Source organism: Streptomyces rimosus subsp. rimosus, assembly GCF_000720725.1.
GTDB lineage: Bacteria > Actinomycetota > Actinomycetes > Streptomycetales > Streptomycetaceae > Streptomyces > Streptomyces rimosus_A.
Window position 1 is genome coordinate 1 of sequence record NZ_JOCQ01000027.1, and the last position, 57,671, is coordinate 57,671.

Genomic DNA, 57,671 nt, shown 5'->3' on the forward strand with positions numbered 1-57,671 from the left:
ACAGTGCATGGGGTGGGGGCTGCGCGGCGGGGGTTTCGGGCGGTTCCGCCTCCGGGGTGGGAGCGGAGGCGGGGGCTGCATGGATACCGGAGTCCCGCGCCGACTCCGCCTCCGGCTCTTCCGCCCCGGCCTCCCCCGCCGGCGGCGTACGCGCCGGAAGAGTCTCGACGCTGACCACCTCGGAGCGGTCCGGTGCCGGGTCCGCCACGGTCGGCGTACGGACGTCCACGGACTCCGCCGCGCTCATCGCCTCCGTCGGGGCCGCCGCCGCGGCCTGCCGTACCAGCGGCTCCAGCCGCGCCTCGACCTCCGCGAGGGTGGGGCGCGCCTCGGGCGCCTTGTTGAACAGGGCGACCAGCACCTCGCGCAGCGGGCCCGCGGCGGGCGGGATCGCGGGCTCCTCGTGCAGCACCGCATGCAGCGTGGCGAGGGTCGTCGCGCGGGTGAACGGTGACTGGCCCGCCACCGCGGCGCACAGGGTGGCGCCCAGCGACCACAGGTCGGAGGGCGGGCCCTGCTCCTGGCCCGCCACCCGCTCGGGCGCCATGTAGTCCGGCGAGCCGATGAGCATGCCCGCCATGGTGAGGGCGGTGGCGTCCTGCATGGCCGCGATGCCGAAGTCGGTGAGCACCACCGCGCCGCGGTCGTCGATCAGGACGTTGCCGGGCTTGACGTCCCGGTGCAGTACGCCCACCGCGTGCACCTCGCGCAGCGCGCGGGCCAGTCCGGTGCCGACCCGGGCCGCCGCATCCGGGGCCAGCGGGCCGTCCTGGGCGAGGATCTGCTCCAGCGAGCGGGCCTGGACCAGCTGCATCACGATCCACAGCCGGTCGCCCTCCTCGGCCACGTCGTGGACCCGCACCACGTTGGGATGGTCGATACGGGCGGTGGCGCGGGCCTCGCGCAGGCTGCGCTCGCGCTGCACCACGCTCTCCTCACCGGCGCGTTCGTCGATGCGTATTTCCTTGACCGCGACCCACCGGTCGAGGATTTCGTCGTGGGCGCGCCACACCCGTCCCATTCCGCCGCGGCCGATCAGTTCCAGCAGGCGGTAACGGCCCGCCGCCAGCCGGCCGGGACCCGCCTCGCTCGTATTCCCCACCATGCCCAGCCCCCACAGCACCCGCGGAATCTTGTGGTACCCATCAAATACCTCGGCCGAGGATGCGGAAAAGGGGGGTTCGGGAATGGACGGAATCCGACCGGGAAAACGTGCGTTCATGATTTCGGCGGGCGCGGCGGCGCTGGCGCTGGCGGCCGGTCCGGCGGCCCTGGCGGCCGATCCGGCGCCCGGCAGCAGCGCGGGCGGCAAGGCCGGCCCGTCCGCGCCGGCCGGCTATCGGGTGACCACCGAGCTGCCGGAGCGGATATCGGTGAAGACCGCCACCGGCGCGACCACGCTGACCGCCAAGGTCACCAACCGGGGCAGCAGCGAAACCGGCGCAATCCGGCTCACGGTGGCCGGATTCCAGGGGCTGACGGTGAAGAATGTGGCCGGGTGCACCAAGGTGCCCGAGGAACGGCTGCCGCAGGGCGCGAACAGCGCGTATTCCTGTGCCATCGGTTCGCTGGCGAGCGGTAAGAGCCGTACGTACGACGTCACCGCGCATTTCGATCTGAAAAAGCAGGGGCAGATCTGTCTGCCGGTGACACTGAGGAACACGGACACCCTGTTGTGGCAGCAGGGACCGGTGAATTTCGGCACCCGTAATCCGGTGTCGGACGCGCCGGACACCCCGCTGATGCTGAACACGGCGAACGTGCCGGCCGGTTCGGCGACCAGCACGCCGGCGCCGTCGGAGTCCGGTTCGGCGACCACCTCGCCGGCGCCGTCGGAGTCCGGCTCCGCGGCGCCCGGGCAGCGGCTGCCGCAGACGGGCGTCCCCTCGGTGCTGCCGCTGGCGGGTGCCGCCGCGGCGCTGCTGGCCCTCGGCGGGGCCGGGGTCTGGATCACCACCCGCCGGCAGAGCCGCAGGTGAGCGTACGGGCCATCGGGGCCGTACGGGGGTTCTGAACGCGGCCGGGCCCCGCGCCGCCACGTGAGGTGGTGGTGCGGGGCCCGGTCCGTACGGTGCGGGGCGCGCGGGGTCAGCCGCGGCGGCCGAGCAGCTTCCATGCGGTGGGCAGCGCGCCCATCGCCAGCGCGGCCTTGAGGGCGTCGCCGATCAGGAACGGCACGACGCCGGCCGCGACCGCCTGGCCGAACGACATGCCGGTACTCAGCGCGAGGACGGGCACGCCGACCGCGTAGATCAGGGCGGTGCCGACGGCCATCGTGCCGACCGTGCGCAGCGGGCCGCGGTCGCCGCCGCGGCGGGCCAGCGCGCCGACCGCGGTGGCGGCGAGGAGCATGCCGAGGACGTAGCCGAAGGTCGCGCCGCCCGCGCCGGAGGCGCCGTTCGCGAACCAGGGCAGGCCCGCCATGCCGAGCAGCGCGTACAGGCCGAGCGACGCGAAGCCGCGGCCGGCGCCGAGCGAGGCGCCCACGAGCAGCGCGGCGAAGGTCTGGCCGGTGACCGGGACCGGGGAGCCGGGGACCGGGACGGCGATCTGCGCGGCGATACCGGTGAGCGCGGCGCCGCCGACGACCAGTGCGGCGTCGCGGACACGGGCGCGGGTGGCGCCGGCTGCGGGCAGCAGATCGGCGAGGACCGCACCGGGCCTGGTGGTTGCGTCGGCAGTGCTCATCGGGACTCCGCGGGGTGTGAGGTGGAGCGGGGACAGGGGGACGCGTTGACGTTAGTCCAGCGCCCCACGGCCGATCATCGTGTGGCGGCGACAAAGGCGCAATGGTCTCCTTGGAGACTTTCGAACAACGCGCCGGGCCCCGGGCGGTGCCGGCCCGTCGGCGGTCTTCGCAGGTCACGTGATGCTCATCACGGCATACGCCACGGACGGGCGTGCATTTTGTGGTAGCGCGCGACGGGCGGGGAAACTGGGGGAACGACGCGGGACCCTGTGGAGTTCCCCCAAAGACCTTTTGCGAGAGTACGAGCCCATGCACGACGCACCCACCGCCGCCGGAACGCCGCCGCTCAGCGATGGCGGCGGGGAGCGCGAACCGCTGTCCGCCGGGCTCAAACAGCGCCACCTGACCATGCTCGGGCTGGGCGGGGTGATCGGCGCGGGCCTGTTCGTGGGCTCCGGCGCCGGGATCGCGGTGGCCGGGCCCGGCATCGTGCTCTCGTACCTGATCGCGGGCGCGCTGGCCATGCTGATCATGCGGATGCTGGGCGAGATGTCCTCGGCGATGCCCGCCTCCGGCGCCTTCTCGGTGCACGCGGAGCGCGCGCTCGGCCGCTGGGCGGGCTTCAGTGTGGGATGGCTGTACTGGTTCCTGCTCGTGGTGGTGCTGGCGGTGGAGGCCACCGGCGCGGCGCAGATCGCCAACGGGTGGGTGCCCGCGGTCCCGCAGTGGGGCTGGGTGCTGGTCTTCATGCTGGTGTTCACGGCCGCCAACCTCACCGCGGTCAAGAGCTTCGGCGAGTTCGAGTTCTGGTTCGCGACGCTGAAGGTCGCCGCGATCGTGCTGTTCCTGGTGCTCAGCCTGCTGGCGATCTTCGGCGTGCTGCCGGACACCGACCCGGTCGGGCTGACCAATCTGACCGGCCGGGGCGGCTTCCTGCCCAACGGCTGGCAGGGCGTGGTCTCCGGCGTCCTCGCCGTCGCCTTCGCGTTCGGCGGCCTGGAGGTCGTCACCATCGCCGCGGCCGAGTCCGACGACCCGGCGCGCAACGTGGCGCGGGCGGTGCGCAGCGCGGTGTGGCGCATCCTCTTCTTCTACGTGGGCTCGATGCTGGTCGTGGTGACCCTGCTGCCCTGGTCGTCGATGCAGCCGGGCAAGAGCCCGTACGTGGCGGTGCTGGACAGCATCGGCGTACCGGGCGCCGGCCAGATCATGAACGTGGTGGTGTTCGTGGCGCTGCTGTCGGCGCTCAACGCCAACCTCTACGGCTCCTCGCGGATGGTCTTCTCGCTGGCCGAGCGGGGCGAGGCGCCGCGTTCGCTGCTGAAGGTGACGGCGGGCGGGGTGCCGCGCCGGGCGGTGCTGTCCTCGGTGGCCTTCGGTTTCGTCTCGGTGCTGCTCAATCTGCTGTGGCCGGACACCGTCTTCCTCTACATGCTCAATTCGGTCGGCGCGGTGCTGCTGTTCGTCTGGGGCCTGATCGCGGTGTCGCAGCTGCGGCTGCGGCGGCAGATCGAGCGCACGGCGCCGGAGAAGCTGACCCTGCGCATGTGGGCGTTCCCGTATCTGACCTGGACGGCGCTGGCGGCCATGGCGGCGGTGCTGGTGCTGATGCTGACCGACGACGGGGCCCGGCCGCAGCTGCTGTGGTCGGCCGCCGCGACCGGTGCGGTGCTGGCGGTCGCGGGCGTACGGGAGCTGCGGGCGCGGCGGACCGCCGGCTGACCCCGCGGGCACGCACCGGGAACGGCCGGAACCGGCCGCCCCACTTCCGCTCCGGATCACCCAGGGTCACGTGTCACAACGGTGTGAATGCGGCCGGTCACGATCTCGTCTGAATACCGAACAACTGCTGCACGACTGTTGCCCTCAGCGGACACGGACACTCAAACTGAGCGCGTTTTCCGTCGATCGTCTCGCTCCGCTCTCACTTAATGGGACAGGTACGACCATGAATCGGACACCTTCGTCCACCACGCCCGAGCGCGAGCGGGCCGGCCGGGTCCCGGGCGCCGAGCGGTCCCCGGACGGCACCGGACCGGCCCCGGACGCCGGACCGCCCCTTTCCAACGGGCTCAAGCAGCGCCATCTGTCGATGATCGCCCTCGGCGGTGTGATCGGCGCCGGACTGTTCGTCGGCTCCAAGGAGGGCATCGCGGCGGCCGGCCCCTCGATCGTCCTGGCCTACGCCGTCTCCGGCTGCCTGGTCATGCTGGTGATGCGGATGCTCGGCGAGATGGCCGCGGCCAGCCCCGCCTCCGGTTCGTTCTCCGTGCACGCCGGGCGCTCGATCGGCCCGTGGGCGGGCTTCACGACGGGCTGGATGTTCACCGCGCAGCTGTGCGTGGCGGTGGCCGCCGAGGCGATCGGCGCCGCCGGGATCATGACCGGCTGGTTCCCGGACACGCAGCCCTGGATGTGGGTGCTGCTGTTCATGGTGGTCTTCTGCGGCGCCAACCTGGCGGCGGTCAGCAACTTCGGCGAGTTCGAGTTCTGGTTCGCGGCCCTGAAGATCACCGCGATCGGCATCTTCCTGGTCCTCGGCCTGCTCGCCATCTTCGGCGTGCTGCCCGGCACGTCCGCGCCCGGCGCGGCCCATCTGACCGGCGACGGCGGCTTCCTGCCCAACGGCTCGGACGGCCTGGTCATCGGCCTGCTGGCCTCGGTCTTCGCGTACGGCGGCCTGGAGACCGTGACCATCGCGGCGGCCGAGTCCAAGGACCCGGTGCGCGGTGTGGCGCGGGCCGTGCGCACCGCGATGTGGCGCATCGCGCTGTTCTACGTCGGCTCGATGGCGGTCATCGTGACCGTCATCCCCTGGAACAACGCCGACATCGCCAAGAACGGCCCGTACGTCGCGGTCCTGGACTACCTGGACATCCCCGCGGCCGGCCAGATCATGAACGTCGTCATCCTGATCGCGCTGCTGTCCGCGATGAACGCCAACATCTACGGCTCCTCCCGGATGGCGCACTCCCTCTCCGCCCGCGGCCAGGGCCCGCGCTTCCTGCGCACGGTCAGCGGCGGCGTGCCGCGCCGCGCGGTGGTCCTCTGCTCGGCCTTCGGCTTCCTCGCGGTGCTGTTCAGCTACTGGTGGCCGGAGACCGTCTTCCAGTGGCTGCTGAACATGGTGGGCGCGGCGATCCTCGTCGTATGGGGCTTCATCGCCGTGGCGCAGCTGCGGATGCGCCGCCGGCTGGAGCGCGAGGCGCCGGAGAAGCTGGTCGTACGGATGTGGTTGTTCCCCGCGCTGACGTGGGCGGCGCTGGCGGGTGTGGTGGCGGTCCTGGTGCTGATGCTGCGCGACGAGAACCAGCGCATGCAGCTGTACTTCACCGGCGGATTCGGCGTGGTGCTCATCGCCGTCGGTCTGATCCGGCAGCGAATGGCCGGTCAAAAGGCGGCCGGGCAGGATGCGTCGGCCCTTGCCCCGCCGAATTCCCCTTAGTTCGGTAAGGCTTACCTCACTAATTCGCGCGGTCCTTTTCGGAGGCGGCGCCGGACCTCCGACCGAGGTCCGGCGCCGCCTCCTCCTTTTGGCCCAGACCCCGCCCCACGGCCGGTTCGTGATCACTCATGCTGATAACGTGCAGATGCAAGTCGGTTGCAATTAAAGGTCGTAAGCAGCTGGAGGGCTCGACATGGCCACGTACACACTTCCGGAACTTCCGTACGACTACTCGGCGCTCGCGCCCGTCATCAGCCCCGAGATCATCGAGCTGCACCACGACAAGCACCACGCGGCGTACGTCAAGGGCGCCAACGACACCCTGGAGCAGCTCGCCGAGGCGCGCGACAAGGATCAGTGGGGCTCGATCAACGGCCTGGAGAAGAACCTCGCGTTCCACCTCTCCGGCCACATCCTGCACAGCATCTACTGGCACAACATGACCGGCGACGGCGGCGGCGAGCCGCTGGAGAAGGACGGCGTCGGCGAGCTGGCGGACGCCATCGCGGAGAGCTTCGGCTCGTTCGCCAAGTTCAAGGCGCAGCTGACCAAGTCCGCCGCCACCACGCAGGGCTCCGGCTGGGGCGTGCTCGCCTACGAGCCGGTCACCGGCCGCCTCATCGTCGAGCAGATCTACGACCACCAGGGCAACGTCGGCCAGGGCTCGGTGCCGATCCTGGTCTTCGACGCCTGGGAGCACGCCTTCTACCTCCAGTACAAGAACCAGAAGGTGGACTTCATCGAGGCGATGTGGGCCGTCGTCAACTGGCAGGACGTGGCCAAGCGCTACACCGCCGCCAAGGAGCGCGCCAACAACCTGCTGCTCGCCCCGTAGCGGCACGCGCCATCCGGCGCCGACGGACGTCCTGCCTCGTGATCGTCTTCTCAACCTTCACCCGGCAGGCGGATAGCGGGAAGGCCCTCGCGAGGACAGGACTCGCGGGGGCCTTTCTGCGTCCGGCGACGGCGACCGGCGGTCTCGGCGGTCTCAGTCGAAAACCGGCCCCCGCGTCCGCGTCCGCTTGATCTCGTAGAAGCCGGGGATGGACGCGACCATCAGCGTGCCGTCCCACAGCTGGGCGGCCAGGTCGCCCTTGGGGGCCGGGGTGACGACCGGGCCGAAGAAGGCGATCGGCGCGCCGTCGGGGCCGGGGACCGCGATGACCGGGGTGCCCACCTCCTGGCCCACCAGATCGATTCCCGCCTTGTGGGAGGCGCGCAGTTCCTTGTCGTACGTGTCGGTGTCGGCCGCGTCCGCCAGGGACGCGGGCAGGCCGGCCTCCTCCAGGGCGGCCACGATCGTCTCCCTCGTGCGCGGCAGGCCCTGGTTGTGGAAGCGGGTGCCGAGCGCGGTGTAGAGGGGGGCGAGGACCTCGGGGCCGTACTGCTGCTCGGCCGCGACGCACACCCGTACCGGGCCCCACACCACCCCGCCGGGCCGGTTCTTCTCGCGGTACTCCGCGGGCAGTTCGTCGAGCTTGTCCTCGTTCAGCACGCCCAGGCTCATCACGTGCCAGCGCACCTCCACGGGGCGCGCCTTCGCCACCTCCAGCATCCAGCGGGAGGTCAGCCAGGCCCACGGGCAGGACGGGTCGAACCAGAAGTCGGCCGGGGTCCTGGCGGTCCCGGCAGCAGCGGCGGCGGTCTCGGACACGGTGGCTCCTCAGAGGTCGGTGGCGTACGGACCGGTGGCCGATCGGCGGATCGGTGACCGCTTCAACCGATGTCCGGCATGCCATGATTCCCCGTGTTCGAGATACGAGACGAGGACGAGGGAGTCACGTCGTGCCCGGTGAGAATCTGACCCGAGACGAGGCCCGGGAGCGGGCCGGACTGCTGAGCGTCAAGGGGTACGACGTGGCGCTGGACCTGCGGTCCGCCGTCGGGGAGGGCGAGGCCGCGCGGACCTTCCGCTCCCGTACCACCGTGCGCTTCACCTGCGCCGAGCCCGGCGCCGCGAGCTTCGCGGACCTCGTGGCGCCGTCGGTCGCCGCCGTCACCCTCAACGGCCGCGAGCTGGACCCGGCCGCCGTCTTCGACGGCACCCGGATCGCCCTGGCGGACCTGGCGGCGGAGAACACCCTGGTGGTGGACGCCCAGTGCGCGTACAGCCGCACCGGTGAGGGCCTGCACCGCTTCGTCGACCCCGAGGACGGCGAGGTCTACCTCTACACGCAGTACGAGCCCGCCGACGCCCGCCGGGTGTTCGCCAACTTCGAGCAGCCCGACCTGAAGGCACCGTTCCGCTTCGAGGTGACCGCGCCCGAGGGCTGGCTGGTGCTCAGCAACGGCGCCCAGCTGGGCGAGCCGGAGGCGGGCACGTTCCGGTTCGCCGAGACCCGCCCGATCTCCACGTACATCACGGCCGTCGTCGCCGGTCCGTACCACTACGTCTCGGACACCTACCGGCGCACCCTCGGCGACGGCACCGAGCTGGAGATCCCGCTCGGCGCGCTGTGCCGCAAGGGGCTGGCGCGGCACTTCGACCCCGAAGACATCTTCACCGTCACCAAGCAGGGCCTGGACTTCTTCCACGACCACTTCGACTTCCCGTACCCGTTCGGGAAGTACGACCAGGCCTTCGTGCCCGAGTACAACATCGGCGCGATGGAGAACCCGGGCTGCGTCACCTTCCGCGAGGAGTTCGTCTTCCGCGGCAAGGTGACCGACGCGTCCTACGAGCGCCGCGCCAACGTCGTCCTCCACGAGATGGCGCACATGTGGTTCGGCGATCTGGTCACCATGCAGTGGTGGGACGACCTGTGGCTCAAGGAGTCGTTCGCCGACTTCATGGGCGCGCTGTCGCTGGTGGAGGCGACCCGCTTCACCAACGGCTGGATCACCTTCGCCAACGGCCGCAAGGCCTGGGCGTACCGCGCCGACCAGCTGCCGTCCACCCACCCGGTCACCGCCGACATCCGTGACCTGGAGGACGCCAAGCTCAACTTCGACGGCATCACGTACGCCAAGGGCGCGGCCGTCCTCAAGCAGCTGGTGGCGTACGTGGGGCGGGACGCGTTCCTGGAGGGCGCGCGGCGCTACTTCAAGCGCCACGCGTACGGGAACACGCGCCTGGCCGATCTGCTGTCCGTCCTGGAGGAGACCTCGGGCCGCGACCTGGCCGCCTGGTCGCGCGCCTGGCTGGAGACGGCCGGCGTCAACGCGCTGACCCCGCAGGTCACCTACGACGCCGAGGGCCGCATCACCGAGCTGGTCATCCACCAGGAGGCGGTGCCCGAGCGCCCCGAACTGCGGCCGCACCGGGTGGCCGTGGGCCTGTACCGGCGGGCGGACGCGGACGGCGCGCTGGTGCGCTACGCCCGCGCCGAACTGGACGTCTCGGGGCCCCGTACCGTCGTCACCGAGCTGGCCGGCGCCGAGCGCCCGGAACTGATCCTGGTCAACGACGACGACCTGACGTACTGCAAGGTCCGCTTCGACGAGCGGTCGCTGGCCACCCTGCGCGGCCACCTCGGCGAGATCACCGAGCCGCTGTCGCGCGCGCTGTGCTGGTCCGCGGTGTGGGGCCTGACCCGCGACGGCCTGATGCCCGCCCGCGACTACCTCGCGCTGGTGCTGGCCTTCGCGGGCCGCGAGTCGGACATCGGCGTGCTCCAGACGCTGCACGCACAGGCCCGCTACGCGCTCACCCACTACACGGCCGCCGACCACCGCGACCTGGCCGCGCAGGAATTGGCGCAGGGCGCGCTGCACGAACTGCGGCTGGCCGAACCGGGCAGCGGCCACCAGCTGTCCTGGGCGCGGTTCTTCGCCTCGGTGGCCACCACGGCGGCCGACCTCCAGCTCCTCCAGGGCCTGCTGGACGGTACGGCGCGGATCGACGGCCTGGACGTGGACCAGGAGCTGCGCTGGACGTTCCTGGAGCCGCTGGCCGCGCACGACGCCGCCGGCGAGGCGGCGATCGACGCCGAACTGCGGCGCGACGACACCGCCTCCGGCCGCCGCCACCACGTCCGCTGCCTGGCCGCCCGCCCCTCGGCCGAGGTCAACGCGCGGTCCTGGGCGGACGTGGTGGAGTCCGACGCGCTGTCCAACGCCCTGGTCGAGGCGACGATCTCCGGCTTCGTGCAGGCGAACCAGCGGGAGCTGATGGCCCCGTACGCGCCCAGGTACTTCGCCGCCATCGAGCGGGTGTGGCGGGAGCGGTCGATCGAGATCGGGATGGCCGTGGTGCGGGGGCTGTTCCCCATGCACCAGAGCGACCAGGACACGCTGGACGCGGCGGACGCCTGGCTGGCGGAGCACCCGTCGGCGCCGCCCGCGCTGCGGCGCCTGGTGTCGGAGTCCCGCGACGACCTGGCGCGGGCGCTGCGGGCGCAGACCTGCGACGCGCAGGCCGCACGGTAGGCCCGCCTTCCGGCTGCCGGTGTGCGGGTCCGTACGACCGTACGGACGCGCACACCGGCTGCTCGCCCAATCGGGCCGGACCTGCCATTTTCGGCAGTCGAACGCCCGTACTTTAGGACGGCGTTGTCCGGGTTTGTCGACGGGCGTGTAACAGGCGTTAGGAGGCGGGGCGGCGGCGGGAATGGCCGGGGCATGAACCACACTTCCCCTGGCTCCGGCGGGGAGTCACCCACCCCGCTCTCCCCCCGCCCCCTGCACGACCGCCCCGGCGCCGGGCCGCGCGTCCTGACCACCCGCCAGCTGCGCGAGCACGGCATCGACGCGGCGGAGGCCGCCGACCGGTGCCGCCCCGGCGGCCCCTGGCAGCAGGTGCTGCCGGGCGTGCACCTGCTCCACCCCGGGCCGCCCACCAGCGAGGAGCGGCTGCACGCGGTGCTGCTCTACGCGGCGACCCGGCAGCCCGCCGTCCCCGCGCAGGGCGGCACCCCACCCGACGGGGAGCCGATGATCACCGGGCTGGCGGCGCTGGCCCTGCACCGCTTCTCGTCCGCTCCCCCGCTGCTGTCCCTGGACCGGATCGAGGTCCTGGTGCCGCGTACCCGGCGGCTGCGCACCACCGGCTTCGCGCGCGTCGTCCGGGCGCAGGTCATGCCGCGCCCGCAGCAGATCACCGGCGTGCCGGTCGCCCCGGTGCCCCGCGCGCTCGCGGACGCCGTCAGCGGGCTCACGGACGCCTGTACGGTACGGCGGCTGCTGACCGAGGCGGTGCGCGGCGGCCATTGCGAAGCGACCGCGGTGGTCCGCGAGTTCAGCCAGGCCCGGCTGCTGAACCAGCCGCACGTGGTGGACGCGGTGGACGCGCTGCTGGCCGAGGGCCGCGCGATGGCCGAGGGACGGCTGTACGAACTGGTGCGGGAGTACGACTTGCCGGACCCGCTGTGGAACGTGGAGCTGCGGCTGCCCGGCGGCCCGCACCTGGGCGGGGTGGACGCGTACTGGCCCGAGCAGGCGGTGGCCGTGGAGATCGACGCGCGGGCGCCGCGCCAGGACGAGGACGTGCTCTGGTCGGAGTACGCCCGCAAGCGCGAGCACCTGGAGCGCCTGGGCATCACGGTCGTGCACGTCACCCCGCGCAAACTGCGCGACGCCCCCGAACAGCAGGCGGCGGTGGTCCGTACGGCCCTGATGGCGGCGGCCGACGAGGAGCCGGGCTCGTACGTGGTGGTGCTGCCGCGCTGACACCCGCTCAGCCGCGCTTGAGCAGCAGCTCGGTGTTCCGGTCCCCCGGGCCGCCGGCCAGATCGCTCCGCGCCCCCGGCGCGTTGCAGGACAGTTCGCGGTAGAGCGCCGCCAGGCCCCGCTGCGAAAGGTCGCCGAAGTCCGTACGGGACGGCGCGCCCGACTCCACGAGCGTGGTGAACAGGGACAGCGTGCCGTCCCTGTTGTCCGTCACCTCCACGACCCGGGCCAGCTGCGGGAAGTCGACGTGCGAGGCCGTGGTGACCTCCCAGAACGTGCCGTGCGGGGTGATCAGGTTGCGGTGGCTGTGGCCGTTGATCCACGCCCGTACGTTGCGGTGCCGCGAGAGCAGCGCGACCAGCTCGGCCCCGCTGTGCCGCCGCTCGGCCGGGCGGGCCGGATCGGGCGCGGTGTTGTCCATCGACGTACTGGTGTGGTGGCTGAAGACGAGGACGTGCTCGTACGGGTGGGCCCGCAGGGTGCGGTCGAGCCAGCGCAGCTGTCCGGAGCCGAGGGAGCCGGTGTGGTGGCCGCCGGGGTCGGTGGTGTCGAGGCTGATGCCCACCACGTCCTCCGCGATGCGGAAGGTGTAGTACAGCCGGTCCGCGTGGAGGTCGGCCGCCGTGTAGCCGTGGCCGTGCGGTCCCGGTCCGGTGTACCGGGGGTCCAGGTGCGCGCGCAGGTAGCCGGCGCGGGTGAAGGGGACACGGCGCTCGTCCGGGGTGACCGAGCGCGCCCGCCTCCCGTGCGTCTTCAACAGGTCCGCGAACTCCCGCCGCCCGGGGCCGGGGCCGCCGAGCACGGCCAGGTAGGCACGGATCGCCTCGTCGGCGGGCAGCAGTTCCAGCTTGCGCCCGCCGGTGGCGACCTCGGCCAGGAACGGGTCGTCGGGGGTGCAGCAGCCGCCGGGCAGCGAGTCGTGGTTGCCGACGGTCGAGTACCAGGGCAGGCGCAGCCCCGGGCTGGTGACCGTACGGGTCGCCGCCTCCAGGAAGCCGGGCACGCCGGGGAAGCCGCGCAGCTTGTCGGCGTCGCGCAGATCGCTGTCCGGCTGCCAGTAGAGGGGGTGCCCGCTGTTCTGCACGCCCTCGTAGTGCCGGGGGTCGCCGGAGTTGGGGGTGATCCGGCCGCCGCTCATCGCGGTGAGGAACCAGTCGAGTTCGATGCTGGAATTGTTGTCCGTGTTGTCGCCGGTGGTCATCGCGAAGGACAGCGGCGCCCCGGTGGCGGGCCCGCCGGGCAGGCTGTTGACGCGCTCGACGAGGGAGACCGCGCCCGCCACGGACAGCGCCTCCTGCGGGCGCCAGGCGCCGGCCGCCCGCACCCGCAGGTATTCGTGGCGCAGCGGATGCTGCACATCGACCAGGTGCAGGTCGGTGAGCTGCACGAAGGAGGCCAGTACGGTGCGCCGGGCGTCGCGGCCGGGGCGTGCGGCGGCGAGTTCGGCGCGTACGACGCGGTCCCAGCCGGGGCCCTCGGCGAGCCTTCGGTAACCGGCACCGCGCGGGGTGGCCACCGAGGCGAGGGTGGTGCCCTCGGCGTACGGCACCGGGGGAACGGGCGGCGCGACGACCGGTTCCGGGGCGACGAGCGGTGCGGCGAGTCTGTCCGGTGCGGCGGTCGGGGCGGCACCGGTCCCGTACGCCAGCGCGAGGGCGGTCGTGGCGCCGACGGCGCCGGTGGCGGTGAGAAAGGCCCGGCGGTCCAGGCCGGGCACGGTGGGGGCGGCGGACCGTGTACGGGGCATGCGTGAGCTCCCTGGTACGGACGGGCAGCGGCGGGGGCAGTGCGGCACGGCCGCAACTGCCCCCTCATCAGGGAGCGTTGGCAAGCGGAATGGACCTCGGGTGAACCGCGCGGCAACGCCGGCCGCCGATCGCCGGACAGGGATCACAGCGGCCGACGATGGTTACCGGGCTCTCGGACCAGGGGCGGGCCGAGGTCACCGGAGGTTCACTTCCCGGGGTAGGCGGGCGGCGGGCCAGGCGCCCGGCGCGGCCCCGGCCGCCTGGTCGGCACACCGGTCGCACGCCCCGCGCGCCGCACATATGTACGTTCACCCCTCCCCAAACACCGTCCCCTTACGTCATATTGAGCGGTCATACGGGTCCGATTTCCGGACCCTTCACCCTGAAGAGGTGTGCCATGACCCCCGACACCCCCCGTCCGGCCGCCGGACGGGCCAGACGCACGGCCCGGCTCGCGGCCGTCGCGGCCGTCGCCGTGGCGACCGCGGCCGGGCCCGCCCTCACCGCGGCGGGCACCGCCCACGCGGCGGACGGCGACACGAGCACGAGCACCCGAATATCCGCCGGGACCGCGTCCGAGCCGAAGGCCCCGCACGACAAGCTCGGTTCGCAGGACGCCGAGCTGCTGGCCCGCGCCAAGGCGGGCGGCGCCCGGTTCGTCTCGATGATGCTCGCCACCGCGCCCGGCGCCACCGGGCAGGCAGCCGCCGGGCTCGACTCCCTGAAGGGCGCCTCCGTAGGACGTACGGACGACAAGCTCGGCTACGTACGCGCCACCGTGCCCACCGCCCAGGCCGACGCCGCCATCGCGAAGATGCAGAAGCTGTCGGACGTGCACGCCATCGACCTGCGGCAGGAGATCAAGCTGCCGGACCCGCGGCCCGACGCGGGCGGCAGGGCCAAGGGTAAGCCGCAGGCCGGAAGTTACCCGGCGCCCGGCAAGGACACCCCGGCGAAGAACCCGTACCAGCCGTCCTTCGAGACCGGCGCGGTGGACTTCGTCCGCGACCACCCCAAGGCCGACGGCCGCGGCGTGACCATCGGCGTCCTCGACTCCGGTGTGGACCTGGCGCACCCCGCGCTGCAGAAGACCACCACCGGCGAGCGCAAGATCGTCGACTGGGTGACCGCGACCGACCCCATCAGCGACGGCGACCAGACCTGGCGCCCGATGACCACCGCCGTCTCCGGCCCGTCCTTCACCTACGACGGCCGGACCTACAAGGCGCCCGAGGGCTCGTACCGGATCAGCACCTTCGCCGAGGCCGCCACCACCGGCGGCGACATGAAGGGCGACCTGAACCGCGACGGCGACACCACCGACCGCTGGGGCGTGCTCTACGACCCGGCGTCCGGCACGGTCCGGGTGGACCTGAACGACAACGGCGACTTCACCGACGACAAGCCCATGAAGCCGTACAAGGACGGCTTCGACATCGGCTACTTCGGTGAGGACAAGCCGGACACCCCGATCGCCGAGCGTATCCCGTTCACGGTGGAGGTCCGCAAGGACGTGCCCATGGACCCGCTCGGCGGGGAGTGGGCGGGCAAGAAGGCCGACTTCGTCAACATCGGCGTCGTCGAGTCCGAGCACGGCACCCATGTCGCGGGCATCACCGCGGCCAACGGCCTGTTCGGCGGCAGGATGAACGGCGCGGCGCCCGGCGCCAAGCTGGTCTCCTCGCGCGCCTGCACCTGGAGCGGCGGCTGCACCAACATCGCGCTCACCGAGGGCATGATCGACCTCGTCACGAAGCGCGGCGTCGACATCGTCAACATGTCGATCGGCGGCCTGCCCGCGCTCAACGACGGCAACAACGCCCGCGCCGAGCTGTACACCCGGCTGATCGACACCTACGGCGTCCAGCTGGTCATCTCGGCGGGCAACAGCGGCCCCGGCGCCAACACCATCGGCGACCCCGGCCTGGCCGACAAGGTGATCAGCGTCGGCGCGTCCATCTCCAAGGAGACCTGGGCGGCCAACTACGGCTCGGCCGTGACGCGCAAGTACGCCATGCTCCCGTTCTCCTCCCGCGGCCCGCGCGAGGACGGCGGCTTCACACCGGTCATCACCGCGCCCGGCGCCTCCATCAACACCATCCCCACCTGGGAGCCCGGCGGCCCCACCGCCGAAGCGGGCTACGACCTGCCGCCCGGCTACGCCATGCTCCAGGGCACCTCGATGGCCGCGCCGCAGGCCACCGGCGCCTCGGCCCTGCTGCTGTCCGCCGCGAAGCAGCAGCGCGTCGCGCTGCCCCCGGCGAAGCTGCGCACCGCGCTCACCTCGACCGCCCGGCAGATCAAGGGCTTCCAGTCGTACGAGCAGGGCTCCGGCCTGATGGACATCCGGGCCGCCTGGTCCGCGATCCGCCACGGCGCCGCCGCGCACGAGTACACGGTCCGCGCACCGGTGAAGACGGCGCTCTCCGACCACCTCAAGACGCCGGGCTACGGCACCGGGCTCTACGACCGCGAGGGCGGCCTGAAGGTCCGGCAGTCGCGTACGTACGAGGTGACGATCACCCGTACCACCGGCCCCGACCGCCCCGTCCGGCATGAGCTGGACCTGATCAACAACGACGGCACCTTCGACCTGCCGGACGAGGACGGCGCGGTGTGGCTGCCGCTGAACCGGCCGGTGGCGATCGAGATCACCGCGAAGCCGCGCACCGCCGGGCTGCACAGCGTCACCCTGGACCTGGACGACCCGCGCACCGAGGGCGTGGACCGCAAGATCCTCGCCACCGTGGTGGCCGCCGAGCCGCTGGCCGCGCCGTCGCACACCCTCGCCAAGTCCGGCACCGTCCAGCGCAACGCCACGACCTCGTACTTCGTCGCCGTCCCGAAGGGCGCCAAGGCCCTCCAGGTCGCGATGAGCGGGCTCGCGGCGGGCAGCCAGACGCGCTGGATAGCGATCACCCCGCAGGGCGTCCCGGCCGACCCGACCAGCACCCCGAACTGCTACCCCAACTACCCGAACCCGGCCAACACCTGCGACCCGGTGCGGCGCACGTACAAGAACCCGGCGCCCGGCGTCTGGGAGATCGAGGTCGAGGCACGGCGCACCTCGCCGCTGCTGGACAACCCGTACACGGTCACCGCGTCCACGCTCGGCGTCACCTTCGACCCGGCCGTGCGCGTCCTGCCGGAGGCCAGGATCGGCACCACGACCACCGTGGGCTGGAAGGTCACCAACGCCTCTGCCGCGTTCGACGGCGCCCTCAAGGGCGGCGAGCTGGGCTCGTCCCGTGCGCAGCGCCCGACGGTCGAGCAGGGCAAGTCGCAGCGGTACGAGGTCGTCGTGGGCAGCGGGGTGTCCCGGCTGGACGCCGCGATCGGCGCGCCCGCCGACGCCAAGGCCGACCTCGACCTGAGCGTCCTGCTCGACGGCAAGGTCGTCGCCTCCTCGGCCACCGGCGGCTCGGACGAGTCGGTGAGCATCGCCAAGCCGGCGCCCGGCACGTACACCGTCGTCGTGGACGGCTACGCGGTCCCCGCGGGCAGCACCGCCTACGACTACCGTGACGTGTATTACTCCGCCGCGCTCGGCTCGCTCAAGACGGACGAATCGAAACCGGTAAAGCTGGGTAGCGGAGCATCGACGCAGGTCACGGCCGAGGTCTCGGTCGCGGGCCCGGCCCCCGCGGGACGCGAGTTCTTCGGTGAGGTCCAGCTGCTGAACGCTTCCGGCACGGTCACGGGCAGCGGCGCCGTGCGCATCGAAAAGGTCGTGTCGTAACGGCCTGAGATAGTGGACAGTAACGGGGCGGGTGCCCTCGCCGGCACCCGTTCCGCTGCTGTACGTACCGAACAAGGAGTGCCATGAGGATCGGAATCGTCGGAGCCACCGGTCAGGTCGGCGGCGTGATGCGGGGCATTCTCGCCGAGCGGAACTTCCCGGTGGAGCAGCTGCGACTGTTCGCCTCGGCCCGCTCCGCCGGGCGTACGCTCCCGTGGCAGGACACCGAGATCACGATCGAGGACGCGGCCACCGCGGACTACTCCGGCCTGGACATCGTGCTCTTCTCCGCGGGCGGCGCCACCTCCAGGGCGCTGGCCCCGAAGGTCGCCGACGCGGGCCCGGTCGTGATCGACAACTCCTCCGCCTGGCGCATGGACCCCGACGTCCCGCTGATCGTCTCCGAGGTCAACCCGCAGGCGATCTCCGAGCGCCGCAAGGGCATCATCGCCAACCCGAACTGCACGACCATGGCCGCCATGCCGGTGCTGCGCCCGCTGCACGCCGAGGCCGGGCTGGTTTCGCTGGTCGTCTCCACCTACCAGGCGGTGTCCGGCAGCGGGCTGGCCGGCGTGGCCGAGCTGGACGAGCAGGTCCGCAAGGCCGTCGAGCAGGACGCGACCAAGCTCACCCACGACGGCTCGGCGATCGACTTCCCGGAGCCGGACAAGTACGTCCGCCCGATCGCCTTCAACGTGCTGCCGATGGCCGGCTCGATCGTCGACGACGGTCTGAACGAGACCGACGAGGAGCAGAAGCTCCGCAACGAGAGCCGCAAGATCCTGGAGATCCCGGAACTGAAGGTCTCCGGCACCTGCGTGCGCGTCCCGGTCTTCAGCGGCCACTCGCTCCAGGTCAACGCCCGTTTCGCACGCGAGATCACCCCGGAGCGCGCCAACGAGCTGCTGGCCGGCGCCCCCGGTGTCGCGCTCTCGCACATCCCCACCCCGCTCCAGGCCGCCGGCCAGGACGCGTCGTACGTGGGCCGCATCCGCAAGGACGAGACGGTCGACCACGGTCTGGCGCTGTTCCTGTCCAACGACAACCTGCGCAAGGGCGCGGCGCTGAACGCGGTCCAGATCGCGGAGCTGGTCGCGGCGGAACTGCGCGGCTGAGCCGGAGCGCGCGACTGCGCGGCTGAGACGTTTCTGCATGGGCTGCGGGGCCCGTACGGACCGAGTCCGTACGGGCCCCGCGGCGTATCCACGCGGACTTTACGGCCGCCGCACCTCGAACTGGAAGCACCCGTACTCCAGCGCGCGGACGTGCACCAGCGCCACATCCGGCTGCGCGAACGCCTCCGCGACGGCCGCGTCGAACCCGGCGTCCGCGTCCTCGGGGATCTCGAAGAGCCGACCGCCGACGATGCACCCGTCCGCGTTGTAACGCCGCAGCGTCCGCAGCGCCCCCGGCCGCGCGAACGGGTACCCGGCCCGCCCGGCATCCGGCCCGCCGCACTCCCAGGCATGGATGAACACCGGCCCGCACTCGTCGTACGCCCCGGGCCGGGCCCACCTCTCCTCGGCCCACCGCCGCAGCGGCGCGTACGAGACGAGCGCGACCCGCTCGCCTTCCTCGATCGGCCGCAGACAGCAGCGCAGCGGGCTCCCGACGCTGCTGACGTGATCACTCGCGCTCCCGGCCGCGAACGGCTCCATGGCCCGGCCCGAGTCGTCCGAGACGCGCAGTTCCTTGAGGGCGGTTTCCGTGATGGGGAGAGGTGTGTACGTCGTCATACGTACAGGGTGGGCGTACGGCAGGACGGTTTCCGGCGGGAATCGGACGTGGAGATGGGCGGTGCTCAGAGCGCCAGATGCCTGCGCAAGGCGGCGTCCAGCCCGACCATCACCCGAGCCGGAACGCTGCCGACCCGCCGCCCCAGCCGCTCGACGGACACCGCGCGCACCTGTTCGCACTGGGCCTTGGAGTCCCGCGGCAGGCCGCAGTCGTCGGCGGTCAGCAGCACCTGGAACGGGTAGACCCGGGTGACGTTGGCCGTCACGGGCACGACCGTCACCACGCCCCTGCCGGCGCGGTGCACGGACCGGTTGGCCGCGTCGTTGGACACCAGCACCGCGGGACGGTACTTGTTCGCCTCGCTGCCCCGGACCGGCTCCAGATCGACCAGGTAGACGTCACCGCGCCGCATCGGCGATCCCGATCCCGTCCCCCGAGACCCCGTCCCACAGCCGCGCGTCGTCGCTCTCGTCCCACTCCTGCCACGCCTGGGCGTAGTCCGCTTCCAGCTCGGAGGCGCGCAGCAGCTCGATCGCCGCGTGGATCACGGCCGAGCGGGAATCGGCGTCGGTCTTCTTGCCGTAGGCGTCGAGGAAGGAGATGTCCTCTTCCGGGAGGCTGACGCTGATCTTCATACAAGTGATGCTACTCGGGTAGGAACACACTTACCACCCCGATTGCCACTCCCTACGACCGCGCGGACGCGTACGACCTGAACCGCCGCGTCTCGACCGCGAACGAGAACGGCTCGGGAAGGGGCACCGGATCGCCGAACCGGTAGCGGTCCACCCGGCCGTAGTCCAGGTCCTCGGGCTGGGAGTACAGCTCGACGACACCTTCGTTCGGATCGACGAGCAGGTGGAGCGGGATCCGGCTCATCGCGTACCACCTGCGCTTCCTGGCGTAGTCGCTGTCCCGCTCGGACACGACTTTCTCCACGACCTCCGCGACCAGGTGCACCCGGTCCGCGGGGTAGGGATGGCAGTCGTCCTGCATGGCCTCTTCCGTGGTGACGGTCAGGTCCGCCTTCGGCTCGAAGCCGGGGACGCCTGAGATCAGCGCCTGACCGGACAGCCCCGCCCAGCCCGCGCGCTCCATCTGGGCACCGAGCCGCGCGACGGTGCAGGTGCGGAACGGTGGCCCCGGCCGCCGCAGGACGATCTTCCCTTCCACCAGCTCGATCCGGAGGTGATCCAGTTCCGGGCGCTCCTCCAGGAAACGCAGTAGCCCGTGCCTGTCCCCGCCGCGCATGATGTGTCCGGCGGTGCGGTGCTCTGTTCCGGCCATCGTCGCCTCCTTGCGGCGGAGCGTAGGGGACGGGCGCGGGCTCGGTGGGCTGGTTTCCTCTCCCATGCCCCGACCGAGTGGTCGGGGGCTCCGTGGAAGGATGGCCCAAAATCCGAAGCGAAGGAGATGAACGGGTGCCTGGCACGAATCTGACCCGCGACGAGGCGCAGCAGCGGGCGCGGCTGCTGAGTGTGGACGCGTACGAGATCGATCTGGACCTCTCCGGCGCGCAGGAGGCCGGTGAGGGCGGCACCTACCGGTCGGTGACCACGGTGCGGTTCGACGCCGCCGAGGCGGGTGCCGAATCGTTCATCGACCTGGTGGCGCCGACCGTGCACGAGGTGGTGCTCAACGGCGAGGCGCTGGACCCGGACACGGTGTTCGCGGACTCCCGGATCGCACTGCCGGGGCTGCGCGAGGGCCGCAACGAGCTGAAGGTCGTCGCGGACTGCGCGTACACCAACACCGGTGAGGGGCTGCACCGCTTCGTCGACCCGGTCGACCAGCAGGCGTACCTCTACACGCAGTTCGAGGTGCCGGACGCCCGCCGGGTGTTCGCCAGCTTCGAGCAGCCCGACCTGAAGGCGGCGTTCACCTTCACCGTCAAGGCCCCCGAGGGCTGGAAGGTGATCTCCAACTCGCCGGCGCCGGAGCCGGTGGACAACGTGTGGCGGTTCGAGACGACGCCGCGGATCTCCACGTACATCACCGCGCTGATCGCCGGCCCGTACCACAGCGTGCACAGCACCTGGGAGGGCGAAGGCCGCTCCGTGCCGCTGGGCATCTACTGCCGCCCGTCGCTGGCCGAGCACCTGGACGCGGACGCGATCTTCGAGGTCACCCGGCAGGGCTTCGACTGGTTCGAGGAGAAGTTCGACTACGCGTACCCGTTCGCCAAGTACGACCAGCTCTTCGTGCCGGAGTTCAACGCGGGCGCGATGGAGAACGCGGGCGCGGTGACCATCCGCGACCAGTACGTCTTCCGCTCGAAGGTGACGGACGCCGCGTACGAGACGCGCGCCGAGACCATCCTGCACGAGCTGGCGCACATGTGGTTCGGCGACCTGGTCACCATGGAGTGGTGGAACGACCTGTGGCTGAACGAGTCGTTCGCCACCTACACCTCCATCGCCTGCCAGGCGCACGCCCCGGGCAGCCGCTGGCCGCACGCCTGGACCACCTTCGCGAACTCGATGAAGACCTGGGCGTACCGGCAGGACCAGCTGCCCTCCACGCACCCGATCATGGCCGAGATCCGCGACCTGGACGACGTGCTCGTCAACTTCGACGGCATCACGTACGCCAAGGGCGCCTCCGTCCTCAAGCAGCTCGTCGCCTATGTCGGCAGGGACGAGTTCTTCCAGGGCGTCCAGGCGTACTTCAAGGCGCACGCCTTCAAGAACACCCGCCTGTCCGACCTGCTGGGCGCGCTGGAGGAGACCAGCGGCCGGGACCTGAAGACCTGGTCGAAGGCGTGGCTGGAGACGGCCGGCATCAACATCCTGCGTCCGGAGCTGGCGGTCGCCGAGGACGGCACGCTCACCTCCTTCGCCGTACGCCAGGAAGCCCCGGCGCTGCCGGCCGGCGCCAAGGGCGAGCCGGTGCTGCGCCCGCACCGCATCGCCATCGGCTGCTACGACCTGAAGGACGGCAAGCTCGTCCGTACGGACCGGATCGAACTGGACGTGGACGGCGAGCGCACCGAGGTGCCCTTCCCGGCGGGCACCCGCCGCCCGGACGTCATCCTCCTCAACGACGACGACCTGTCCTACGCCAAGGTCCGCCTGGACGAGGACTCGCTGCGCGTCGTCACCGAGCACCTGGGCGACTTCACCGAGTCGCTGCCGCGCGCGCTGTGCTGGGCCTCGGCCTGGGACATGACGCGCGACGGTGAGCTGCCGACCCGTGCGTACCTGGACCTGGTGCTGTCCGGCATCACCAAGGAGTCCGACATCGGCGTCGTCCAGTCGCTGCACCGTCAGGTGAAGCTGGCGCTGGACCTGTACGCGGCCCCGGCCTGGCGGGAGACCGGCCTGGCCAAGTGGACCGAGGCGACGCTGGAGCAGCTGCGCGCCGCGGCCCCCGGCAGCGACCACCAGCTCGCCTGGGCCCGCGCGTTCGCCGCCGCGGCCCGTACGGACGCGCAGCTGGACCTGCTCCAGGGCCTGCTCGACGGCGCTCAGGAGATCCCCGGCCTGGCCGTGGACACCGAGCTGCGCTGGGCGCTGGTCGAGCGGCTGGCCGCGACCGGCCGCGCCGACGAGAAGGCCATCGAGGCGGAGCTGCAGCGCGACCGCACCTCGGCGGGCGAGCGGCACGCCGCGGCGGCACGGGCCTCCCGCCCGACGCCCGAGGCGAAGGCCGAGGCGTGGGCCTCGGTCGTGGAGAGCGACAAGCTCCCCAACGCGGTCCAGGAGGCCGTCATCAACGGCTTCGTCCAGACCGACCAGCGCGAACTGCTGGCCCCCTACGTGGAGAAGTACTTCGCCGCGGTCAAGCGCGTGTGGGACAGCCGCAGCCACGAGATGGCACAGCAGATCGCGATCGGCCTGTACCCGGCCCTCCAGGTCTCCCGGGAGACCCTGGACGCCACGGACGTCTGGCTCGCGTCGGCCGAGCCGAGCGCGGCCCTGCGCCGCCTGGTCTCGGAGTCCCGCTCCGGCATCGAGCGCGCGCTGAAGGCGCGGGAGGCGGATGAGGCGGCCGCGTAGCGGTCCGCCGAACGCGTGAGAGGCGCCCCGGGCCGGAAGGCCCGGGGCGCCTTGGCGTGTGCGGCCGGTGTACGCAGGCCCGGCCCCCTCCCGCCGGGCCTGCACACACCGGCGGGTCAGCCGCCCAGTTCGTCGAAGCGGCGGACCAGTCCGGCGCGGCCCTCGTCGGTGAGGTCGCCGTGCAGGCGCATGCGGGCCACGCCGCCGTCGGGGAAGACGTCCAGCCGTACGTGGGTGGCGGTCACCGGGCGCGGGAGCGCGAAGCGGTGCGGGGTGTCGGGCTGGAGCCTGGTCTGCGGCAGGATCTCGAACCAGGAGGCGTCGTCGGCCGGGTCGGCGGTCCGCGCGTCGCAGCCGTACAGGGCCGCCCAGCCCGCCGCGTTGCCCTTCAGGTACGCGGTGTCGATCTCGACGGCGCGTATCTCGCCCTGGGCGGCGAGGCGGAACCGTACCCAGTCGTTGGTGTCGCGCACCCGGCGGCGGCGGTTCTCCCAGCCGTCGTCCATCTTGCGGGAGAGGTCCGGCCGGATGATCTGGGTGGGCGAGGAGTAGAAGCGGTCGGAGGCGTCCTCCACGACGCCGCCGTGCAGCACGGACGCCAGGTCGAGGGTGCCGAGCACATCCAGCCACGCCGGGTCGGGCACCACCTCGCCGTACACCCGCAGCCGGGCGATGCCGCCGTCGGGGTGCTGCTTGAGTCGCAGGTGGGTGAAGCGGCGCTCGGCCGTCACCGCGAAGCCGTTGGCGGCGTGGCCGCGGACGGGCGTACGGGGGACGATCTCCTCCCACTTCACGCCGGCGGCGAGCAGCTCCTCGGGGCCCGGGCTGCCGGGGACGGAGGCGGCCTCCACGGTGATCTGCTGCGGGTAGTTGCCGCGGAAGTGGGCGGTGTCGACGATGACGCCCCGGACGACGCCGGGGGTGGCGAGGCGGACCAGCGCCCAGTCGTGCTCGTCGTCGGCGGGGAAGGGACGCGCGCCGTCGGCCCCGCGCCGCCGCCGGGTCTCCCAGCCGTCCATGATCTTGCCCTTGTGGCCGAAGCGCTCCGGGTCGAAGACCGCGGGACCGGGCGTCAGCAGGTTCTCGCGCTCGGCGAAGGACTCGTCGTTCGCGGCGATGACACCGGCGCCGAGGCGGCGGTCGGCGAGGTCCACGAGCGAGGTGAAGGGGAAGTCCCCGCCCCGGTAGTCCGCGTACGGGTCGCCGCCGCCGTACGGGGCGGCGTCGTTGGCGTGCGGGTCGGAGGCGGAAGCGGCGGCCGGAGTGGTGGTCATCTCTGCCTTTCGGTGCGGCGGTGATGCTGACGCCTTGACGATGGCAGGAGGGGTTAGTCCAGGTCTATCGAAAGTTTCTGGAGGTAGTTTTCAGGTGAGCTGAACGATTGCGGTGAGCTGAACGATGCGGTGAGCTGAGCACAGCACCGCTATCAGCCCTCGCTCCCTTCCGGCCGTACGGCCAGCCCCTCCGCCACCTCCCTCAGCCCGGCCAGCACCCGTGCCAGCCCCGGCGCGCCCTCCGCCCCGCGCCGTACGGCCGCCACCACGTGCCGCCGCGGCTGGTCGGCGCGCAGCACCCGTACCGCCACCGCCGTTCCCCGTACGCGGCCGTCGCCGCCACCCGGCCCGGACCGGCCCCGCACCCCCGACATCGCCATCCGCGGCACCAGCGCCACCCCCATGCCCGCGCCGACCATCGCCAGGATCGCGTCCCAGTCGGCGGCGGCGTGCGCCTGTTCCGGCACGAATCCGGCGTGTTCGCACGCGGTGGTGGTGATCTGCGACCAGGGACCGCTGCTCCCGTAGATCCACTGCTCGCCCGCCAGGTCGGCCAGCCGCAGCCCCGGCTCGCCGGCCAGCGGGTGCCCGGCGGGCAGCGCCACGTCCAGCGGGTCGGCGAGCAGCGAGACCCGGGTGAATTTGGGGTCGCGCGGTGTCGGCGCGTGCGCGGCGAGCGAGAGGGCGAGGTCGACGCTGCCCTCGGCGAGCAGTTCGTACGCCGCCTCCGCCTCCGCCTCCCGTACGGACACATGGAGCCCCGGGTGCGAGTGGCGCAGCTCCCGTACGGCGGGCACCACCAGCGCGGGGATCGACGTGGAGAACGCGCCGACCCGTACCTCGCCCGCCTCGCCCTGGAGGTAGCCGAGCAGCTCCGCGTCCGCGCGCTCCAGCTGCGCGAAGACGGCCTCGGCGTGCCGCAGGACGAGGTGCGCGGCGTCCGTCAGGCGTACGCGGCGGCCGTGCGCCTCCAGGAGCGTCACCCCGAGCTGCTTGGCCAGCGCGGTCAGCTGCTGCGAGACCGCCGACGGGGTCAGGTGCAGCGCCTCGGCGGCGGCGGTGACCGTGCCCAGCTCGTGGAGGGTGCGCAGGATGCGCAGCTTCTTGATGTCCCAGTCGGCCATGCGGGCAGCGTACGCAGGCGGGGCGGCGGGCACCGTGGCGCGCCGCTGCCCCCGCACGGTCCGGCGGACTTCCCGGACCGCTGTCCCGCGCTGTCCGGCGGGCCTCCCGGGCCGCTACTTCCGCGCCGCCCGGCGGGCCTCCCGGGCCGCCAGCCGCTCGTCGAACTTGCGGGCCTGGTCGTCCAGCCCGCCCATGAACAGCCCCAGTTCCTCCTGGGCCCGCAGCCCGGCCGGGCCGAGGCCGCCGATCTCCAGGACCTTCAGGTAGCGCAGCACCGGCTGGAGCACGTCGTCGTGGTGGATGCGCAGGTTGTAGATGCCGCCGAGCGCCATCCGGGCCGCGGCGCGCTCGAAGCCGGGCATGCCGTGGCCCGGCATGCGGAAGCCGGTGACCACGTCCCGCACCGCGCACATGGTCTGGTCGGGCGCCAGCTCGAACGCCGCGGCGAGCAGGTTGCGGTAAAAGACCATGTGCAGGTTCTCGTCGGTGGCGATGCGGGACAGCATGCGGTCGCAGACCGGGTCGCCGGAGTGGTGGCCGGTGTTGCGGTGCGAGATGCGGGTCGCCAGCTCCTGGAAGGCGACGTACGCGACCGAGTGCAGCATGCTGTGCGCGTTGTCGGACTCGAACCCGGCCGACATGTGGGCCATGCGGAAGTTCTCCAGCTCGACCGGGTCGACGGCCCGGCTGGTGAGCAGGTAGTCCCGCATCACGATGCCGTGCCGGCCCTCCTCCGCCGTCCAGCGGTGCACCCAGGTCCCCCAGGCGCCGTCGCGCCCGAAGAGGGTGGCGATCTCGTGGTGGTAGCTGGGCAGGTTGTCCTCGGTGAGCAGGTTGACGACCAGGGCGATACGGCCTATGTCGGAGACCTTGGACTGCTCGGCGGACCAGGGCTCGCCGCCCATGACGCCGTCGAAGTTGCGGCCGTCGCTCCAGGGCACGTACTCGTGCGGCATCCAGTCCTTGGCCGCCTTCAGATGCCGGTTGAGCTCCTTCTCGACGACCTCTTCGAGCGCGAACAGCAGCCGGGTGTCGCTCCAGGCGGCCTGGCCGCGCTCCTGGGCGTGGCGGTCGGGGGCGATGGTCACGGGGACTCCTGAGGACGGGGTTACCTACGGGCCCGTAGGTTACGCCATCGTAGGTTAGGTCGGTGTGAGGACCGGCCCCGGGTGGAATCCCCGCCTCCGCACAAGCCCGGCCGTGCGGCGCGCCCGCCCGCGCACAACGCAAAAAGGGCGCCCGCCGGTTCTCGCGAACCTGCGGACGCCCTCGAAGAGGCGTGGAGTGAGCCCCGGATCAGGCCTTGGGCTGCTTGCGGGACTTGTCACCGATCATGACCAGACCGGCGATGACCAGGAAGAGGACGATGGGAGCGGCCACGTAGAGGCCGAGCGTCTGGACGACACTCAGGCCCGGACCCGGGTCGTCACCATCGTCGCGGGTGAGCGCGAACGCGGGGGACGACATCAGCAGCAGCAGCGCGGTGCCGGCCGTGACGGTTCCGGCGCGCAGGGCGTTCTTCTTGACCAGATTGCTCACGAGGTCAACGTATCGGACGCCGTTCACCCTCGCGCGCGCGGGGTGGCCTAACGGCTGACCGGGCCGGTACGGAGGTGGTACGGGCCTCGTCAGGACCTCCGCGGGCCCCGTCACCGCCCCCTCACCGCCCGGTCAGATGCGCGGTCACCGGCTTCAGCTGCGGGGCGGCGCGGGCCGCCAGGACCCGTACGCGTACGGCGTCGGCGGTCACCGGCGCGGGCAGCGCCAGGATGCGCCGGTGGCCGACCGTCGTGCCCGCGGCGATCCGCCGCCACGCCCCGCCGGTCCGCGCCTCGACGGCGAACCGTTCCACCCGCTGCCCGTGGCGCAGGTCCTCGCCGAGCCCGACCCGGTCGAAGGTGACCGCGCCCGGGGCCCGGCCGCCCTCCAGAAGATCGCGGCCGTACGTCTCCCGTACGGCCCGCCCGAAACCGGTGAGCGCGGCGACATCGGCCGCGTCGATCCGGCCGCCCGGCCCCGGCGGCACGTTGAGCAGCAGCGACGCGTTGCGGCCCACGCTCTCCTCGTACAGGTCCAGCAGCCGGGCGGGCGTCTTGGGCCGCTCCCAGGGGTGGTGGAACCAGCCGGGACGGATCGAGACGTCCGCCTCCGCCGGATACCACTGGAGGTACTTCGTGGTGGGTGCCAACAGCTTGGCGCGGGAGCCGATGTCGGCGTCGGTGGAGTCGTTCGGCAGGCCGCCGGAGAGCACCGACCAGGGATCGACGGCGGACGGGGTGACGCTCCACTCCGTCTCGCGCGCCACACCCTTCTCGTTGCCGACCCAGCGCACGCCCTGCGGCCCCTGGAAGACGACGGTGCGCGGCGAGAGGCGGCGGATCGTCCCGAACCACTGGCGCACGTCGTACTTCTGCGTGATGCCTGCGTCCGCCCAAGGGTTCGCGCCGTCCAGCCACAGCTCCTCGACCGGGCCGTACTGGGTGAGCAGTTCGTAGACCTGGTTGAGGTAGTACGCGTCGTAGTCGTCGGCGCGGACGGTGAAGGAGGGCAGCCGCCCGTCGCGTACGGCGCCGGCGCGGTCGTCGCCGGGGACGAGGGTCGGGATGGTGCGCTCGGTGGCGGGGCTGCCGTTGCCGAAGCGGCCCAGCCCGGCGGGCGCCCGTCCGCGGTCCTCCAGGGCGACCCGCTCGGGCAGGCTCAGCGGCGCGCCCTCGTCGTGCTTGCGCCGGACCACCTCGACCCAGCGCGCGTGCCAGGCGTGCGGCAGTTCGGCGCCGTCGGACGGGGAGAGGTAGAAGCCCACCCTGAGCCCGGCCGCGCGGGCGGCCCGTACGTACGCGCCGACGACGTCCGGCTTCCCGGGCGCGGCGAGGACGGAGTGCGGGGTGTAGCGGCTGGGGTAGAGCACGAAGCCGTCGTGGTGCTTCACGGTCAGCATCACCTGCTCGGCCCCCGCCGCCTTGTACGCGCGCATCCACTGGGCGACGTCGATGCGCGGCGGCGCGAACCGCTTCGGGTCCTCGGTGCCGGAACCCCACTCCCGCCCGGTGAAGGTGTTCATGCCGAAGTGGGTGAACGCGGTGACCTCCCGCTGCTGCCAGGCGCGCTGGGCGGCGGTCGGCACGACATTGGCGGCCTTCTCGATGATCCGGGCGGGGGTGTCGCAGGGCTCGACGGTCATCTGGGAGGCGGGGCGTACGGGGGCGTGGCAGGGGCTTGCGGCGGGCCGGTGCCCGGGAGCGGATGCGGGAGCGGGCGGCTCGCCGGCGGTGGCCCGGACCGGTGCGAGGGTGGCGGCGACGGTGAGCGCCAGGGCCGTGCCGAGGCGGGCGCGCGAGCGGCTTCTTGCCATGGTTCCCTCCAACTCCCCGACCGTGAAAGGTCGGATCTCTGGACGGCGTCCACGGCATGGTGCCGTACGGCCCGATGGACGGGAAGACCGGCGGCGGAGGCGGCCGGTCAGCCATCGGACCGCCGCTCCCGCCCCCTTCTACTGCGGCATCGCGCGCAGCTCCCTCATCAGCGCATGCAGCCGGGGCGACGCGGCAATTTCCTCCAGCGACAGCGGGCGCCCTTCCGGATTGGTGATCGGCAGGCGCCAGTTGGGGTATTCATCCCATGTCCCCGGGAGGTTCTGCGGGCGCCGGTCGCCCACTGCGTCCGGCAGCCACACCCCGACCATGCGGGCCGGGGTGCGCAGCAGATAGCGGTGCAGCGCCTTGACCGCGGCCTCCTCGTCGCCCCGGCCCTCGGGCAGCAGTCCCAGCCGTATCAGCACCGCCAGCCACTCGCCGACCTCGACGGCCTCCGCCGCCCGCTCCTCCTGGAGGGAGCGGTCCAGCAGGCCCAGGCCGTGGCGCAGTTCGGCGTGCCGGCCGGTCAGCCGGGCCGCCGTGCTGGGCAGGTCGTGCGTGGTGACCGTGGCAAGGCAGCCGGCCCGCCAGCTCTCCGGCGGCAGCGGCCGGGCGGGCTCCTTCGCGTAGTCGCGCTCGAACCACAGCACGGACGTGCCGAGCACGCCGCGCTCGGCCAGCTCCGTACGCACCACCGGCTCGACCGTCCCCAGGTCCTCGCCGATGACCGCGGCCCCCGCGCGGTGCGCCTCCAGGGCCAGCACGGAGAGCATCGCCTCGGCGTCGTAACGCACGTACGCGCCCTCCGTCGGCGGCCGGCCCTCCGGCACCCACCACAGCCGGAACAGGCCCATGACGTGGTCGATGCGCAGCGCGCCGGCGTGTTGCAGGATGCCGCGCAGCAGGTCGCGGTACGGGGCGTAGCCCTGAGCGGCCAGCGCGTCCGGCCGCCAGGGCGGCAGGCCCCAGTCCTGGCCGCGCGAGTTGAAGGCGTCGGGCGGCGCGCCGACGGACATACCGGCCGCGAAGGCGGTCTGCTGGGCCCAGGTGTCGGAACCGGACGGGTGGACGCCGACGGCCAGGTCGTGCACCAGCCCGATGCCCATCCCGGCCTCCTCGGCGGCGCGCTGGGCGGCGGCGAGCTGCTGGTCGGTGAACCACGCGAGCCGGCTGTGGAAGTCGATGCGGTCCAGCAGACAGGCGCGCATCCGGGCCGTACGGGCGGAGCGCGGATCGTCCAGGCCCGCGGGCCAGCCGCGCCAGTCGGAACCGTACCGTTCGGCCAGCGCGCACCAGGTGGCGTGGTCCTCCAGGCTGGTGCCCTGCTCGGCGAGGAAGTCGCAGTAGGCGGCGCGCCGGCCGGGGCTCAGCGGCACCTTCCACAGCAGTTCCAGCGCCTCCTTCTTCAGCTCCCACACGGCGTCCCGGTCGATCAGCGCGTCCTTGCAGAGCACCGCTTCGCGCAGCTTCTGGGCGCGCACGAGCAGCGCGTCGACCCGGCCGCGGGCGGCGGCGTCGAGGTGGGCGAACTCGGGGACGTCCTCGATCCGGAGGTGGACGGGGTCGGGGAAGCGGCGGGAGGAGGGGCGGTACGGCGAGGGGTCGGTGGGCGCTCCGGGGACGGCGGCGTGCAGCGGGTTGATCTGCAGGAAGCCGGTGCCGAGCGCACGCCCGGACCAGGCGGCCAGGTCGGCGAGGTCGCCCAGATCCCCCATGCCCCAGGAGCGGCCGGAGAGCAGCGAGTAGAGCTGCACCATGAAGCCGTGGGCGCGGCCGGGCGGCGCGGGCATCCGGTCGGGGGCGACGATCAGGTGCGCGCGGGCGGAGCGGCCGTCGGGCGTGTGGGCCCGCAGGGTGTGGACGCCCAGGGGGAGGCGGCCCACGTAGCCGTCCGGTCCGCGGGCGCGGGTCCGGTCTCCGGCGCGGGCGGGGTACGGCGTCCGGCCGCCACTGCGGTCCGGGTCCTGGCCGGAGGGCCCGTGCGCGTACTCCTGGCTGGAGGGCCCGTACGCATGGTGCTGCGCGGGCGGCTCGTACGCGTAGTCCGTACGGCCACCGGGGTCCAGTCCCCAGTCCAGTACCTCGCCCGAGTCGGTCTCCACCCGCAGGGCGGTGCCGTCGGGCAGCCGGGACAGTTCCGGGGGGCGCCCGGGGCGCACCACGACGGCGGGCGGGAGCAGGGCGCGCGCGGGGCCGTGCTCGTACGCCTCCAGCGCGGCGCGTACGGCCTGCGGTGTCGAGGCGTCGACCCCGAGGGCGGCGAGGACGGCGACGACGGTGTCGTCACCGACGTGGACGGTGCGGCCCGGCGCGGGCTCGTAGGACGTGCACACGCCGTGCAGACCGGCGAGCCGCGGTCGGCCCATCAGACCTCCATGGACTCCGTGCCCAGGCCGGCCGCGGTGGGCTCGCTGGTCAGCGGAAGCTCGGCGGCGATCGGGGACTCGCTCGTGAGCGGGGCGGCGTCGGCGAGCGGGGGCTCGCTGGTCAGCGGCGGTTCGCAGAAGCACAGGGAGCCGGAGCCGTCCAGGCCGGAGTCGGGGTCGGAGACTCCGTCGAACAGATCCGGCTCGGTGGGTTTCTCGGGCTCGGAATTCTCCGGGGCGCGGGATTCGCCGCGCGTCGCGGGGTACTCGGGGGCGGACGACAGTGCGTCGAGGAGGAGCTGAGCGGACGCGGCCACGGAGGGCCTCCCGTTCGTCGGTAGTGGGACACGACCTGCCCTACCCACTCGGCGCGGTCGCAGACGTATCCATTCAATCAACGTGGTCCAGGTCACACATCCCTCGTGCAGGCGATTTACCGGTGGCGGACGGGTGACGGCGCAGGGCTGCCCACGGGAAGGGCGTTCCGGAGGAGATCCTTCGGGCCGGTGGTGCCGGTTGCACCAGCGGGCCGGAGCGCCGGGGGGAGCCGCCCGCGGTCCACCCCCGGCCGGCCCACCGGCCGACCCCCCGAGGCCCCTTCGACGCGCCGCGACACGCCGGTCACACAGGGCAAACCCGGCACTTCGCCTTCCGCCGTTGACACCCTCACCACCACAGTGGTGGGCTCACTGCCGAAGGCTTGTCCGGCGGGGTTCCACGGGGTGCAGGGCTCCGTCGCGACAGTCGGCTCAGGGGCGCGCGGCCGCGGGGCGGCCGGGCAGCGGACGGCCGGTGCGGACACCGGTCGGCCGGTGAGTAGGAATACGGGGACTGAGGAGAGACCGTGCGAGTCCGGAGCGGCGTTCGGAACGCTGGGAAGGTCGGCAGGCAGGGCGAGGGGGCCGGGAGCGGCGGTGCGCGCCCGGGCGGCGCCGGGGACGACCGCGCGCGTGCGTGCCCGGACGCCCTCGCGGACACCCCCGTAGGCGCGCCCACGGGCGACCCCCTGGGCGACGGCGCCTACCGTCCGTACCCGGCCGGACCCACCAGCACCGGCACCGGCAGCATCGGCCGCCTCGGCTCCGTACGGGCGCGGACCCGTACACGCGTCGCCGGGGCCACGGCCCTGGCCGCCGCCGTCATCGGCGGGCTGCTCGGCGGCACCGCACCCGCCCACGCGGCGCCCGCCGACCCGGCCGTCGGCACGCCGGATCTGCCCGGGCAGGACGACGGCCGGACCACGTCCGCCGGGCAGTTGCCCGCCGTATGGCCGCGCCCGCAGTCGATGCGCGCGGGCGGCACTTCCGTACAGCTGGGCGACGAGGCCGCCATCGTCGCCGCACCGGACTCCGACCCGTACGCCCTGGAAGCGCTGCGCGCCCTGCTGCGCGACGCCGGGGTCCGTACGGTCCACGACGGCGCACCGGGGCAGACGCCGCCCGGCAAGGGCCCGGTCTTCCGCGTCGGCGGCCCGGACGCCGAGACCGCGCTGAAGGCGCTGCGTGCGCCCGCCCGCGGCGACCTGCCGACCGGCGGCTACCGCCTCGCGGTCGGCGAGGCCGCGGGCCGGGACACCGTCGCCCTGGACGGCGTCGGCCCGGACGGCCTGTTCCACGCCGTACAGACCCTGCGGCAGCTCGTCGTGGACCGCGCGGAGAGCGGCGGGAAGGGCGGCGGCAAGGAGCTGGCCCCCGCGGTCGTCCGCGACTGGCCGGGCACCGCCGTCCGCGGCATGACCGAGGGCTTCTTCGGCCAGCCCTGGACTTCGCAGCAGCGCCTGGACCAGCTCGACTTCATGGGCCGTACGAAGCAGAACCGCTACCTCTACGCGCCCGGCGACGACCCGTACCGCCAGTTCCGCTGGCGCGAGCCCTACCCCGCCGCGCAGCGCGCGGACTTCCGGGCGCTGGCCGAGCGGGCGCGCGCCAACCACGTGACGCTGGCCTGGGCCGTCTCGCCCGGCCAGGCCATGTGCATGTCCTCCGAGGACGACCTGAAGGCGCTGCGCCGCAAGGTGGACGCGATGTGGGCGCTGGGGGTGCGCGCCTTCCAGCTCCAGTTCCAGGACGTCAGCTACAGCGAGTGGCACTGCGACGCGGACGCCGACACCTTCGGCTCCGGCCCGGAGGCCGCCGCCAAGGCGCACGCGAAGGTGGCGGGCGCGCTCGCCGACCACCTCGCCAAGAAGTACCCCGGCGCGGCACCGCTCTCCCTGATGCCGACCGAGTACTACCAGGACGGCTCGACCGCCTACCGGGACACGCTCGCCGCCGAGCTGTCCGACCGGGTCGAGGTCGCGTGGACCGGCGTCGGCGTCGTCCCGCGCACCATTACGGGTGCCGAACTGTCCAAGGCCCGCCAGGTGTTCGATCACCCGGTGGTCACGATGGACAACTATCCGGTCAACGACTATGCGCAGGACCGTATCTTCCTCGGCCCCTACACGGGCCGCGAACCCGCCGTCGCCACCGGCTCCAACGCGCTGCTGGCCAACGCCATGGCGCAGCCCACCGCGTCCCGGGTCGCGCTGTTCACCGCCGCCGACTTCGCCTGGAACCCGCGCGGCTACCGGCCCGGCGCGTCCTGGCAGGCCGCCGTCGACGACCTGGCCGGCAACGACGCCGCCTCGCGCGCCGCGCTGCACGCGCTGGCCGGCAACGACGCCTCCTCGGTCCTCGGCACCGACGAGTCCGCGTACCTGAAGCCGCTGATCGAGACGTTCTGGAAGACCCGCGCCGCCGCCACCAACAGCGGCGACCGGGGCGACGACGAGCGCTACACCCAGGCCGCCGCCCGGCTGCGGGCCGCCTTCCACACGATGAGCGGCGCCCCGGAGCGGCTGGCTCCCGCCCTGGCCGACGAAGTACGTCCCTGGGCCCGCCAATTGGCCCGCTACGGCTCGGCGGGCGAGCGCGCGGTGGACATGCTGGTGGCGCAGGCCCGCGGGGACGGCGCCGCCGCGTGGTCCGCGCAGCGCGCCGTGCAGGACCTGCACAAGAAGATCAAGAAGAGTCCGGCGACGGTCGGAAAGGGCGTTCTCGGGCCCTTCCTCGACCGCGCGATGACCGAGTCCGACGCCTGGACCGGTGCCGCCTCCGACAACGGCGCCCGCCCCGACACCACACCGCAGCCCGAAGAGGGCGCCGGCCCGGCCTCCCTGTCCGTCCCGTTCGACCGCCCCCGCCCGCTGACCGCGGTCACCGCCCTCACCGAGCCGAGCCCGTCCTCGGCCGCCGTCTCCGTGGAGGCACACGTCCCCGGCGAGGGCTGGCGCCGCCTCGGCGGCCTGTCCGACTCCGGCTGGACGCAGACCGAGGCGCGCGGACTGAAGGCCGACGCGGTCCGGCTGTCCTGGAAGGACGGCACGCCCCCGCCGTCCGTGCACTCCTTCACCCCGTGGTTCGCCGACACCCCGGCGGCGGGCCTGGAACTGTCCCGGGCCACCGTCGACGCCGACACCGGCGGCACCGCCTCCGTGGACGCCCTGATCTTCTCCCGCCGCCCCGCCGACGTGGAGGGCAAGCTCACCGCCAAGGCCCCCAAGGGCTTCACCGTACGGGCGCCGGAGCACGTCACGGCACCCCGCGGCGGCACGGCCACCGCCCGTATCCAGATCACGGTCCCCAAGGACGCGCGGGCCGGCACGTACGAGATCCCGGTCACCTACGGCGACCAGAAGCAGACGCTGACCCTGCGCACCTACCCGCCCACCGCCGGGCCCGACCTGGCCCGCGAGGCCACGGCCACCTCCTCCGGCGACGAGGCACCCGAGTTCCCGGCCACCGCCGCCACCGACGGCGACCCGAAGACCCGCTGGTCCTCCCCCGCCGAGGACGACGCCTGGCTCCAGCTCGAACTGCCGCGCCCCGTCCGCCTCGGCCGCCTCGTCCTCACCTGGCAGGAGGCCCACGCCGCCGCCTACCGCGTGCAGGTCTCCGCGGACGGCGTCACCTGGCGTACGGCGGCCACCGTCCGGGACGGCAAGGGCGGCCGCGAAACCGTCCGCATGGACGCCAAGGACGCCCGTTACGTCCGCATTCAGGGCGACAAGCGGGCGACCCGCTTCGGTTACTCCCTGTGGAGCGTGGAGGCGTACGCGGTGAAGGGCCCGGACCAGCAGAAGCCGACGCCGCCCCAGGCACCGGGCAACTCCCGACCCGGCACGCCCGCCCGGCCCGGCACCGCCGGGAACCCATCCGGTGGCGGCCCGTCAGCCGACGGGATGTGGCCGGGCGACGGCCGCTAGAGCGCTCTCGGCACCACACCCCCGGAAACCCGGGCCCGGACAGCGTCCGGGCCCGGCCGGGAGCGCCCCGCCATGCAAAAACCCGGATCTAAGCCGATACGGCGTCGATCCGGGCCAGCGCGTCATCCGCCCCGTACGGCTGCAGATATGGCAGCCAACGGGGGTCCCTATGCCCCGTACCGATGATCCGCCAGGCGAGGCCGGACGGCGGGGCGGGCTGATGCCGCAGCCGCCAGCCGATCTCGGCGACATGCCGGTCGGCCTTGACGTGGTTGCAGCGGCGGCACGCGGCGACGACGTTCTCCCAGGTGTGCTGGCCGCCGCGACTGCGCGGGACGACGTGGTCGACGCTGGTTGCGACGCCACCGCAGTACATGCACCGCCCGCCGTCACGGGCGAACAGGGCTCGACGGGTCAGGGGGACGGGACCGCGAAAAGGCACCCGCACGAACCGCTTGAGGCGGACCACACTCGGGGCGGGCATCACACGGGTCGCGCTGTGCATCAGGGCGCCGGACTCCTCTAGGCTGACGGCCTTTTCGTTGAGGACGAGGATGAGCGCGCGGCGGAGCGGTACGACGCCGAGCGGCTCGTACGACGCGTTGAGGACCAGGACATGCGGCACGGGTGCCTCCTTGTACGCCGGCGGCGCGTGGCTCGCGCCGGGACGATCTCCCCACAGTGTCCCCCGGTGCCTGGTCGCGGCGCCACCATCACCGGGTAACGGGTCCGAGGTGTTTTCGACCACACGCCTTTACTTCCCCCCAAAAAGTCCCGCAATTGGTCCGGTCACTCTCGAACACCGGCGCGGACCGCCCCCGTTGCCCCGTTAGTGTGGTTGGTCTGCCCGGGTCACGGTCCGTCCCGACCCGGGTCTGCTGTCCCACACGGAGGTCCCTGCTGTGTTCTGGTCCGCTTCCCCAGCCGCCACGCCGCCCGGCGCGCACCGCCGGGCGTCGCTCGACGACGCCACGGAGAAGGCCACCAACGCCGCCGGATGGGTGGAGGAGAACTGGGCGACCTGGCTCACCTCCGCCCTGCAGATCGCGCTGATCATCGTCATCGCCGTCATCCTGCGGCATGTGATCCGGCGTACGATCACCAAACTCATAGAGCGGATGAACCGCACCGCGACGGCCGCCCAAGGCACCGCGCTGGGCGGGTTCCTGGTCAACGCCGAGCGCCGCCGGCAGCGCTCCGAGGCCATCGGTTCGGTGCTGCGCAGCGTCGCCTCCTTCGTCATCATGGGCACCGCCGCGCTCACCGTCCTGTCCGTGCTCAAGATCAATCTGGCGCCGCTGCTGGCCAGCGCCGGCGTCGCGGGCGTCGCCATCGGCTTCGGCGCCCGCAACCTGGTCACCGACTTCCTCTCCGGCGTCTTCATGATCCTGGAGGACCAGTACGGCGTCGGCGACGAGATCGACGCCGGCGTGGCCACCGGCACGGTCGTCGAGGTCGGCCTGCGCGTCACCAAGCTGCGCGGCCCGAACGGCGCCATCTGGTACATCCGCAACGGCGAGGTCAAGCGCATCGGCAACCTCAGCCAGGGCTGGTCCACCGCCGCCGTCGACGTCATGATCGCCCCGAACCAGGACCTGGACCGCGCCCGCGACGTCATCAAGGCCGTCGGCGAGGAGATGTCCAAGGCCGAGCCCTGGAACGAACAGCTCTGGGAGCCGGTCGAGGTCCTCGGCCTGAGCGAGGTCCACCTCGACTCCGTGACGATCAGCGTCTCCGCCAAGACCATGCCCGGCAAGGCCCTGGGCATAGAACGCGAACTCCGCTGGCGCATCAAGAAGGCCCTGGACACAGAGGGCATCACCTTGGCCCCGCGCCCCGCCGCCCCCCTCGCCGACGAGCCCCCGGCCCCGGACCCCAGCGCCGCGGTGGCCGCCCCGTCGGCCCTGGCGAGCCCGACTTCGCCGCAGTCGCTGGCTACTGCGCCTATTCCGGCGCCGAATCTGAGCAAGTAGTACTGCCCGGCGTGCCGCTTGCTCCGTCCCGCTTCATGGGACGGAGCAAGCGGCATATGCATAGGCTGGTTCGTCAGCGTTTCCCTTTGCCCTACTCGACTTCTCCCCAGCTGACGTCATCCCCAGGCGGCCACGGCTGAGTGAAGTCGAAGAGCGTGGGTGCATCGATTTCCCGGACCGCCTTCCTCCAGGACGGCCGACCGGAAACAAGGAATCCCCGCCCGTTCCCGGACTTCAGTACGTAGGTAATTCCCACTTCCGCACCCACTCCATACTTGGCCGAGATCTCGGCGACTTCACTCTCGTCCGCCGGCGCCACCGTCAGACCGCGCATCATCGAGTGCAGAAACATGGTCTGCACGCCGCCCGCGTAGACCTCGATACGCGGCAGTGTCCTCATGGACAGATCCGTGTCACTGCGAAGCAGTAGCATGCGGTGGGAGACCGTGTATTCCCACACTTTGAAGAGACGGTCCGGCTCCGCAAATATCATTGCCTCTCCGTTTCGGAACCCGCTCCCGCGTGCGGCGCCACGGCGATTCCGGATCGGGTGCGCCACGCACCCGCCGCCCCTCTGATTACCGAGATCGAGAACTTCGTCCGCCCACCCGGCAGCACCACCCCCCACACACCCACCTCAACGCTACCGGCCCCTAGATCACCCACATGCCCCGTTTACCACCCCCTCCCCTGGTGACTCGCTTCACCATGGAGACCGAGATCAAGCTGCGCGTCGACGGGCAGGAGCGCGAGGTGACGGTGGATACGCGGACCACCGTGCTGGACGCGCTGCGGGAGCGGCTGGGGATCACCAGTCCCAAGAAGGGGTGCGATCACGGGCAGTGCGGGTCGTGCACCGTGCTGCTGGACGGGCGGCGGGCGACGACCTGCCTGGCGCTGGCCGTGGCGCACGACGGGGCGGAGATCGTCACGGCCGAGGGACTGGGCACGGACGGCGAACTGCATCCCGTACAGCAGGCCTTCGTGGATCATGACGCGTTGCAGTGCGGGTACTGCACGCCGGGGCAGGTGTGTTCCGCGGTGGGCGTGTTGCGGGAGGCGGCGCAGGGGTGGCCGAGCGTGGTCACCGAGGTGGGTGCCGAAGGCGACATCGCGCCCGCTCGTCTCGACCATGAGGAGATCGCCGAGCGGATGAGCGGCAATCTGTGCCGGTGCGGGGCGTATGTGAACATCGTTCCGGCGGTCGCGGCCGCCGCCGAGGCCGAGGGAGCGGGCCGGTGAAGCCGTTCCGGTACGAGCGTGCCACCGACGCCGAGCACGCGGTCGCCACCGTGGCGGCGCACCCGGGGGCCGCGTTCCTCGGCGCCGGCACCAATCTCGTCGACCATCTCAAACTCGGCATCACCGCCCCCGACCTGCTGGTCGACGTCAGCCGGCTGCCCCTGGACGAGGTGGCGGAGACGGCCGACGGCGGACTGCGGGTGGGCGCGAACGTCCGTAACGCCGATCTGGCCGCGCACCCCGCCGTACGCGCGCGCTATCCGGTCCTCTCCCAGGCCCTGCTCTCCGGCGCGTCCGGGCAGCTGCGCAACCTCGCGACCACCGGCGGCAACCTCCTCCAGCGCACCCGCTGCGCCTACTTCCAGGACCCCAGCACCCCGTGCAACAAACGCGACCCCGGTACCGGGTGCGCCGCCCTGGAGGGCTGGACCCGCTACCACGCCATCCTGGGGGCCTCCTCGCACTGCGTGGCCGTCCACCCCTCCGACATGGCGGTGGCGATGGCCGCCCTGGACGCCGTGGTCGTGACCCTGGGCCCGGACGGCGAGCGCCGTATCCCGGTCACCGACTTCCACCGGCTGCCCGGGGACGCGCCGCACCGGGACACGGTGCTCCGGCACGGCGAGCTGATCACCGCCGTCGAACTGCCCGGCCTGCCGTGGGCAACCCGCTCCCGCTACCGCAAGGTGCGCGACCGCGCCTCGTACGCCTTCGCGCTGGTCTCCGTGGCGGTGGCCCTCGACCTGGAGGACGACGGCCGCACCGTACGGGAGGCGCGGATCGCGCTGGGCGGGATCGCGCACAAGCCGTGGCGGGCCGAGCGTGCGGAACAGGCCCTGCGCGGGCTGCCGGCCACCGAGGAGAACTGCCGTACGGCGGCCGACGCGGAGACGGCCGACGCCCATCCGCTGCGGGACAACGCGTTCAAGATCCCACTCGTCCGGAACACGCTGGCCGCCGTCGTACGCGATCTCGTACCGGAGACCCCGAGCGGCAGCTTGGAGGGCGCACGATGACGAGTACATCCGAGACATCCGGGAGCGGCCGGGCCGTCGGCGCCGACCTCGAACGCGCCGACGCGCGGGCCAAGGTGGCCGGCCAGGCTCCCTACGCCTTCGAGCACCCCGTCGAGAACCCCTGCTACGCGCACGCCGTCCTGTCCTCCGTCCCCCGTGGCCGCATCACGTCCGTCGACACCGGGGCCGCGTGCCGGGAGGACGGCGTCATCACCGTACTGACGTACGAGAACGCCGAGCGGCTGGCGTCCACGGACGATGCGGAACTGGCGATCCTCCAGGAGCCCGAGGTGGCGTTCCACGGGCAGATCGTGGGGGCGGTGATCGCCGAGACGCCGGAGGCGGCGCGGCATGCGGCCTCGCTCGTACGGATCACGTACGCCACCGAGCCACACGAATCCGAACTGAAACCGGACGAGAACGAGCTGTACCGGCCGGACTCGGCCAACGGCGGTGCGGACACGGACAGCATGCTGGGCGATCTGGACGCCGCCATGGAGGCGGCCGCGGCGGACCCGGAAGCGGTGGCGCTGGACGAGACGTACGTGACGGCGATGACCCACTGCAACCCGATGGAGCCGCACGCGACGATCGCCGTCTGGCAGGGCGACGAGCTGACGCTGTACGACTCGTCCCAGAGCGTGCACGGGCACCGCGACACCCTGGCCGAGGTGTTCGGCATCGACCGCGGCCGGGTGCACATGATCTGCCCGTACGTCGGCGGCGGCTTCGGCTCCAAGGGCGAGCCGCACGCGCACGCCGTACTGGCCGCGCTGACAGCACGGGCAGTGCCGGGACGACCGGTGAAACTCGCCCTGACCCGGCAGCAGATGTTCACCCTCGTCGGCTACCGCACCCCGACGTACCAGCGGGTACGCCTCGCGGCCGGTGCCGACGGCCGGCTGACCGGCATCGGAATGGACGCCGTCGAGCAGACCTCGCGCATCAAGGAGTTCGCCGAGCAGTCCGCCAATCCGACGCGGACCATGTACGCGGCGGAGCACCGGCGGACCACCCACCGGCTGGCCCACCTGGACGTGCCGGTGCCGTCCTGGATGCGGGCGCCCGGCGAGTGCCCCGGCATGTTCGGGCCCGAGGTGGCCATGGACGAACTCGCCGAACGCCTCGGCATGGACCCGGTCGAGCTGCGCATCCGCAACGACGCGCCGGTGGCCCCGGAGACCGGCAAGCCCTTCTCCAGCCGCAACCTGGTGGCGTGCCTCAACGAAGGCGCCCGCCGCTTCGGCTGGCACGGCCGCGACCCGCGCCCGGGGGTACGGCGGGACGGCCGCTGGCTGGTCGGTACGGGCGTCGCCTCGTCGGCCTACCCGGTCAACCGCGTGCCCGGATCGGTCGCCGCCGTTCAGTACGTGGGCGAAGGACGCTACCGGGTGGACATCGGCGCGGCCGATCTGGGCACCGGCGCCTGGACCGTACTGGCCCAGATCGCCGCGGACCGGCTGGACGTCCCCCTCGACGCCGTCGAACTGCGCATCGGCGACACCGCCCTCCCGAAAGCGACCGTCGCGGGCGGCTCCTCCGGTACGGCGATGTGGGGTTCGGCGATCGTGGCGGCGGCCCGGACGTTCCGTGAGCGCCATGGAAACGACCCGTCCCCCGGCGACCACGCCCAGGCCGAGACCCCCGGCAACCCGCACGCCGAACGCTTCGCGATGCACGCGTTCGGCGCGCAGTTCGTCGAGGTACGGGTGGACGCCGACACCGGCGAGATCCGCGTCCCGCGCCTCCTGGGCGTCTTCGCGGCCGGCCGCATCATCAACCCGCGCACCGCCCGCTCCCAGCTGGTCGGCGGCATGACGATGGGCCTGTCCATGGCCCTCCACGAGGAAACCGTCACCGACCCGCGCTACGGCCTCCTCGTCAACCACGACCTGGCGAACTACCACGTCACGGCCAACGCCGACGTGCGCAGCATCGAGGCCCACTGGATCGACGAGGACGACCCGTACGTCAACCCCCTGGGCATCAAGGGCATCGGCGAAATCGGCATCACGGGGACGGCGGCGGCCGTCGTCAACGCGGTGCGGCATGCGACGGGGGTGCGGGTGCGGGAGGTGCCGGTGATGTTGGACAAGGTCTTGAACGGGATGTCATGAGGTGAGCGGCCGGGGCGGGGCCCCGGTGGGCGGAGCGGCGCGCAGCCGGCACGCCGCGCCGGGGGTGGGCGCGGCCTGGCAAGGGACGTTCCGGCAGGAGGCGGTCCAGCAGGAGGCGGTCCGGCAGGGGGCGGCCGTCCTCTCGCGTCCGTGAAATGCCGAACCCACGTGTGCTGCTGTCCATGCTCACCATGATCGGTTGTCAGTGCCGTGGGGTTGACTGGTCACAGCACGACGGATCGGTGACGGACGAGGGAAGCACGGGGGCTGACCGATGAGCGGGACGGAAACGGAAACAGAAACGGGAACGGAAACGGGATGGCAGGCGAGCCGTGCCGCCACGGACCGGGAGGCGCTGCTGGCCGCCGCCCTGGAGCCGACGGCGGAGTGGCTGGAGTCGATATTCGGTGCCGGGTCGCTGTGGCGGCCGACGGAGGACGAGCTTCCTGAGCGCCTGGAGGACACGGACAGCCGCACGTTCCTCACCGAGGTCGGGTTCCCGTCCGTCCACCTGAGCTTCCTGGACTACGACTCCACCGACCTGACCAAAGACGGCCCCTGGTCGGAAGACCCGGACGAACTGTTCGGCAACCGCTACCCGGACGACGACTCCCCGCCGAAGTCGTACGCGTATGGCATGGGTGAGTCGATGGGGTACAGCCTGATGCTGCTGGGCGATAGGGGCAGCGTCTCGTTGTACGACCCCAACGGATGGGATCACGCGGCCGGTTACGCGGGCCACGTGGCCGACAGCCTGCCGCTCCTGGCGGGTGCTCTGGGCTTGTGGGCGTCCTTCGAGAGCCGGCTCTTCGGGGACGATCACGATGCGGTGCTGCGCGAGGTGCGCGAGCTGATCGACGAGATAGAGCCGGTGGAGGGCTGCCGCTTCTGGGAGGAGATATTCCAGTGGCTGGAGGATCAGTAGCGTGAGGTCACCTTCACATGCGCGATGAAGGCCGCCCAGGCGGGGGCGGGGAAGAGGAGGTGCGGGCCGGTCGGGCGCTTGCTGTCACGGACGGGGACGGGTGAGTGGGTTGGGAGGCCGTCGGCTATCTCCAGGCATTCGCCTTGGCCGCCGCTGTAGGTGCTCTTGCGCCAGGTGACGCCCGTGACGTTCATGCTCGGTACTCCTTGGAGATGATGCGTTCGATCAGGGCCACGGACTCCGCCGGCGAGAGGGCCGACGTGCGGGCGTCGTCAAAGAGATCACGGTAACGCGCGACCTCCGGCTCCTGCTCCAGCCAGATGTGACCGGTGGGGTGCTCCATGAGCACAACATCCAGAGCCGACACCTGCGGAAAGCTCAGCAGCAGATACGGACCGAACATACCCCCGTGGGCACCACGCGAGAATGGGAGGACCTGAACCGTCACGTTCGCCAGTCCAGTCATGGCAACCAGGTGTTCCAACTGGGCGCGCATCACGTCTGCGCCGCCCACCCGTTGGTGCAGTACGCCCTCCGCCATGACGGCCCAGACGGACAAGGGCTGGTCAGCGGTCAACCGTTCCTGACGGGCAGCTCGCACTTTGACGAACTGCTCGATCTCATCGGGAGTTTGCCAGGCTTTCGAGGCCACGGTGACAGCCCGCGCGTACGCGGGTGTCTGCAACAGGCCGGGAATCAGCTGGCTCTGGTAGGTCCTGATGCTGTCGGACACGGCCTCAAGGGCGATGTAGTCCCGGTATGTGTCTTCCAAGACGGGCCCGTACTGATTCCACCAGCCCTCGCGGCGCCGTCGATTGGCGGAGCGAGCGAGAGTGGTAAGCCGTTCCAAGGTTTGGCCGGCACCGACGCCGTACGTGTGCAGTAGAGCCATCAGGTCGGGAACGCGCACCGGAACACGGCCGTTCTCGATGCGACTGATCTTCGCCTTGGTGCAGTCGAGAGCTTCGGCAGCAGCCGAGGTGGACAGCCCGGCAGCTTCCCGGTACTGCCTCAGCTCATCGCCCAGCTGCCGGCCCAGGACGGTGGACGGTTGAACGGTGGAGCGTCGTGCGGGCATGCAACCTCCCCTGAGAAGCGGCCAGTTTGGCGAACCCGCCACATAGTCCGCAACGGAACTTCACTCTTTCGTGGCACCAAGAAACGTTGCTCGAAGTAATTGGATGGGTGCAGTCTGCTGAAGGTCCGTTCTCGCACCCTCTGAGGGGTTCGCCATGATCGAGCGTTCGCTTCGCCCTGCCTCCGTGACCCACCGATTCCCCCGGCACCGGCAAAGCCCCGGCCGAGCGCGTGAAGCCTTTCGGAAGTGGGCCGCCGCGCAGGATCTGAAGCCCACCATCGTCGAGAGCGGGGAACTGGTGGTCGGCGAACTCGCATCGAACGCCGTGCTGGCCGCCACCGGGCCCGGGCGGCGGATCGAGATCCACTTCGCCCTGATCAGCGATACCCTTCGGATCGAGGTTTCGGACGCCGGAGACGGAACCCCCGTCGTCCGGTCCCCCGAGCCACTGGACGAGCACGGCCGCGGCATGGTGGTCGTGGAAGCGTTGGCCGACGCGTGGGGCGTGGTCGACCGCGCCGGCCCGGGTAAGACCGTCTGGGGCGCGCTCAAACTCAGTGGTCCAGACCCATTGACGTCCCGCTGACGCGGCGCTTACGTTCCTGTGCATCGATTGGAAACTTTCCTAACAGATCTGCAGGTCGCGCAGTGAGAGGTGGGGCGGGCTTCATGGGCACAGGGCAGGGCGGGCAGGGGACTCCTGGTACGCCGCGGGTGTTGCGGGCCATGAACGACCGGGCCGCGCTCGACCTGCTCGTGGCGCAGGGGCCGTTGACCCGTACGCAGATCGGCGCGCTGACCGGGCTGTCCAAGCCCACCGCGTCGCAGTTGCTGGCGCGGCTGGAGGCGGCCGGGCTGGTGCGTACGACGGGCAACGTCACCGGGCGGCCGGGGCCGAACGCCCAGTTGTACGAGGTGAATCCGGACACCGCCTACGTGGCCGCGCTCGCCGTCGACCAGGGCGGCATCACCGCCGCCGTCGCCGACATCACCGGGCGGGTGCTCGGCGAGGAGCGGGTCGGTACGGATGCGGTGGAGGACGACGCGCCCCGGAAGACCGCGCAGCTCGTGGCCTCCGCCGTGGACGGGGCGCTCGACAAGGCCGGGCTGTCGCGGGAGCGCCTGCACGGGGCGGTGATCGGAACGCCCGGCGCGCTCGACCCGCAGACCGGTGTGCTGCGGTACGCGCCCCACCTGCCCGGCTGGCACGCGCGGGCGCTCAAGGACGAGCTGGCCGGCGTGCTGGGCGTACCGATCGTGATCGAGAACGACGTGAATCTGGCGGCGGTCGCCGAGCAGCACGACGGTGCCGCGCAGGACTTCGACGATTTCGTGCTGGTGTGGGCCGACGAGGGGGTCGGCGCCGCCATCGTGCTCGGTGGGCAGCTGCTGCGCGGAGCCACCGGAGGCGCGGGCGAGATCGGCTACATGCCGTTGCCGGGCGCGCCGCTCGCCCGCGGCGGGGACCGCGACGCGGCGCGGCCGGACGGCGGCGGGGGCTTCCAGCGCCTCGTCGGCTCGCCGAGTGTCGTGGAGCTGGCGCGGGAGTACGGCGCGGCGGATGTGCGTACGGTCCACGAGGCACTGGACGACGACCGCGTACGCGCCGAGGTGGCGCGGCGCCTGGCGACCGGGCTGGCGGCCGTGGTCGCCGTCGTGGACCCCCGGCTGGTGGTGCTCTCCGGGGAGGTCGCCCAGGCGGGCGGAGAGACGTTGCGTGAACTGGTCGAGGGAGAGTTCTCGGGGCTCGCGCTGCCGCGGCCGGAGATTCGGATCAGCAATGTCGAGGGGAATCCGATTCTCACCGGCGCGCTGCAAACGGCGCTCGCCGAGGCGCGTAACGCTGTGTTCGACACGGCGTGATGAGACGGCGGTACGGAGGGCCGGGGACGGCCCGGTCACCCGGCCCGGCCGCAAGCCGATCACGCACTCGCCCCACGCGCCGATTATTCACCGGCCACGCCTGGACTCATCACACCAAGAGCCCGAACGGCTCCCCGCGTGCCACCTCCGCCCGTTCCATCACCGGCGTCGAATTCCCCGCACGCACACGCAGTCGCACCACCTCGTGTCATGCCATCACCACCTCCTGTCCTCACCCCTGCCGTAAAGGAAGTTCGCCATGCCGCGTCCGCGCATGCGCATCTGCCTGTCAGCGGCGCTCGCCGGGGCCGGTCTGATTCTTTCGGGCTGCGCCAATCCGAGCGTCGGCAGCGATCGCGACGACCCGACCCAGCCCGTGACGCTGAAGTTCTGGCACGGGTGGTCCAACCAGGCCGAGGTGAAGGCGGTCGATGACAGTATCGCCCGGTTCGAGAAACTGCATCCGAACATCAAGGTGAAGACGGTCAACAACGTCACCGACGAGACCGTGAACCAGGCCCTGCGGGCCGGCGGGGACGACGCGCCGGATGTCGTTTCGTCGTTCACCACCAACAACGTGGGCCAGTACTGCTCGTCGGGTATGTGGGTGGATCTCGACCCGTTCATGAAAAAGACGGGTATGGAGAAGACGAAGGTCTTCCCCAAGACCTTCCTCGACTACACCAGCTATCAGGGCAGTCAGTGCGCCCTGCCACTGCTCGCGGATTCCTACGGGCTCTACTACAACAAGGACGCGTTCAAGGAGGCCGGGATCGAACGGCCGCCGCGGACCATGTCCGAGTTCAAACGGGACGCGGCCAAGCTCACGAAGCGCAAGCCGGACGGGTCGTACGAGCGCGCCGGATTCGTGCCCAACTTCCGGCTCTACCAGAACAGTCCGGACCGGCTGTTCGCGCAGTGGGGGCCGACGTACTTCGACAAGAAGGGCAAGGCGCAGCTGGCGAGGGATCCGCGGAGCAAGCAGTTCCTCACCTTCCAGCGGGAGTTGCTGGACGCGCAGGGCGGTTACGCCGCGCTGGAGAAGTTCCGTACGAAGTTCGGCGACGAGATGTCGTCGCAGAGTTCCTTCATGACGCAGAAGGCGGCGATGCACCTCGACGGTGAATGGCGCGGGCTGATGCTGAAGGAGGGCAAGGCGAAGTTCGACTGGGGGTCGGCACCGATGCCGGTGCCGGACGACCAGGCGGACACGTACGGGCGGGGCTATCTGACCGGCACGGTCGCGGGTATCGCGCACAGCAGCAAGCATCAGAACGCGGCATGGGAACTGCTGAAGTTCCTGACGGCGGACACGGACCAGGTGGTGCGGTTCGCGAATGCCATCCACAATGTGCCGTCCACGTTCGCGGCGCTCAGGTCGCCGGAACTGGATGCCGATCCGTCGTTCCGTACGTTCATCGACATCGCGCGGAATCCGCACAGCCAGGCCATGCCACCGTCCATCAACGGCGGGCAGTACATCACGGCGCTCCAGGACTTCTCGTACAACGCCGAGGCCGGGAAAGTTCCCGACCTCGACAAGGGGCTGCGTGAGCTCGATGCCCAGATAGACGCCGACAACCTCCAGTCCGTGAACTGACGGAGTCCTGCCATGTCCCTCGTCGAATCCCCCGAACGCCCGGCGGCCACCGCGCCGCGCCCGAAAGCTCCCGCGCTGCGCCGCAGACACCGCATGCAGCGGCTGCGCACCCTCGGTTTCCTTTCCCCCTGGCTGGTCGGCTTCAGCGTCTTCTTCGGCTATCCGCTGCTCGCCACCGTCTATTTCTCGTTCATGCATTACAACCAGATCCAGCAGCCGTCCTTCGTCGGCCTGCGGAACTGGAAATACGTCTTCACGCAGATGCCGCTGTTCGGGCCCGCGCTGTGGAACACGCTGTGGCTCGTCGTGGTGATGGTCGCGCTGCGCGTGGTCTTCGGGCTGGGCATCGGCCTGCTCGTCACGAAGATCAAGTCGGGTGTCGGCTTCTTCCGTACCGCCTTCTACCTGCCGTATCTCGCGCCGCCGGTCGCCGCGACGGTCGCCTTCGTCTTCCTGCTCAACCCCGGCACCGGGCCGGTCAACGAGATCCTGGAGGCGGTCGGCATCCCGGCGCCCGGCTGGTTCAACGACGCGGCATGGGCCAAACCGTCGCTGGTCATGCTCTCCCTCTGGGGCATCGGCGACCTGATGGTGATCTTCATGGCGGCGCTGCTGGACGTACCGAAGGAGCAGTACGAGGCCGCCGAGCTGGACGGGGCGGGGGCCTGGGCGAGATTCCGGTACGTGACGTGGCCGTCGATCACGCCGATCGTGCTGTTCGCGGTGGTCACCGGGGTCGTACAGACCATGCAGTACTACACGCAGGCGCTGGTCGCCGGGAAGCTGGCCTCCGGCGTCACCATCGGGCCCGGCACGGTCATCCAGCCCGGCTACCCGGACCACTCCACGCTCACCGTGCCGCAGCTCGTCTACTCGCTCGGCTTCCAGAACTTCAACACCGGCGCGGCGTGCGTGCTCTCGCTCGTGCTCTTCGTGATCGCCATGGCCGTCACCACCCTGCTGATGCGCAAGCGCGCCGGCCTGCTCCCGGCGGAGGACTGAACCGACATGACCACGACGACTCTGAGAGCGGGCAGCGCCCCCGCCCGCACCGGCAGCACCGACCGGGGCCCCGCCGCGTCCCGCGCCCGCCGCAAGCGGCTGCTGCACTGGATAGCGGTGCACTCCGTCGCCGTCGCCGCCGCGCTGTTCTTCGTCCTGCCGTTCGTGTTCGTCTTCCTGACCTCCGTCATGAGCGACGACCAGGCGATGAGCGGCGAACTGTGGCCGCACGAATGGAACTGGTCCAACTACGCGACGGTGTTCTCCACCCCCGGTTTCCTGGACTGGTGGCGGAATTCGCTGATGTACGCGGGCCTGGGCACGCTGTTCACCGTCTGCTCGGCGATACCGGTGGCGTACGCGCTCGCCAAATTCCGTTTCCGGGGCCGGCGTACCGCGATGCTGCTGGTGATCTCGACGATGATGCTGCCGCCGCAGGTCATCGTGATTCCCATGTACCTGGTGTGGGCGCAGCAGCTCCACCTGTCCGGATCGCTGTGGCCGCTCATCATCCCGATGGCGTTCGGTGACGCGTACTCCATCTTCCTGCTGCGGCAGTTCCTGCTGACCATTCCGCAGGAATACATCGAGTCGGCGAAGGTGGACGGCTGCGGCGAGGTCCGTACGCTGCTGCGCATCATCGTCCCGATGGCGAAGCCGGGCATCGCCGCGGTGGCGCTGTTCCAGTTCTTCTACTGCTGGAACGACTATTTCGGGCCGCAGATCTACGCCGCCCAGAACCCCGCCGCCTGGACGCTGAGTTACGGCCTCGAATCGTTCAAGAGCGCGCACAGCGTCAACTGGAACCTGACCATGGCAGCGACGCTGCTCGTCATGGCCCCCGTCATCATCGTCTTCTTCTTCGCCCAGAAGGCATTCGTCGAAGGCGTCACGCTCACCGGAGTGAAGGGCTGATCGATCTCATGCTGTCGTCCACCGGGGGAACCTCCCCCTCCGCCGGGGGGTCCTCCCCCTCCACCAGGGGAACCTCCCCGTCCACCGGGGGAACGCCCCCGCACCCCCGCCTCAAGATCGCCGTGGTCGGCGGAGGCTCGACCTACACCCCCGAACTCATCGACGGCTTCGCCCGGCTGCGGGACGCCCTGCCGCTGGCGGAACTGGTCCTGATCGACCCGGCGGCCGACCGGCTGGAGCTGGTCGGCGGCCTGGCCCGGCGGATCTTCGCCCGGCAGGGCCACCCGGGCCGCATCTCCTGGACCTCCGACGTGGACGCCGGCGTGGACGGCGCGGACGCGGTGCTGCTCCAGCTGCGCGTCGGCGGGCAGGCGGCCCGCAACCAGGACGAGACCTGGCCCCTGGAATGCGGCTGCGTCGGGCAGGAGACGACCGGCGCGGGCGGGCTCGCCAAGGCGCTGCGCACCGTCCCGGTCGTCCTGGACATCGCGGAGCGCATCCGCCGCCGCAATCCCGACGCGTGGATCGTGGACTTCACCAACCCGGTCGGCATCGTCACCCGCGCGCTGCTGTCGCACGGCCACAAGGCCGTCGGCCTGTGCAACGTAGCCATCGGCTTCCAGCGCAAGTTCGCGCGGCTGCTGGGCATCGCGCCGGATCGGGTGGAGCTGGAGCACGTCGGGCTGAACCATCTGACGTGGGAGCGCGCCGTACGGGTGGACGGCGAGGACGTACTGCCCCGGCTGATCGCCGAGCACGGCGCGGCCATCGCCGAGGACCTGCACATGCCGCGCTCGCTCGTGGACCGGCTCGGCGTCGTACCGTCGTACTACCTGCGCTACTACTACCAGCACGACGAAGTCGTGGAGGAGCTGCGCAGCAAGCCGTCGCGGGCGGCGGAGGTGGCGGCCATCGAGAAGCAGCTGCTGGAGATGTACGGCGACCCGTCGCTGGACGAGAAGCCCGAGCTGCTGGCCAAGCGTGGCGGCGCGTTCTACTCGGAGGCGGCGGTGGCGCTGACCTCCGCACTGCTGGGCGACACCGGCGACGTACAGATTGTGAACACGGTCAACAACGGAACCCTGCCGTTCCTGCCCGACGACGCGGTGATCGAGGTGCCGGCGACGGTGGGGGCGGGCGGGGCGAAGCCGCTGCCCGTACGGCCGCTGGAACCGCTGTACTCCGGGCTGATCGCCAACGTCACCGCGTACGAGCACCTCGCGCTGGAGGCAGCCCTGAAGGGCGGCCGGGACCGGATCTTCGAGGCACTGCTCGCCCACCCGCTCATCGGCCAGATCGCGTACGCGGACCGGCTGACCGACGAGCTGATCGCGCACAACCGGGAGCATCTCGCGTGGCTCTGAGTGAAGGCGAGGGGGGCGGGGCGGTGCCTTACGGGGGTGACGGGACGGTGTCTTACGGGGGTGACGGGGTGGTGCGCCGGTCGGCAGGGTCCGCCGGGCCGGCCGGGGCCGGTTCGCGTTCCGGCGGGCTGGCTCTAGCCGTCGACGCGGGCAACAGCAAGACCGACGTCGCGCTGGTCGGTGCGGACGGGACGGTGCTGGCGACGGTCCGCGGCGGGGGTTTCCAGCCGCCGGTGGTCGGCGTCGCCCGGGCCGTCGGCGACCTGGCGGCGCTGGTGGACGCGGTACGGGAACGGGCCGGCGTCACCGGGCCGGTGGACCAGGTGTCCGCCTACCTGGCCAACGCCGACCTGCCCGCCGAGGAAGCCGAACTGGCCGCGGCGATCACCTCGTACGGCTGGGCCCGTACGGTCACCGTCGCCAACGACACCTTCGCACTGCTGCGCGCCGGACTGCCGGACACCGGCGAACCGGTCGGCGTGGCAGTGGTGTGCGGCGCCGGGATCAACTGCGCGGGCCTGGGACACGACGGCCGTACCGCCCGGTTCCCGTCCGTCGGGCGGCTCTCCGGCGACTGGGGCGGCGGCGGGCACCTGGCCGAGGAGGCGCTGTGGTGGGCGGCGCGGGCCGACGACGGGCGCGGCGAACCGAGCGCGCTGGCGCGCGAAGTCCCGGCCCACTTCGGGCTGGCCACCATGCCGGAGCTGATCGAGGCGCTCCACCTGGGACACATCCCGCGGGAGCGCCGGTACGGGCTGACGCCGCTGCTGTTCGCGGTGGCCGCGTCCGGCGACGCGGTGGCGCGGGCCCTGGTGCACCGGCAGGCGGAAGAGGTCGCACTGCTGGCGTCGGTGGCGCTGAAGCGGCTGGACCTGCTGGACGAGCCGACGCCGCTGGTCCTGGGCGGCGGCGTACTGGCCGCCCGGCACCCGCTCCTGCACGACGAACTGACCCGCCTGCTGGCGGAGCGCGCCCCGAAGGCCGAACCGCGCGTGGTCACGGAGCCGCCCGTACTGGGCGCGGCCCTGCACGCCCTGGACCGGGCCGGAGCGGGGGCGGAGGCGTATGAGCGGGTGCGTGGGGAGTTCGGTGGGGGTTAGGTGGGGTTAGGTGAGGGGCTATGGGGAGTGGGGCTGGGGGCGGATCCGAGGGGACACCCCGGCGGAAGCTCGGCAGGGGTGGGCGAGTCGGAATTCCGATGCCTGCCGGGATCCCGCCGCCCGCCGGAATCCAGCCGTCGGCCGGGACCTTCCTCCCGCCGGGGCTTTGCTTTCGCCGGGGCTTTGCTTTCACCGGAACCTTGCTTTCGCCGGGCTTCCCCCCGCCGGCCCCCTCCCGCCGGGACCGTCCTCCCACCGGGACCGTCCTCCCACCGAGACCGTCCTCCCACCGAGACCTCCCCCCACCGCCACCTTCCCCCACCAGAAACTTCCCGCCCGCCGGGATCTTTCCGCCCGCCCGGTTCGTTCCCCCGCTCGGGGGGAGTTGTCAGGCTGGATCGTTTCGCCGGCGGGGTGTCGTCCAGCGCGTTCGTCCCCGCGACGCGTTCGTCCCCGCGACGCGTTCGTCCCCGCGACGCGTTCGTCCCCGCAACGCGTTCGTCCCCGCAACGCGACCGCGCCTCTCCCGAAGACAGGCCGGGTGGGACCCGTCGGGGGGCGGGTTCCGCCCGCGCCTCGCGGCCGGGAGCGTGCCTCGCGGCCGGGAGCCGGATTCCCCGTCGAATACGGCGAATTCCGTACACGCGTGTCCTTTCGGGAACCGTGTCCGGCGGGCCGCGCGTGATGGAGGGCGGGGGAACACGGATGACCGCCGGGCGGGAGGGTTCGGCGGGGCCCGATCCGCACATGATCCAGGCAATAACGGTGTGGTTGTCAGTCCCTGCGGCCATACTGACTGCTGGCCGTGCAACTGTTCCCGTGCGCCCGTCGCACGGGTCCGGGGCCGCCGTCCGCGACCAGGGGGAGGTTCCGTGTCCAACCCGCAGACCGGTGCTGCGCCGCCGTCCGGCCGCGCCCCCTCCCCCGGCCTCTCCTCCGCCGGTTCGGGCACGTTCGCCGGGTCCGGGTCCGCGGCCGGTTCCAGCCTCGCTTCGGGTACTGGTACGGGTACGGGCGTCGGCCGACGGCGTACCGCATGGGCCGACGGCGTGGACCAGTTGCGTGCCGCCGCCACGACCGAGCCCGGACGGCTGCGCATCATCGGGGCCGTACTGGCCTTCCTGGTCGTGGCGTTCGGCGCCGCGACGGCCTGGCAGGTCACCGACCGGGCCACCGCCGCGCGCGACGTGGTGGAGCACAGCCAGCCGCTGAGCGCGGACGCCGCGAACATCTACCGCTCCCTCGCCGACGCCGACACCACCGCCGCCGGCGGCTTCCTCGCGGGCGGCAAGGAGACCCAGGCCACCCGCGACCGGTACGAGGCCGACATCGCCATGGCCGCCCGGCTGCTGGCCAAGGCGTCGTCCAACACCAGCGGTTCGGACACCGCGGCCCGCCAGATCGCCAAGCTCAACAGCCTCCTCCCCCGGTACACGGGCCTGATCGAGACGGCCCGCACCAACAACCGCCAGGGCCTTCCCCTCGGCGGCGCCTACCTGCGCTACGCCAACGCGCAGATGCGCGGCGAACTCCTCCCCGCAGCTCGTGAGTTGTACGTGGCAGAGACGGCGCGCCTCGGCGAGGACTACGACTCCGCGAAGGCGTGGCCCTGGCTCGCGCTCTCCGCCGGTGTGGTGGCGCTCGGCGCCCTCGTCTGGGCCCAGCGGCGCAACTACCGCCGCACGAACCGGTTGTTCAACTACGGCCTGCTGGCGGCCACGACCGCGTCCGCCGTCGTCCTGTTGTGGCTTGCGGTCGGCCATTCCGTGGCCCGCGCGGGGCTGAACACGTCGTACGAGGACGGCGCCCGCTCGCTGAACGTCCTCAACGAGGCGCGCATCGACGCCCTCCAGGCCCGCGGCGACGAGAACCTGACCCTGATCGCGCGCGGCGCCGTGGTGACCAAGGACCAGCAGGACTTCTACGAGGTCGGCTACCGCACCGGCATGAAGGACCTGGCGGGCGCGGGCCGCGGCGACGCCGCGGCGGCGGACGGCAAGCTCGGCTCGGCCCTGGCGCTCGCCGACGACGACGCGGGCCGGCGCCCCGTACAGGAGGCGGTCGAGACCGTACGGCAGTGGCAGGCGCGGCATGCCGAGGCCCGAGCCGCCGACGACCAGGGCGACTACGACCGGGCGCTGGCCATGGTGATCGGCGGCGACACGGCGACCGGACAGTCCTTCGACCGGGTGGACACCCAGCTGGCCAGGGCGCTGGACCACGAGCAGCAGCAGCTCCGACGGGCGGCCGACGACGGGCGCGGGGCGCTGACCGGGCTGGTGACGGGCGCCGTGGTGCTGGCCCTCCTGGGCGCGACGGGCGCGGTGCTGGGCATCGGGCGCAGGCTTTCGGAGTACCGGTGATGGGGCGGCCTGGTGATGGCGACATGACGACGCGCGCGAGGGGTTTGCGGAACCTGCGGGCCGCGCTGGCCCCGGTGGCGGCCGGGGTGTGCGTGATGGCGGCGACAGCCGCGGTCCTCGTCCCCGTCCTGGGCGGCGGCCCGGCGCCCCGCCCCGCGCCGTACGGGACGCACAGCGCCCGCGCCGACGCCGCGGCGGCGGACTGCACGCCCGCCAACGCCGCCGCGAGCCTGCGGCCCTCCCCGGCGGACGGCCCGACGGTGGACAAGATCAAGGAGCGGGGGCGGCTGATCGTCGGCGTCGACCAGAACACCTACCGCTGGGGCTACCGCAACCCGGCCACCGGTGACCTGGAGGGCTTCGACATCGCCCTGGCGCGGGCGATCGCCGAGGACATCCTCGGGCCCGACCCGAAGATCTCGTTCCGGGCGATTCCCACCAGCCAGCGCATCCCCGCCCTCCAGAAACGCACCGTCGACCTGGTCGTACGGACGATGACGATCAACTGCGCCCGCAAGCGGCAGGTCGCCTTCTCGACCGCGTACTTCCAGGGCGGCCAGCAGGTGCTGGCGCCCACGAACTCGCGGATCACGGGCTTCGACGACTCGCTGAAGGACAAGCGGGTCTGTACGGCGGCCGGTTCCACGGGCGAGACCCGGCTGACCGAGGAGCGGCACGGCGCCCGGGTCGTGACCGTGCCGAACCAGCTCGACTGCCTGGTGCGGCTCCAGCTCGGCGAGGCCGACGCGGTGGTGACGGACAACGCGCTGGCCGCCGCGCAGGCCGCGCAGGACCCGACGGTGCAGCTGAAGGGGAAGCCGTTCACCGACGAGCCGTACGGCGTCGCGGTCAACCGCGACGACACCGACCTGGTGCGGCGGGTCAACCAGGTGCTGGAGGACTACCGCCAGGGCGGCGGCGAAAGCCGGTGGATGGCCGCCTACAGGAAGTGGCTTCAGGCGGACCTCCCTGGCATATCCAAGGCGCCCGAACCCCAGTACAGCGACTGATCCGTGCGGGGGCCGGGCGAGCGCCGCGTACGGGCGGCGCGTGGCGGGACGGCCGGTGTGCCGCGTACGGGCGGCGCGTGGCGGTGCCGTCGGCAGATCGCAGGGCCGGTCGCCCTGCCGTGGAACGGCGTTCGCCCGCCGGTGGCGTCACCATGGAAGGAACCCGCGGGCGCGGAGAAGGGGGGAGGACGGAAACACGGGACGGAAACACAGGGCGGAAGCACGGGACGGAAACACGGGACAGAGGACAGGCGACGCCGGGGGGGGAGGCTGCAGTGCCGCAGAACCACCGGCGGAGGCGGCACCTGCCGCAGGACCACCGGCGCAGGCCGGCTGTGCCGCAGTGCCGCCGGCCGAGGCGGCAGCGCCGCGGGACCGCCGACCCCGTGACCGCAGCCGTACCGCCGTACGACCAGCCGCGACGGACGTGTCGACCGCCGCGCACCACACGCACTTGGAGAGGTGATCGATGGGGGTCCCCGGATCCTTCCCCGGCTCGCCGGGGAAGCCCCAAACCCCGGTGATGGACCGGGAGGAGGTGGACCGCGCCCTGAGCCGGCTCGGTGACGAGTACGAGGCGATCGAGACCTCGCTGCTCGCCCTTCAGGACCACGCGGGCCGCCGCCTCCTGGAAGGCGCCGAACTCACCGGCGTCACCAAGGACCGCTGGGCCGCCACCGAGCAGTCCATCACCGTCCTGTGGGCGCACTTCGACGCGTACACGGCAGCCCTCACCACCGCCCGCGAGCTCCGCGACCGCCGCCGCTGGCCGTCCCCCGACGACCTGGCCGAACTGACCGAACTGCTCCGCGGCGCCCGCGTCACGGTCTCCGGCGCGGCCACCGCGGGCGCCGCGCAGCTCGGCGGCCCCGCCCGGCTGAGCGAACAGTTCACCTTGGAGGAACTGGTCGGGCGGATGAACACGCTGTACGCGGCGGCGCTGGACGTCATCGTCTCCGCCGACGCCGTGTGGTCCGCCCTGCCCGCCCGGATAGACCTGCTCGCCGCCGAACTGCGGCGCACGCTCTCCCTGGCGCGGTCGGTCGGCGTACGCCCCGGGGAGCACCCGGCCGGCGACGACCTTGAGCGGATCACGTACGAACTGACGCAGTTGCGCGCCCAGGTGGTGTCCGACCCGCTGGCCTTCTGGGCCCCGGACGCCGACCGCAGCGCGGCGCCCGGCGGCGGCCGCCCGGACACCGTCCGCTACGACCGTGCGGCGCGCGCCCTGGAGGACGCCCGGCGGGAGATCGAAGCCGTACTGGACGTACGGCAGGACGCCGAGCGGCGGCTGATGCAGCTGCGCGACGTGCTGTCCCGGGCGGACCGTACGCTCACCGAGGCGCGGCAGGCGCGCGGTGAAGTGCTCGCGAAGATCGCCGCGTCCGAGGTGCCCGCCGTCAGCGGCCCGCCCACCGCGCTGCACGAGCAGCTGACCACCGCCGCCGAGTACCGCCGGCACGCCCAGTGGCACCGTCTCTCGCCCCTGCTCGACAGCCTGGAACAGCGCGCCGAGGACGAACTGCACCGCGCCCGCGAGTCGCTGACGGCGGTCACCGCGCCGCTGGCCGTACGGGCCGAGCTGCGCGGGCGTCTGGACGCCTACAAGGCGAAAGCCGCGCGGCACGGCCTGGCCGAGGACCCGCTGCTGACCGAGCGGTACGACGTCGCGCGGCGGATGCTGTGGAGCGCGCCGTGCGACCTGCGGGCGGCCGAGCACGCGGTGCTGCGCTACCAGCAGGCGGTGGCCGAGGCGCTGCTGCCGCCGGGACCGGACCCCGGGCCGGCGGACGGACCACAGGGGGAAGCATGACCGAGGAGCACACCGGCGGCGCCCCGTGCCAGCGGCGCGACTGCCCCGGCACGTACGAGGACGTGGGCGCCGGCGAACTGTACTGCGACACCTGCGGGCTGGCTCCGGTCGTGTCACCGGACGGGATGGTGGGGTCACCGCCTACGGGGGTCACGGCGGGGCGGAAGGGTGGGGGCGGGGGTAAGGGCGGAAGTTGGGCTTCCGGTTCGGGTTCGGGTTCGGGCGGAGCCGGGGTGGCCGGTTCCGGGGGCTCTGGGGGATCGGGGGGTTCTGCGGGCTCTGGGGGTTCCGCGGGCTCCGGGCACACTTCCGGTGGTCCCGGCTCCGGCTCCAGCTCCGGTTCGGGTGAGAGCCGGACCTCAGCGACCTCCGCCCGCTCCGCAACCTCTCGGCGCTCCGTCTCGGGCCGCCTCTCCCGCTCCCTGTCAGGCACCTCGACGCGCTCGATGTCCGTGTCCGTACGCAGCGCCGGCCGCGGCAGCAGCTCCGGGCCGGCGCGCGGGCGGCTGGGCGCCGGACTGGTGACGGTGCCGGAGGTGCCGCGCCCCGATCCGCGTACGGCCGTCCTGGAGAACCCGGAGGTCCCGGAGCGCAAGCGGTTCTGCAGCCGTAGCGACTGCGGCGCCCCGGTGGGCCGGGCGCGCGGCGACCGTCCGGGCCGTACGGAAGGTTTCTGCACCAAGTGCGGCCACCCGTACAGCTTCGTGCCCAAACTGCGCCCCGGTGACGTGGTGCACGGCAGCTACGAGGTCGTCGGCTGTCTGGCGCACGGCGGCCTGGGCTGGATCTACCTGGCCATCGACCGCGCGGTCTCCGACCGCTGGGTGGTGCTCAAGGGCCTGCTGGACACCGGCGACGAGGAGGCGCTGGCGGCGGCCGCGTCCGAGCGCCGCTTCCTCGCCGAGATCGAGCACTCCAACATCGTCCGCATCTACAACTTCGTCGAGCACCTGGACCGTACGA

45 protein-coding genes (1 of these 45 running past the window's edge) are annotated in these 57,671 nt (G+C 72.1%); 26 read left to right on the forward strand and 19 right to left on the reverse strand.

Annotated elements, in window-relative coordinates:
* Positions 1 to 1,123 (reverse strand): serine/threonine-protein kinase (locus tag IH45_RS01000000143695; RefSeq protein ID WP_324607943.1); only part of this gene is annotated, 1,123 nt, incomplete at its 3' end.
* Positions 1,124 to 1,220: 97 nt separating this feature from the next.
* On the opposite strand from IH45_RS01000000143695, the gene IH45_RS0116145 reads away from it, so the two are divergent.
* A complete protein-coding gene (locus tag IH45_RS0116145; protein WP_050514898.1) occupies positions 1,221 to 1,979 on the forward strand; it encodes a hypothetical protein in 759 nt (252 codons plus the stop codon).
* 109 nt (positions 1,980 to 2,088) lie between these two features.
* On the opposite strand, the gene IH45_RS0116150 is transcribed toward IH45_RS0116145, so the two are convergent.
* Entirely contained in the window at positions 2,089 to 2,688 is a 600-nt protein-coding gene (locus IH45_RS0116150; RefSeq protein ID WP_030667722.1) for a biotin transporter BioY, read from the reverse strand.
* Positions 2,689 to 2,998: 310 nt separating this feature from the next.
* On the opposite strand from IH45_RS0116150, the gene IH45_RS0116155 reads away from it, so the two are divergent.
* The 3 genes from IH45_RS0116155 to IH45_RS0116165 all read left to right on the forward strand — a co-directional run bounded on the left by IH45_RS0116155 (position 2,999) and on the right by IH45_RS0116165 (position 6,969).
* Complete coding sequence (locus tag IH45_RS0116155) at positions 2,999 to 4,411, forward strand: amino acid permease (protein WP_030667724.1); 1,413 nt, start codon at positions 2,999 to 3,001, stop codon at positions 4,409 to 4,411.
* 226 nt (positions 4,412 to 4,637) lie between these two features.
* Positions 4,638 to 6,134, forward strand: coding sequence for an amino acid permease (locus IH45_RS0116160; RefSeq protein ID WP_030667727.1), 1,497 nt, complete (start codon positions 4,638 to 4,640; stop codon positions 6,132 to 6,134).
* Positions 6,135 to 6,327: 193 nt separating this feature from the next.
* Positions 6,328 to 6,969: a superoxide dismutase gene (locus IH45_RS0116165; protein WP_030667731.1), complete on the forward strand. Its 642-nt coding sequence runs from the start codon at positions 6,328 to 6,330 to the stop codon at positions 6,967 to 6,969.
* Positions 6,970 to 7,122: 153 nt separating this feature from the next.
* Here the strand turns inward: IH45_RS0116165 and IH45_RS0116170 are convergent, their stop codons facing one another.
* Positions 7,123 to 7,788 (reverse strand): mycothiol-dependent nitroreductase Rv2466c family protein, encoded by a 666-nt coding sequence (locus IH45_RS0116170; protein WP_030667734.1) that lies wholly within the window; start codon positions 7,786 to 7,788, stop codon positions 7,123 to 7,125.
* 131 nt (positions 7,789 to 7,919) lie between these two features.
* Between IH45_RS0116170 and pepN (IH45_RS0116175) the strand changes: the two genes are divergently transcribed.
* Together pepN (IH45_RS0116175) and IH45_RS0116180 are read left to right on the forward strand one after the other, a co-directional pair.
* Positions 7,920 to 10,502 (forward strand): aminopeptidase N, encoded by a 2,583-nt coding sequence (gene pepN, locus IH45_RS0116175; RefSeq protein WP_030667737.1) that lies wholly within the window; start codon positions 7,920 to 7,922, stop codon positions 10,500 to 10,502.
* Positions 10,503 to 10,694: 192 nt separating this feature from the next.
* A complete protein-coding gene (locus IH45_RS0116180; protein WP_030667740.1) occupies positions 10,695 to 11,741 on the forward strand; it encodes a hypothetical protein in 1,047 nt (348 codons plus the stop codon).
* A gap of 7 nt (positions 11,742 to 11,748) precedes the next feature.
* On the opposite strand, the gene IH45_RS0116185 is transcribed toward IH45_RS0116180, so the two are convergent.
* A complete protein-coding gene (locus tag IH45_RS0116185; protein WP_030667743.1) occupies positions 11,749 to 13,488 on the reverse strand; it encodes a TIGR03767 family metallophosphoesterase in 1,740 nt (579 codons plus the stop codon).
* A 398-nt stretch (positions 13,489 to 13,886) separates the two neighbouring features.
* Between IH45_RS0116185 and IH45_RS0116190 the strand changes: the two genes are divergently transcribed.
* Positions 13,887 to 17,228, forward strand: coding sequence for a S8 family serine peptidase (locus IH45_RS0116190; protein WP_030667746.1), 3,342 nt, complete (start codon positions 13,887 to 13,889; stop codon positions 17,226 to 17,228).
* Between the two features lie 83 nt (positions 17,229 to 17,311).
* Positions 17,312 to 18,343, forward strand: coding sequence for an aspartate-semialdehyde dehydrogenase (locus IH45_RS0116195; RefSeq protein WP_030667749.1), 1,032 nt, complete (start codon positions 17,312 to 17,314; stop codon positions 18,341 to 18,343).
* Positions 18,344 to 18,442: 99 nt separating this feature from the next.
* Here the strand turns inward: IH45_RS0116195 and IH45_RS0116200 are convergent, their stop codons facing one another.
* The 4 genes from IH45_RS0116200 to IH45_RS1000000145270 all read right to left on the reverse strand — a co-directional run bounded on the left by IH45_RS0116200 (position 18,443) and on the right by IH45_RS1000000145270 (position 20,252).
* Positions 18,443 to 18,964 (reverse strand): DUF1203 domain-containing protein, encoded by a 522-nt coding sequence (locus tag IH45_RS0116200; RefSeq protein ID WP_030667752.1) that lies wholly within the window; start codon positions 18,962 to 18,964, stop codon positions 18,443 to 18,445.
* Between the two features lie 65 nt (positions 18,965 to 19,029).
* Positions 19,030 to 19,377 (reverse strand): type II toxin-antitoxin system PemK/MazF family toxin, encoded by a 348-nt coding sequence (locus tag IH45_RS0116205; protein WP_030667754.1) that lies wholly within the window; start codon positions 19,375 to 19,377, stop codon positions 19,030 to 19,032.
* On the reverse strand, positions 19,364 to 19,600 hold the full coding sequence (locus IH45_RS0116210; RefSeq protein WP_030667757.1) for a ribbon-helix-helix domain-containing protein: 237 nt from the start codon (positions 19,598 to 19,600) through the stop codon (positions 19,364 to 19,366). The genes IH45_RS0116205 and IH45_RS0116210 overlap by 14 nt, the downstream gene beginning before the upstream one ends.
* Before the next feature lie 52 nt (positions 19,601 to 19,652).
* A complete protein-coding gene (locus IH45_RS1000000145270; RefSeq protein WP_050514899.1) occupies positions 19,653 to 20,252 on the reverse strand; it encodes a Uma2 family endonuclease in 600 nt (199 codons plus the stop codon).
* Positions 20,253 to 20,386: 134 nt separating this feature from the next.
* On the opposite strand from IH45_RS1000000145270, the gene pepN (IH45_RS0116220) reads away from it, so the two are divergent.
* Entirely contained in the window at positions 20,387 to 22,963 is a 2,577-nt protein-coding gene (pepN, locus tag IH45_RS0116220; protein WP_030667770.1) for an aminopeptidase N, read from the forward strand.
* Between the two features lie 116 nt (positions 22,964 to 23,079).
* Here pepN (IH45_RS0116220) and alc read toward each other — a convergent pair whose 3' ends face one another.
* The 7 genes from alc to IH45_RS0116255 form a co-directional block, all read right to left on the reverse strand.
* The gene (gene alc / locus IH45_RS0116225) at positions 23,080 to 24,237 is read right to left on the reverse strand and encodes an allantoicase (RefSeq protein ID WP_030667773.1); all 1,158 of its coding nucleotides are present in this window, start codon (positions 24,235 to 24,237) and stop codon (positions 23,080 to 23,082) included.
* 152 nt (positions 24,238 to 24,389) lie between these two features.
* Complete coding sequence (locus tag IH45_RS0116230; protein WP_030667776.1) at positions 24,390 to 25,361, reverse strand: LysR family transcriptional regulator; 972 nt, start codon at positions 25,359 to 25,361, stop codon at positions 24,390 to 24,392.
* 114 nt (positions 25,362 to 25,475) lie between these two features.
* Positions 25,476 to 26,450 (reverse strand): acyl-ACP desaturase, encoded by a 975-nt coding sequence (locus IH45_RS0116235; protein ID WP_030667779.1) that lies wholly within the window; start codon positions 26,448 to 26,450, stop codon positions 25,476 to 25,478.
* A 208-nt stretch (positions 26,451 to 26,658) separates the two neighbouring features.
* Entirely contained in the window at positions 26,659 to 26,901 is a 243-nt protein-coding gene (locus IH45_RS0116240; RefSeq protein ID WP_003982447.1) for a hypothetical protein, read from the reverse strand.
* Between the two features lie 121 nt (positions 26,902 to 27,022).
* Complete coding sequence (locus IH45_RS0116245) at positions 27,023 to 28,714, reverse strand: alpha-L-fucosidase (RefSeq protein WP_030667783.1); 1,692 nt, start codon at positions 28,712 to 28,714, stop codon at positions 27,023 to 27,025.
* 138 nt (positions 28,715 to 28,852) lie between these two features.
* Entirely contained in the window at positions 28,853 to 31,081 is a 2,229-nt protein-coding gene (gene malQ, locus IH45_RS0116250; protein WP_030667785.1) for a 4-alpha-glucanotransferase, read from the reverse strand.
* Entirely contained in the window at positions 31,081 to 31,398 is a 318-nt protein-coding gene (locus tag IH45_RS0116255; protein ID WP_030667788.1) for a hypothetical protein, read from the reverse strand. The genes malQ and IH45_RS0116255 overlap by 1 nt, the downstream gene beginning before the upstream one ends.
* Before the next feature lie 749 nt (positions 31,399 to 32,147).
* Between IH45_RS0116255 and IH45_RS0116260 the strand changes: the two genes are divergently transcribed.
* Positions 32,148 to 35,327 (forward strand): beta-N-acetylglucosaminidase domain-containing protein, encoded by a 3,180-nt coding sequence (locus tag IH45_RS0116260; protein WP_050514903.1) that lies wholly within the window; start codon positions 32,148 to 32,150, stop codon positions 35,325 to 35,327.
* An 88-nt stretch (positions 35,328 to 35,415) separates the two neighbouring features.
* Here IH45_RS0116260 and IH45_RS0116265 read toward each other — a convergent pair whose 3' ends face one another.
* Positions 35,416 to 35,952 carry an HNH endonuclease gene (locus IH45_RS0116265; RefSeq protein WP_003982442.1) on the reverse strand — a complete coding sequence of 179 codons (537 nt, stop codon included), beginning with the start codon at positions 35,950 to 35,952 and terminating at the stop codon, positions 35,416 to 35,418.
* A gap of 277 nt (positions 35,953 to 36,229) precedes the next feature.
* Between IH45_RS0116265 and IH45_RS0116270 the strand changes: the two genes are divergently transcribed.
* Positions 36,230 to 37,300 (forward strand): mechanosensitive ion channel family protein, encoded by a 1,071-nt coding sequence (locus IH45_RS0116270; protein ID WP_030667793.1) that lies wholly within the window; start codon positions 36,230 to 36,232, stop codon positions 37,298 to 37,300.
* A gap of 91 nt (positions 37,301 to 37,391) precedes the next feature.
* Here the strand turns inward: IH45_RS0116270 and IH45_RS0116275 are convergent, their stop codons facing one another.
* On the reverse strand, positions 37,392 to 37,700 hold the full coding sequence (locus tag IH45_RS0116275; protein ID WP_158813105.1) for a hypothetical protein: 309 nt from the start codon (positions 37,698 to 37,700) through the stop codon (positions 37,392 to 37,394).
* Between the two features lie 308 nt (positions 37,701 to 38,008).
* Here IH45_RS0116275 and IH45_RS0116280 point away from each other — a divergent pair, with 308 nt between their 5' ends.
* From IH45_RS0116280 to IH45_RS0116300, 4 genes are all read left to right on the forward strand, one after another.
* Positions 38,009 to 38,542, forward strand: a complete 534-nt coding sequence (locus tag IH45_RS0116280) for a 2Fe-2S iron-sulfur cluster-binding protein (protein WP_030667799.1) — start codon at positions 38,009 to 38,011, stop codon at positions 38,540 to 38,542.
* Positions 38,539 to 39,558: an FAD binding domain-containing protein gene (locus tag IH45_RS0116285; protein ID WP_030667801.1), complete on the forward strand. Its 1,020-nt coding sequence runs from the start codon at positions 38,539 to 38,541 to the stop codon at positions 39,556 to 39,558. Before IH45_RS0116280 ends, IH45_RS0116285 begins: the two co-directional genes overlap by 4 nt.
* Positions 39,555 to 41,675, forward strand: a complete 2,121-nt coding sequence (locus IH45_RS0116290) for a xanthine dehydrogenase family protein molybdopterin-binding subunit (RefSeq protein WP_030667804.1) — start codon at positions 39,555 to 39,557, stop codon at positions 41,673 to 41,675. The genes IH45_RS0116285 and IH45_RS0116290 overlap by 4 nt, the downstream gene beginning before the upstream one ends.
* 274 nt (positions 41,676 to 41,949) lie before the next feature.
* Positions 41,950 to 42,600, forward strand: coding sequence for an SUKH-4 family immunity protein (locus IH45_RS0116300; protein WP_050514900.1), 651 nt, complete (start codon positions 41,950 to 41,952; stop codon positions 42,598 to 42,600).
* On the opposite strand, the gene IH45_RS0116305 is transcribed toward IH45_RS0116300, so the two are convergent.
* On the reverse strand, positions 42,594 to 42,794 hold the full coding sequence (locus IH45_RS0116305) for a DUF397 domain-containing protein (protein ID WP_030667811.1): 201 nt from the start codon (positions 42,792 to 42,794) through the stop codon (positions 42,594 to 42,596). The genes IH45_RS0116300 and IH45_RS0116305 overlap by 7 nt on opposite strands.
* Positions 42,791 to 43,678, reverse strand: coding sequence for a helix-turn-helix domain-containing protein (locus IH45_RS0116310; protein ID WP_030667814.1), 888 nt, complete (start codon positions 43,676 to 43,678; stop codon positions 42,791 to 42,793). Before IH45_RS0116310 ends, IH45_RS0116305 begins: the two co-directional genes overlap by 4 nt.
* A gap of 154 nt (positions 43,679 to 43,832) precedes the next feature.
* Between IH45_RS0116310 and IH45_RS0116315 the strand changes: the two genes are divergently transcribed.
* The 11 genes from IH45_RS0116315 to IH45_RS0116365 form a co-directional block, all read left to right on the forward strand.
* Entirely contained in the window at positions 43,833 to 44,264 is a 432-nt protein-coding gene (locus tag IH45_RS0116315) for an ATP-binding protein (protein WP_030667818.1), read from the forward strand.
* Between the two features lie 140 nt (positions 44,265 to 44,404).
* A complete protein-coding gene (locus IH45_RS0116320) occupies positions 44,405 to 45,541 on the forward strand; it encodes an ROK family transcriptional regulator (RefSeq protein WP_030667821.1) in 1,137 nt (378 codons plus the stop codon).
* A 259-nt stretch (positions 45,542 to 45,800) separates the two neighbouring features.
* Complete coding sequence (locus tag IH45_RS0116325) at positions 45,801 to 47,141, forward strand: ABC transporter substrate-binding protein (RefSeq protein WP_030667825.1); 1,341 nt, start codon at positions 45,801 to 45,803, stop codon at positions 47,139 to 47,141.
* A gap of 12 nt (positions 47,142 to 47,153) precedes the next feature.
* A complete protein-coding gene (locus IH45_RS0116330) occupies positions 47,154 to 48,143 on the forward strand; it encodes a carbohydrate ABC transporter permease (RefSeq protein ID WP_030667828.1) in 990 nt (329 codons plus the stop codon).
* A gap of 6 nt (positions 48,144 to 48,149) precedes the next feature.
* Positions 48,150 to 49,058: a carbohydrate ABC transporter permease gene (locus IH45_RS0116335; protein ID WP_030667844.1), complete on the forward strand. Its 909-nt coding sequence runs from the start codon at positions 48,150 to 48,152 to the stop codon at positions 49,056 to 49,058.
* Between the two features lie 8 nt (positions 49,059 to 49,066).
* Complete coding sequence (locus IH45_RS0116340; protein ID WP_234440562.1) at positions 49,067 to 50,422, forward strand: 6-phospho-beta-glucosidase; 1,356 nt, start codon at positions 49,067 to 49,069, stop codon at positions 50,420 to 50,422.
* Positions 50,423 to 50,550: 128 nt separating this feature from the next.
* Entirely contained in the window at positions 50,551 to 51,522 is a 972-nt protein-coding gene (locus tag IH45_RS0116345) for an N-acetylglucosamine kinase (RefSeq protein WP_032917591.1), read from the forward strand.
* 872 nt (positions 51,523 to 52,394) lie between these two features.
* Positions 52,395 to 53,885, forward strand: coding sequence for a hypothetical protein (locus tag IH45_RS0116350; RefSeq protein WP_030667852.1), 1,491 nt, complete (start codon positions 52,395 to 52,397; stop codon positions 53,883 to 53,885).
* Positions 53,886 to 53,908: 23 nt separating this feature from the next.
* Positions 53,909 to 54,895, forward strand: a complete 987-nt coding sequence (locus IH45_RS0116355; protein WP_030667857.1) for a glutamate ABC transporter substrate-binding protein — start codon at positions 53,909 to 53,911, stop codon at positions 54,893 to 54,895.
* 469 nt (positions 54,896 to 55,364) lie between these two features.
* Positions 55,365 to 56,708: a hypothetical protein gene (locus tag IH45_RS0116360; protein ID WP_078897602.1), complete on the forward strand. Its 1,344-nt coding sequence runs from the start codon at positions 55,365 to 55,367 to the stop codon at positions 56,706 to 56,708.
* On the forward strand, positions 56,705 to 57,671 hold the beginning of the coding sequence (locus IH45_RS0116365) for a tetratricopeptide repeat protein (protein ID WP_030667862.1). It continues 2,042 nt past the right edge of the window; only the first 967 of its 3,009 coding nucleotides appear in the window; it begins with the start codon at positions 56,705 to 56,707; its stop codon lies off the right edge, out of view. Before IH45_RS0116360 ends, IH45_RS0116365 begins: the two co-directional genes overlap by 4 nt.

Coding starts and splice junctions, on each gene's coding strand:
- IH45_RS0116145 (WP_050514898.1), top strand. CDS start 1,221: ATGATTTCGGCGGGCGCGGCGGCGCTGGCGCTGGCGGCCGGTCCGGCG.
- IH45_RS0116150 (WP_030667722.1), bottom strand. CDS start 2,688: ATGAGCACTGCCGACGCAACCACCAGGCCCGGTGCGGTCCTCGCCGAT.
- IH45_RS0116155 (WP_030667724.1), top strand. CDS start 2,999: ATGCACGACGCACCCACCGCCGCCGGAACGCCGCCGCTCAGCGATGGC.
- IH45_RS0116160 (WP_030667727.1), top strand. CDS start 4,638: ATGAATCGGACACCTTCGTCCACCACGCCCGAGCGCGAGCGGGCCGGC.
- IH45_RS0116165 (WP_030667731.1), top strand. CDS start 6,328: ATGGCCACGTACACACTTCCGGAACTTCCGTACGACTACTCGGCGCTC.
- IH45_RS0116180 (WP_030667740.1), top strand. CDS start 10,695: ATGAACCACACTTCCCCTGGCTCCGGCGGGGAGTCACCCACCCCGCTC.
- IH45_RS0116185 (WP_030667743.1), bottom strand. CDS start 13,488: ATGCCCCGTACACGGTCCGCCGCCCCCACCGTGCCCGGCCTGGACCGC.
- IH45_RS0116190 (WP_030667746.1), top strand. CDS start 13,887: ATGACCCCCGACACCCCCCGTCCGGCCGCCGGACGGGCCAGACGCACG.
- IH45_RS0116195 (WP_030667749.1), top strand. CDS start 17,312: ATGAGGATCGGAATCGTCGGAGCCACCGGTCAGGTCGGCGGCGTGATG.
- IH45_RS0116200 (WP_030667752.1), bottom strand. CDS start 18,964: ATGACGACGTACACACCTCTCCCCATCACGGAAACCGCCCTCAAGGAA.
- IH45_RS0116205 (WP_030667754.1), bottom strand. CDS start 19,377: ATGCGGCGCGGTGACGTCTACCTGGTCGATCTGGAGCCGGTCCGGGGC.
- IH45_RS0116210 (WP_030667757.1), bottom strand. CDS start 19,600: ATGAAGATCAGCGTCAGCCTCCCGGAAGAGGACATCTCCTTCCTCGAC.
- IH45_RS1000000145270 (WP_050514899.1), bottom strand. CDS start 20,252: ATGGCCGGAACAGAGCACCGCACCGCCGGACACATCATGCGCGGCGGG.
- alc (WP_030667773.1), bottom strand. CDS start 24,237: ATGACCACCACTCCGGCCGCCGCTTCCGCCTCCGACCCGCACGCCAAC.
- IH45_RS0116230 (WP_030667776.1), bottom strand. CDS start 25,361: ATGGCCGACTGGGACATCAAGAAGCTGCGCATCCTGCGCACCCTCCAC.
- IH45_RS0116245 (WP_030667783.1), bottom strand. CDS start 28,714: ATGGCAAGAAGCCGCTCGCGCGCCCGCCTCGGCACGGCCCTGGCGCTC.
- malQ (WP_030667785.1), bottom strand. CDS start 31,081: ATGGGCCGACCGCGGCTCGCCGGTCTGCACGGCGTGTGCACGTCCTAC.
- IH45_RS0116275 (WP_158813105.1), bottom strand. CDS start 37,700: ATGAGGACACTGCCGCGTATCGAGGTCTACGCGGGCGGCGTGCAGACC.
- IH45_RS0116280 (WP_030667799.1), top strand. CDS start 38,009: ATGGAGACCGAGATCAAGCTGCGCGTCGACGGGCAGGAGCGCGAGGTG.
- IH45_RS0116290 (WP_030667804.1), top strand. CDS start 39,555: ATGACGAGTACATCCGAGACATCCGGGAGCGGCCGGGCCGTCGGCGCC.
- IH45_RS0116300 (WP_050514900.1), top strand. CDS start 41,950: ATGAGCGGGACGGAAACGGAAACAGAAACGGGAACGGAAACGGGATGG.
- IH45_RS0116305 (WP_030667811.1), bottom strand. CDS start 42,794: ATGAACGTCACGGGCGTCACCTGGCGCAAGAGCACCTACAGCGGCGGC.
- IH45_RS0116310 (WP_030667814.1), bottom strand. CDS start 43,678: ATGCCCGCACGACGCTCCACCGTTCAACCGTCCACCGTCCTGGGCCGG.
- IH45_RS0116315 (WP_030667818.1), top strand. CDS start 43,833: ATGATCGAGCGTTCGCTTCGCCCTGCCTCCGTGACCCACCGATTCCCC.
- IH45_RS0116320 (WP_030667821.1), top strand. CDS start 44,405: ATGAACGACCGGGCCGCGCTCGACCTGCTCGTGGCGCAGGGGCCGTTG.
- IH45_RS0116325 (WP_030667825.1), top strand. CDS start 45,801: ATGCCGCGTCCGCGCATGCGCATCTGCCTGTCAGCGGCGCTCGCCGGG.
- IH45_RS0116330 (WP_030667828.1), top strand. CDS start 47,154: ATGTCCCTCGTCGAATCCCCCGAACGCCCGGCGGCCACCGCGCCGCGC.
- IH45_RS0116335 (WP_030667844.1), top strand. CDS start 48,150: ATGACCACGACGACTCTGAGAGCGGGCAGCGCCCCCGCCCGCACCGGC.
- IH45_RS0116340 (WP_234440562.1), top strand. CDS start 49,067: ATGCTGTCGTCCACCGGGGGAACCTCCCCCTCCGCCGGGGGGTCCTCC.
- IH45_RS0116355 (WP_030667857.1), top strand. CDS start 53,909: ATGACGACGCGCGCGAGGGGTTTGCGGAACCTGCGGGCCGCGCTGGCC.
- IH45_RS0116360 (WP_078897602.1), top strand. CDS start 55,365: ATGGGGGTCCCCGGATCCTTCCCCGGCTCGCCGGGGAAGCCCCAAACC.